Annotated in this window: 49 protein-coding genes (1 of these 49 running past the window's edge); 22 read left to right on the top strand and 27 right to left on the bottom strand. The window is 72.2% G+C overall.

Annotated features, from left to right (window positions below; genetic code table 11):
- The 6 genes from ACIBAD_RS33160 to ACIBAD_RS33135 form a co-directional block, all read right to left on the bottom strand.
- Positions 1-1,030, bottom strand: partial view of an MFS transporter gene (locus ACIBAD_RS33160; protein ID WP_398910465.1) — the 5' portion only. It extends 383 nt beyond the left edge of the window; the window shows 1,030 of its 1,413 coding nt (coding positions 1-1,030); the start codon lies at positions 1,028-1,030; the stop codon falls past the left edge of the window.
- Between the two features lie 22 nt (positions 1,031-1,052).
- Positions 1,053-2,489: a lyase family protein gene (locus tag ACIBAD_RS33155; RefSeq protein WP_134072299.1), complete on the bottom strand. Its 1,437-nt coding sequence runs from the start codon at positions 2,487-2,489 to the stop codon at positions 1,053-1,055.
- Complete coding sequence (locus ACIBAD_RS33150) at positions 2,486-4,474, bottom strand: FAD/NAD(P)-binding protein (protein WP_398910463.1); 1,989 nt, start codon at positions 4,472-4,474, stop codon at positions 2,486-2,488. The genes ACIBAD_RS33155 and ACIBAD_RS33150 overlap by 4 nt, the downstream gene beginning before the upstream one ends.
- Positions 4,475-4,568: 94 nt before the next feature.
- Entirely contained in the window at positions 4,569-6,185 is a 1,617-nt protein-coding gene (locus ACIBAD_RS33145; RefSeq protein ID WP_398910461.1) for a class I adenylate-forming enzyme family protein, read from the bottom strand.
- Positions 6,186-6,282: 97 nt separating this feature from the next.
- Positions 6,283-6,825 carry an SRPBCC family protein gene (locus ACIBAD_RS33140; RefSeq protein ID WP_134072305.1) on the bottom strand — a complete coding sequence of 181 codons (543 nt, stop codon included), beginning with the start codon at positions 6,823-6,825 and terminating at the stop codon, positions 6,283-6,285.
- Positions 6,826-6,989: 164 nt separating this feature from the next.
- Complete coding sequence (locus ACIBAD_RS33135; protein ID WP_134072307.1) at positions 6,990-7,970, bottom strand: NADPH:quinone reductase; 981 nt, start codon at positions 7,968-7,970, stop codon at positions 6,990-6,992.
- 225 nt (positions 7,971-8,195) lie between these two features.
- Between ACIBAD_RS33135 and ACIBAD_RS33130 the strand changes: the two genes are divergently transcribed.
- The 8 genes from ACIBAD_RS33130 to ACIBAD_RS33095 all read left to right on the top strand — a co-directional run bounded on the left by ACIBAD_RS33130 (position 8,196) and on the right by ACIBAD_RS33095 (position 16,852).
- Positions 8,196-9,368: a 3-deoxy-7-phosphoheptulonate synthase gene (locus ACIBAD_RS33130; RefSeq protein ID WP_134072309.1), complete on the top strand. Its 1,173-nt coding sequence runs from the start codon at positions 8,196-8,198 to the stop codon at positions 9,366-9,368.
- A 19-nt stretch (positions 9,369-9,387) separates the two neighbouring features.
- On the top strand, positions 9,388-10,158 hold the full coding sequence (locus tag ACIBAD_RS33125) for a 2,3-dihydro-2,3-dihydroxybenzoate dehydrogenase (protein ID WP_134072311.1): 771 nt from the start codon (positions 9,388-9,390) through the stop codon (positions 10,156-10,158).
- A gap of 83 nt (positions 10,159-10,241) precedes the next feature.
- Positions 10,242-10,865, top strand: coding sequence for an isochorismatase family protein (locus ACIBAD_RS33120; RefSeq protein WP_134072313.1), 624 nt, complete (start codon positions 10,242-10,244; stop codon positions 10,863-10,865).
- Complete coding sequence (locus tag ACIBAD_RS33115) at positions 10,862-12,775, top strand: anthranilate synthase family protein (protein WP_398910457.1); 1,914 nt, start codon at positions 10,862-10,864, stop codon at positions 12,773-12,775. Before ACIBAD_RS33120 ends, ACIBAD_RS33115 begins: the two co-directional genes overlap by 4 nt.
- Positions 12,776-12,907: 132 nt before the next feature.
- Complete coding sequence (locus tag ACIBAD_RS33110; RefSeq protein ID WP_134072317.1) at positions 12,908-13,930, top strand: ketoacyl-ACP synthase III; 1,023 nt, start codon at positions 12,908-12,910, stop codon at positions 13,928-13,930.
- A 72-nt stretch (positions 13,931-14,002) separates the two neighbouring features.
- Positions 14,003-14,827 carry an arylamine N-acetyltransferase gene (locus tag ACIBAD_RS33105; protein ID WP_134072319.1) on the top strand — a complete coding sequence of 275 codons (825 nt, stop codon included), beginning with the start codon at positions 14,003-14,005 and terminating at the stop codon, positions 14,825-14,827.
- A 16-nt stretch (positions 14,828-14,843) separates the two neighbouring features.
- A complete protein-coding gene (locus tag ACIBAD_RS33100; RefSeq protein WP_134072326.1) occupies positions 14,844-16,460 on the top strand; it encodes an FAD-dependent monooxygenase in 1,617 nt (538 codons plus the stop codon).
- Positions 16,461-16,672: 212 nt separating this feature from the next.
- A complete protein-coding gene (locus tag ACIBAD_RS33095; RefSeq protein WP_134072328.1) occupies positions 16,673-16,852 on the top strand; it encodes a hypothetical protein in 180 nt (59 codons plus the stop codon).
- Between the two features lie 82 nt (positions 16,853-16,934).
- Here ACIBAD_RS33095 and ACIBAD_RS33090 read toward each other — a convergent pair whose 3' ends face one another.
- The gene (locus tag ACIBAD_RS33090; protein WP_398910454.1) at positions 16,935-19,874 is read right to left on the bottom strand and encodes a BTAD domain-containing putative transcriptional regulator; all 2,940 of its coding nucleotides are present in this window, start codon (positions 19,872-19,874) and stop codon (positions 16,935-16,937) included.
- 318 nt (positions 19,875-20,192) lie between these two features.
- On the opposite strand from ACIBAD_RS33090, the gene ACIBAD_RS33085 reads away from it, so the two are divergent.
- Positions 20,193-21,566: an IS701 family transposase gene (locus ACIBAD_RS33085; protein WP_398910452.1), complete on the top strand. Its 1,374-nt coding sequence runs from the start codon at positions 20,193-20,195 to the stop codon at positions 21,564-21,566.
- A gap of 78 nt (positions 21,567-21,644) precedes the next feature.
- Here ACIBAD_RS33085 and ACIBAD_RS33080 read toward each other — a convergent pair whose 3' ends face one another.
- From ACIBAD_RS33080 to ACIBAD_RS33065, 4 genes are all read right to left on the bottom strand, one after another.
- Positions 21,645-22,844: an MFS transporter gene (locus ACIBAD_RS33080; protein WP_398910449.1), complete on the bottom strand. Its 1,200-nt coding sequence runs from the start codon at positions 22,842-22,844 to the stop codon at positions 21,645-21,647.
- A 70-nt stretch (positions 22,845-22,914) separates the two neighbouring features.
- Positions 22,915-24,252: an acetyl-CoA carboxylase biotin carboxylase subunit family protein gene (locus ACIBAD_RS33075; RefSeq protein WP_398910447.1), complete on the bottom strand. Its 1,338-nt coding sequence runs from the start codon at positions 24,250-24,252 to the stop codon at positions 22,915-22,917.
- A 46-nt stretch (positions 24,253-24,298) separates the two neighbouring features.
- The gene (locus ACIBAD_RS33070; protein ID WP_398910446.1) at positions 24,299-24,850 is read right to left on the bottom strand and encodes an NADPH-dependent FMN reductase; all 552 of its coding nucleotides are present in this window, start codon (positions 24,848-24,850) and stop codon (positions 24,299-24,301) included.
- The gene (locus tag ACIBAD_RS33065) at positions 24,847-28,287 is read right to left on the bottom strand and encodes an ATP-grasp domain-containing protein (RefSeq protein WP_398910444.1); all 3,441 of its coding nucleotides are present in this window, start codon (positions 28,285-28,287) and stop codon (positions 24,847-24,849) included. Before ACIBAD_RS33065 ends, ACIBAD_RS33070 begins: the two co-directional genes overlap by 4 nt.
- A 349-nt stretch (positions 28,288-28,636) precedes the next feature.
- On the opposite strand from ACIBAD_RS33065, the gene ACIBAD_RS33060 reads away from it, so the two are divergent.
- The 8 genes from ACIBAD_RS33060 to ACIBAD_RS33025 are packed head-to-tail and all read left to right on the top strand — an operon-like array spanning position 28,637 to position 36,009.
- Positions 28,637-30,502: a WD40 repeat domain-containing protein gene (locus ACIBAD_RS33060; RefSeq protein ID WP_398910442.1), complete on the top strand. Its 1,866-nt coding sequence runs from the start codon at positions 28,637-28,639 to the stop codon at positions 30,500-30,502.
- The gene (gene ribA / locus ACIBAD_RS33055) at positions 30,499-31,173 is read left to right on the top strand and encodes a GTP cyclohydrolase II RibA (RefSeq protein ID WP_398910440.1); all 675 of its coding nucleotides are present in this window, start codon (positions 30,499-30,501) and stop codon (positions 31,171-31,173) included. The genes ACIBAD_RS33060 and ribA overlap by 4 nt, the downstream gene beginning before the upstream one ends.
- Complete coding sequence (locus ACIBAD_RS33050) at positions 31,170-32,147, top strand: formylglycine-generating enzyme family protein (RefSeq protein ID WP_398910438.1); 978 nt, start codon at positions 31,170-31,172, stop codon at positions 32,145-32,147. The genes ribA and ACIBAD_RS33050 overlap by 4 nt, the downstream gene beginning before the upstream one ends.
- Positions 32,144-33,310, top strand: coding sequence for a pyridoxal-phosphate dependent enzyme (locus tag ACIBAD_RS33045; protein ID WP_398910436.1), 1,167 nt, complete (start codon positions 32,144-32,146; stop codon positions 33,308-33,310). The genes ACIBAD_RS33050 and ACIBAD_RS33045 overlap by 4 nt, the downstream gene beginning before the upstream one ends.
- Positions 33,294-34,076, top strand: a complete 783-nt coding sequence (locus tag ACIBAD_RS33040) for a class I SAM-dependent methyltransferase (RefSeq protein WP_134072346.1) — start codon at positions 33,294-33,296, stop codon at positions 34,074-34,076. Before ACIBAD_RS33045 ends, ACIBAD_RS33040 begins: the two co-directional genes overlap by 17 nt.
- 33 nt (positions 34,077-34,109) lie before the next feature.
- The gene (locus ACIBAD_RS33035) at positions 34,110-35,099 is read left to right on the top strand and encodes an isopenicillin N synthase family dioxygenase (protein ID WP_398910434.1); all 990 of its coding nucleotides are present in this window, start codon (positions 34,110-34,112) and stop codon (positions 35,097-35,099) included.
- Complete coding sequence (locus ACIBAD_RS33030) at positions 35,096-35,680, top strand: serine O-acetyltransferase (RefSeq protein WP_134072350.1); 585 nt, start codon at positions 35,096-35,098, stop codon at positions 35,678-35,680. Before ACIBAD_RS33035 ends, ACIBAD_RS33030 begins: the two co-directional genes overlap by 4 nt.
- Positions 35,677-36,009 (top strand): hypothetical protein, encoded by a 333-nt coding sequence (locus ACIBAD_RS33025; RefSeq protein WP_134072352.1) that lies wholly within the window; start codon positions 35,677-35,679, stop codon positions 36,007-36,009. Before ACIBAD_RS33030 ends, ACIBAD_RS33025 begins: the two co-directional genes overlap by 4 nt.
- A 61-nt stretch (positions 36,010-36,070) precedes the next feature.
- Here ACIBAD_RS33025 and hemB read toward each other — a convergent pair whose 3' ends face one another.
- Together hemB and ACIBAD_RS33015 are read right to left on the bottom strand one after the other, a co-directional pair.
- Positions 36,071-37,072, bottom strand: coding sequence for a porphobilinogen synthase (gene hemB, locus ACIBAD_RS33020; protein WP_134072354.1), 1,002 nt, complete (start codon positions 37,070-37,072; stop codon positions 36,071-36,073).
- A gap of 42 nt (positions 37,073-37,114) precedes the next feature.
- Positions 37,115-37,543: an ATP-binding protein gene (locus ACIBAD_RS33015; protein ID WP_398910431.1), complete on the bottom strand. Its 429-nt coding sequence runs from the start codon at positions 37,541-37,543 to the stop codon at positions 37,115-37,117.
- A gap of 113 nt (positions 37,544-37,656) precedes the next feature.
- Between ACIBAD_RS33015 and ACIBAD_RS33010 the strand changes: the two genes are divergently transcribed.
- Together ACIBAD_RS33010 and ACIBAD_RS33005 are read left to right on the top strand one after the other, a co-directional pair.
- Positions 37,657-38,484, top strand: a complete 828-nt coding sequence (locus ACIBAD_RS33010; RefSeq protein ID WP_134072356.1) for a Scr1 family TA system antitoxin-like transcriptional regulator — start codon at positions 37,657-37,659, stop codon at positions 38,482-38,484.
- The gene (locus tag ACIBAD_RS33005; RefSeq protein WP_398910429.1) at positions 38,481-38,726 is read left to right on the top strand and encodes a DUF397 domain-containing protein; all 246 of its coding nucleotides are present in this window, start codon (positions 38,481-38,483) and stop codon (positions 38,724-38,726) included. The genes ACIBAD_RS33010 and ACIBAD_RS33005 overlap by 4 nt, the downstream gene beginning before the upstream one ends.
- Positions 38,727-38,982: 256 nt before the next feature.
- Here ACIBAD_RS33005 and ACIBAD_RS33000 read toward each other — a convergent pair whose 3' ends face one another.
- From ACIBAD_RS33000 to ACIBAD_RS32975, 6 genes are all read right to left on the bottom strand, one after another.
- Positions 38,983-39,723: a class I SAM-dependent methyltransferase gene (locus tag ACIBAD_RS33000; protein WP_398910427.1), complete on the bottom strand. Its 741-nt coding sequence runs from the start codon at positions 39,721-39,723 to the stop codon at positions 38,983-38,985.
- Positions 39,724-40,134: 411 nt separating this feature from the next.
- Entirely contained in the window at positions 40,135-41,802 is a 1,668-nt protein-coding gene (locus tag ACIBAD_RS32995; protein ID WP_134072362.1) for a bifunctional uroporphyrinogen-III C-methyltransferase/uroporphyrinogen-III synthase, read from the bottom strand.
- On the bottom strand, positions 41,799-42,767 hold the full coding sequence (gene hemC / locus ACIBAD_RS32990) for a hydroxymethylbilane synthase (RefSeq protein WP_134072364.1): 969 nt from the start codon (positions 42,765-42,767) through the stop codon (positions 41,799-41,801). Before hemC ends, ACIBAD_RS32995 begins: the two co-directional genes overlap by 4 nt.
- Positions 42,764-44,440, bottom strand: coding sequence for a glutamyl-tRNA reductase (locus ACIBAD_RS32985; RefSeq protein ID WP_134072366.1), 1,677 nt, complete (start codon positions 44,438-44,440; stop codon positions 42,764-42,766). Before ACIBAD_RS32985 ends, hemC begins: the two co-directional genes overlap by 4 nt.
- A complete protein-coding gene (locus ACIBAD_RS32980) occupies positions 44,437-45,294 on the bottom strand; it encodes a redox-sensing transcriptional repressor Rex (RefSeq protein ID WP_134072368.1) in 858 nt (285 codons plus the stop codon). The genes ACIBAD_RS32985 and ACIBAD_RS32980 overlap by 4 nt, the downstream gene beginning before the upstream one ends.
- A gap of 273 nt (positions 45,295-45,567) precedes the next feature.
- Positions 45,568-45,846 (bottom strand): glutaredoxin family protein, encoded by a 279-nt coding sequence (locus tag ACIBAD_RS32975; protein WP_134072370.1) that lies wholly within the window; start codon positions 45,844-45,846, stop codon positions 45,568-45,570.
- 107 nt (positions 45,847-45,953) lie between these two features.
- Between ACIBAD_RS32975 and ACIBAD_RS32970 the strand changes: the two genes are divergently transcribed.
- From ACIBAD_RS32970 to ACIBAD_RS32960, 3 genes are all read left to right on the top strand, one after another.
- A complete protein-coding gene (locus ACIBAD_RS32970; protein ID WP_134072372.1) occupies positions 45,954-46,967 on the top strand; it encodes an HAD-IB family hydrolase in 1,014 nt (337 codons plus the stop codon).
- Positions 46,968-47,375: 408 nt separating this feature from the next.
- Positions 47,376-48,191: an ECF subfamily RNA polymerase sigma factor, BldN family gene (locus tag ACIBAD_RS32965; protein ID WP_053691854.1), complete on the top strand. Its 816-nt coding sequence runs from the start codon at positions 47,376-47,378 to the stop codon at positions 48,189-48,191.
- 298 nt (positions 48,192-48,489) lie between these two features.
- Positions 48,490-49,686 (top strand): DUF5667 domain-containing protein, encoded by a 1,197-nt coding sequence (locus ACIBAD_RS32960; protein WP_134072374.1) that lies wholly within the window; start codon positions 48,490-48,492, stop codon positions 49,684-49,686.
- An 86-nt stretch (positions 49,687-49,772) separates the two neighbouring features.
- Here the strand turns inward: ACIBAD_RS32960 and ACIBAD_RS32955 are convergent, their stop codons facing one another.
- From ACIBAD_RS32955 to ACIBAD_RS32920, 8 genes are all read right to left on the bottom strand, one after another.
- Positions 49,773-50,774 carry a lysophospholipid acyltransferase family protein gene (locus tag ACIBAD_RS32955; RefSeq protein ID WP_134072376.1) on the bottom strand — a complete coding sequence of 334 codons (1,002 nt, stop codon included), beginning with the start codon at positions 50,772-50,774 and terminating at the stop codon, positions 49,773-49,775.
- Entirely contained in the window at positions 50,774-51,868 is a 1,095-nt protein-coding gene (locus ACIBAD_RS32950; RefSeq protein WP_134072378.1) for an NAD-dependent epimerase/dehydratase family protein, read from the bottom strand. The genes ACIBAD_RS32955 and ACIBAD_RS32950 overlap by 1 nt, the downstream gene beginning before the upstream one ends.
- A 93-nt stretch (positions 51,869-51,961) precedes the next feature.
- Entirely contained in the window at positions 51,962-52,060 is a 99-nt protein-coding gene (locus tag ACIBAD_RS32945; protein ID WP_003948845.1) for a 30S ribosomal protein bS22, read from the bottom strand.
- A gap of 140 nt (positions 52,061-52,200) precedes the next feature.
- Positions 52,201-52,410 (bottom strand): helix-turn-helix domain-containing protein, encoded by a 210-nt coding sequence (locus tag ACIBAD_RS32940; protein WP_158708561.1) that lies wholly within the window; start codon positions 52,408-52,410, stop codon positions 52,201-52,203.
- Positions 52,411-52,524: 114 nt separating this feature from the next.
- Positions 52,525-53,355: a phosphatase gene (locus tag ACIBAD_RS32935; protein WP_398910421.1), complete on the bottom strand. Its 831-nt coding sequence runs from the start codon at positions 53,353-53,355 to the stop codon at positions 52,525-52,527.
- Between the two features lie 161 nt (positions 53,356-53,516).
- Entirely contained in the window at positions 53,517-54,665 is a 1,149-nt protein-coding gene (locus ACIBAD_RS32930; RefSeq protein ID WP_134074459.1) for an acetoin utilization protein AcuC, read from the bottom strand.
- Entirely contained in the window at positions 54,637-55,881 is a 1,245-nt protein-coding gene (locus ACIBAD_RS32925; protein ID WP_398910419.1) for an MFS transporter, read from the bottom strand. Before ACIBAD_RS32925 ends, ACIBAD_RS32930 begins: the two co-directional genes overlap by 29 nt.
- Positions 55,882-55,924: 43 nt before the next feature.
- Positions 55,925-56,578, bottom strand: coding sequence for an HAD family hydrolase (locus ACIBAD_RS32920; RefSeq protein ID WP_398910417.1), 654 nt, complete (start codon positions 56,576-56,578; stop codon positions 55,925-55,927).
- Between the last annotated feature and the right edge of the window lie 115 nt (positions 56,579-56,693).

Raw genomic sequence — 56,693 nt, 5'->3', positions numbered from 1 at the left:
ACAGGGCGGTGAATCCGGCGATGAAGATCGGCAGGGAGTCGCGTGCCGAGGCGAGGAGCAGTACCCCGGTGCCGGCTCCCATGCCGGCGAAGGTGATGAGGGTGATGCGGGCGCCGCCGAACCGGTCGGCGAGCCAGCCGCCGAGGGGGCGGGAGAAGGAGCCGAGCAGCGGGCCGAGGAAGGTGTAGGAGGCCGCCTGGAGCGGGGTGGAGCCGAACTGGGTCTGCAGGACCAGCCCGAAGGCGAATCCGTAGCCGATGAACGAGCCGAACGTGCCGATGTAGAGGAGCGAGATGAGCCAGGTGTCGCGCTGGGCGAGGGCCTCGCGCTGGGCGCCCGGGTCGGTCCGTACGGTCGCGATGTTGTCCATCTTCAGCGCGCAGACGAGGGAGACGAGCACGATGAGCGGCAGGTAGCAGGCGGCGATGTACGCCGGGTGGGTGTCGCCCGCGGTGGAGATGACGAGCAGGCCCAGCAGCTGGACGGCGGCCACGCCGAGGTTGCCGCCGCCCGCGTTGAGGCCGAGGGCCCAGCCCTGGTGGCGGCGCGGGAAGAAGCCGGTGATGTTGGTCATCGAGGAGGCGAAGTTGCCGCCGCCGACCCCGCCGAGGGCGCTGATCAGCAGGAAGACCCACAGCGGGGTGCCGGGGCGCTGGATGAACCACACGGTGAGCAGGGCCGGCACCAGCAGGATCGCGGAGGCGAAGACGGTCCAGTTGCGGCCGCCGAAGCGGGTGACGGCGTAGCTGTACGAGGGGCGCAGGAGGGCGCCGACGAGCGTGGGGGTGACGACGAGGAGGAACTTCTCGTCGGGTGCGAAGCCGAGGCCGATCCTGGGCGTCATGAACAGCACCAGGACCGACCACATGCTCCAGACGGAGAAGCCGATGTGCTCGGAGACGACGGACAGGTAGAGGTTGCGCAGGGCGATGCGCTTGCCGCCGCGCTCCCAGTACTGCTCGTCCTCGGCGTCCCAGTCCTCGATCCAGCGCCCCTTGGCTGATCGCGTGGCTGCTCTCTCGGCACTCATGACCTGGTTTCTCCCTTGTCTGTCAGGCGGTTGGTCCGGGGGGTGGGGACTGGGGTACGTCGGCCAGTGCGCGGTCGACGAGGGCGCCGGCGGCGCCGCTGTACCCGGCCGGGTCGCACAGCTGCGCGATGTACTGCGCGCCGAGTCCGTGCCCGGCCTCGGACATCCCGGTGAGCACGTCGCCCAGGGGCTGTCCGCTCGCGGCGGCGGTGGCCGAGGCCTCGGTCAGCAGCTGCTTCGCGGCGGCCTTGCCCAGGCGCGGGGCGAGGCGGGCCGCGATGCGCTCGGAGACCACCTGGCCGCCGGTGAGGTCGAGGTTCTCGCGCATCCGGTCGGCCCGGACCTCCAGCCCTTCGGCGAGTTCCACCGCGGTGTGGGCGGCGCCGCCGGTCAGGCGCAGGCACTCGCGCAGCAGTTGCCACTCGGCGTGCCAGACGCCGGCGGCGCGCTCGTCCTCGGTGACCAGGCACTGGGTGAGCCCGGCGGCGATCACCGGGACCTGGAGGGCCGCAGCGCGGATCAGCGTGGCGAGCACCGGATTACGCTTGTGCGGCATGGCGGAGGAGCTGCCGCGGCCGGCGGCGGTGGGTTCGGCGACCTCGCCCACCTCGGTCCGGGTCAGCGCCTGCACGTCGACCGCGATCTTGCCGAGGGCGCCGGCGGTGAAGGCCAGCGCGGCGGCGAGATCGGCGAGCGGGGTGCGCAGGGCGTGCCAGGGCAGCAGCGGGCGGGCGAGTCCGGTCTCGGCGGCGAAGGCGTCGACGAGCCGGTCGAGGTAGGGGTGGGCGGTGTCGGCCGCCACGTCGGGGCGGTCGATGTCGGCGTATTCGAGGTAGCCGGCGAGGGTGCCGGCGGCCCCGCCGAGCGAGACCGGCAGGCCCTCGTCGAGGACGCGGGCGAGGCGGGCGTCGGCGTCGAGGACGAGGGCCCGCCAGCCCGCGGCCTTGAGTCCGAAGGTGGTGGGGACGGCGTGCAGGGCCAGGGTGCGGCCCGGCATCAGGGTGTCGCGGTGGGTGCGGGCGAGGCCCGCCAGGGCCTGCGCGGTCCGGGCGAGGTCCGCCCTGACCAGGCGCAGGGCCCTGGCCGCCACCAGCATGGCGCCGGTGTCGAAGATGTCCTGGCTGGTGGAGCCCCGGTGGACGAAGTCCGCGGCTTTCGGATCGATGCCGCGGACCACTCCGGTGAGGGCCTGGACCAGGCCCACCACCGGGTTCGCGGTCTCCCGCGAGGCGAGCGCGAGGGCCCTCAGGTCGAACCGCTCGGCCCGGGCGGCTTCGGTGATGACGGCCGCGGCTTCCCCCGGGAGGGTGCCGAGGCTCGCCTGGGCCCGGGCCAGGGCGGCCTCGGCGTCGAGCATGGCCTGCAGCCACGCCCGGTCGCCGACGGCCGCCTCGACCGCGGTGCCGGCCCGCACCGGAGAGAGCAGGCCGGCGTCCACGAGAAGACCCTCGTCGGTCATACGATCACGCCGGGCAGGGAGTCGTCGGCCGACTGGTCGGTCACCGCACGGATCCCGGCCGGCAGGCTCGCGAGCGGCGGCAGGGCCAGGACGGCGCGGGCGATGGCGTCGGAGTCGCCGAGCGTCACCGAGTCCACGCCGGGCCGGATGCCGGCCGCCGTGACCCAGTGCACGGACTCGGTCGGCACCCCGTAGGCGAAGCGGCGCGCGTGGGCGGTGCCGCGGGCGTCGATGAGCCGGTACGGGCGCTCGGTGACCGCGAGGCCGCCGGTCTGGTAGCCGCCCTGCTCGCCCGAGATGACGTACGGCTTGGCCTGGTCGGTGTCCAGCAGGTGCTGGAGCAGCGGGTCGGAGGTGCGCCGCAGGTCGGGCTCGGGCAGCCGGGACTCGATGAGCACCTGCGCCTTGATCTGCGGGCCGGGCACCGACGTGGACGCGGCCACGTACGTCTGGGCGTCGGTGTCGATGCGGACCTGGGTGCCGGGTCCGGTGACCGTCAGGATGCCCGCCTCGATGAGGGCGATCATCTCCTCGATGCGGGTGGCCGGCGGGCCGATGGAGAGGAAGCCGTTGAGCGGGGTGTACCAGCCCTCCAGGTCGTCGCGGTGCGAGTCCCCGTCGAGACCGCCGTGGTCGACGGCGAGCCGGACCTCGTTGCGCAGGTCGCGCAGGACGTCCAGGGCCGCCTTGACCGGGCCGCTGAGGTTGCCCTGGCGGGCGGCCGCCACGTCGGCCGCGAGGTACTCCACCAGCCAGCTCTGGAAGTCGTCACGGTCGGCGAACTGCCTGTCGCCGTAGGGGACGGAGAGCTTCTCCCAGCTCCAGTGCTGCTCCTCCGGGATGCCGTACTCGGCGAGCAGCCAGCCGCGGGCCTCGTCGTCCTCGGTCTCCAGGTAGCGCTCGGTGAACGCCTCGCGCTCCTCCGGCTGGCCGTTCGCGGCGAGCAGGGCGCCGTAGTAGACGCTCTCGACCTCCAGGGAGATGAAGGGCCAGAGGTCTTCCTTGAAGGTGACCCGGCCGCCGGCGGCGGCCCGCTCGCGCAGGGCCCGCACGTAGTCCGGGGTCAGCAGCTTGGGGAAGTAGCGGCCGTACGCGCCCTTCTCGTTGTCGCCGCGGGCGTGGTACGGGATGCCGCGCCGGGAGAAGGCGTAGAGCCGGGGCTCCTGCCCGGACGGCTGGTAGGTGAGCTTGCCGTCCTCGTCGCGGACGAAGGAGCCGCCGCGTCCGTGGCTGAACAGCGCCATGTAGTCGAAGAAGTTCAGCCCCAGGCCGCGGACGAGCACCGTCTGGCCGGGCTTGATCGCCGCGAGGTCCTTGTCGGCGGGGTTGCCCGGCGTCAGGTACGTCAGGTAGTGGATGCGCGCCAGGGATGCGGTGCGCGCCTCGCGCGGGGTCAGCCGGGCCGGGACGTGGCCCTGGGCCAGGATGATGGCGTCGAGGTCGTTGAGGCGGGTGCCGTCCTGGAGCCTGACGCCCTGCGGGCCGCCCGAGATGCCGAGGGTGTCGGCGATGGCCACGGCGCGCGAGCGGTGGACGTGGACGGTGACGTGCTTGGGGGCGCCGACGATGACGCGCTGGAAGCACTCGCTGAGGTAGTTCCCGTAGAAGGCGCGGGTGGGGTAGGTGTCCGGGCCCATGGCCGCGGCCTCGGCGAGGGTGCCCTCGTCGTAGTCGCCGAACTGGCCCAGCACGGAGAGGGACTTGGCCCACTCGAACAGGGTCGGGCCGGGCTCGATCGGGCCGTCGATCTTGCAGCTGTCGTCGGTGTAGACGGTGATCTGGCAGGCGACGGTGTTCATCAGCAGGTGGCGGGACTGGCCGGAGCGCCAGACCTGGCCGGCGCCGGGCGCGGCCGGGTCCACGACGTGGATGGCCACCGAGTCGTGGACGGGGTTCTCCCGCTCGTTGGCGACCAGGCGCTCGACGACGGACAGGCCGCGGGGGCCTGCGCCGACGACGGCTATCTCTACGGACGAGCTGCTCATGCGTAATCTCCGATGCTGTGGGGATGCAGAGTGGGAGCCGGGCCTGTGCGGTGGTGGGCCGGGCGCGGTGGCGCCGTGGGCCTCACCGGGGCGCTCAGGCGGCGTCGGCTTTGACCTCGGTTCCGGTTGCGGCTTCGGCTTCGTTGCCGGCTTCCGCGCCGCCCGCGACCAGTCGCGCGAGTTCGAGGCGCTTGATCTTGGTGGTGGAGGTCTGCGGGACGTCTTGGAGGCGCCACTGCACCGGGGCGGCGAGCTTCGGCAGGCCGATGACCGCGGACTTCCACGCGATCAGGTCGAGCGGCTTGTCGTCGCGCGTGCAGACCACGGGGACCGGGACGCCGTCGGCGCCGGGGATGATGATGACCTCGATGAGCTCGTGCAGACGGGTGAAGAGCTTGTCCTCGATCTCCAGGGTCGAGCCGATGCCCGGGATCTCGTCGACCTCGCGGTCGAGCAGGTGCAGGCAGCCCCACTTGGTGCGGTAGCCGAGGTCGCCCATGCGCCACCAGCCGTCGTGGACCTGCTTCTCCCAGCGCTCGTGCTCGGAGAGGTAGGTGATGATGCGGCCGTCGGACTTGATCTCGATGAAGCCCGGGTTCTCCTTGGTGACGGGATTGCCGTCACGGCTGACGACGCGGACGCCGGTCATGCCGGGGAACGGGGATCCGACGCAACGGCCGTCGAAGTCCGCGCCGCCCTTGCGGGTGTAGGTGCGGGCCGCGATGGGGCCGACCTCGCTCTGGCCGTAGGCCTGGGCGAAGAGCGCGTTCTTCCGCTTGCTCGCCTTGAGCAGGATGCTGACCGTGCGCGGGTGGATCGCGTCGAAGGTCGAGCTGAAGTACTTGACGTTGGCGAGGGGGCCGCGGGGGTCCTCGGCCAGCGCCTCCCAGCGCAGGAACGTGTTGGGGTGCGCCTCGATGAACCCGGGCGGGACCTGGGCGAAGATGTCGCCGACGGTCTCCGGGTCGTCCTCCTTCAGGACGATCAGGGTGTGGCCCTGGAGGATCGAGATCGGCATCGCCGTGAACATCCGGGAGTGGACGAACGACACGTGGACCGCGACCGGTTCGCGCTTGGGGACGGCCGAGAAGACCGTCGCCTGCGGGCGGTAGCGGGCCTGGAACGTGTGGCCGGTGTGGACGGCGAGCTTCGGGGTGCCGGTGGTGCCCGAGGTGTGCGTGATCAGGGTGGGGTGGTCCGGCGGCATCGGGATGGCCGGGACGCGGGGGGCGCCGGCGAGCGAGGCCAGTTCGACGGCCTTGCCGAAGGAGCCCTTGGTCAGCAGCACCTCGGCCGTGATGTCGAAGATCTCGGCCGGCAGGTTGTCGTCGAGCTTTTCCTGGTCGGTGATCAGGAAGGGCTGGTCGATGCGGCGGACCAGCGTCGCGACGGTCTCGCCGTCCAGCTTCGGGGACAGCAGGGCCGGGATCGCGCCGATGCGGGCGATCGCGCAGGCCAGCAGGGAGATGTCGAAGCCGTCGGACTTGTGCACGACGACGTGGTGGTTGGGCCGTACGCCGACCGACCACAGGCGGGAGGCGAAGTCGTCGATCAGGTCCGCGAGTTCGGTGAAGGTGGGGCGGCGCCCGAGCTGCGGGGCGATGTCCAGGTCGTGGTCCATGACCACGAGGCCCGCGGGGGTGCGGGCGGCCGCTCGGTCGAAGAGCGTACCCAGCCGGATGCCCTTGTTTCCTATGCGCTGGAGAAGCATGGCCTCGTTCTCTCAAGAGTGTCTTCGATGGCGTACGGGGATCGGGCCGGCACCGGGTGGGAGGCCGGTGCCGGCGTCCGGGTGCGACAACGCGGGCTCAGCGGCCTTCGACGACGTCGCGGATGCGGGCGAGGGTGGCGTCGAGGTCCTGTTCGAGCTTCTCGGTCCAGTCGGTGATGAACTGCTTGCGCTGGACCTCGTCGAGGTCGGCGACGATCTTGTGGATGCCGGCCGTCGCCTTGCCCATGCGGAAGTGGTGGACGAGGACCGAGCCCTGCTGGGCCGGCTCGATGTCGAAGCCCCAGATGGACTCCTGGTCCTCCTGGGCGTGGGTCAGCATCATCCAGCGGAAGGTGCGGCCGGGCTCGGCCGCCGTGATGCGGGCCTCGGTGTACCAGGTGCCGCGGACCAGCGGGGCCCAGCCGACGACGTCCTCGGCGCGCAGGTTCTCGCCGCGGAAAATCGCGCCGACGCTGGAGGGTTCACCGGAAATCCACTCGCCGCCCTGGCATTCCGGGCTCCACTCGGCGCTCCGGGTCAGGTCGCTGACGACGTCGTAGATCTCCTGCGCGGTGGCCGCGACGGGAATGTCCGCGCGGACCTCGAAAAGCGGGGTCGAGTCGATGATGGAGTTCGTCATGGCCGAAATACTGCTGGTCGACCATTCGTCACTCAAGACTCTTATCGCGGGTCCATCAGGTCTTTTACCCGTGTATTGCACAAGGAAATTCAGGACATGCCGGAGCGGCGCCGCAATAATGATTCCGCGGCGCCGCCTACAGCTTATTTCCGCAGCTTTTTCCGTCAGGAGCGGGCGCGCAGCACCAGCTTTCCCGTCACCTTGCCCTCGTCCAGCAGGCGGTGCGCCTCGGCCGCCGCCGACAGCGGCAGCACCTCGGTGCCGCGCGGCCGCAGCAGCCCGGCCGCCGTCAGCTTGTTGACGTGGGCCGCGGCGGCGGCCAACCGGCCCGCGGTGGCGTGCGAGATGGCGAAGCCCCGGACCGAGCAGTCCTTGAGGTAGAGCGGACCCACCGGCAGTACGGGACGGGTGCGCAGCCCCGCGAGCAGCACGATCCGGCCGCGGCTCGCGAGCAGGTCCACCGCGGTGTCCAGGTCGTTGCGGCCCGAGGTGTCGACGTGGATGTCCACCCCGTCCGGGCTGAGCTCCCGGATCCGGCCGGGCACGTCGGGGTCGTTGTAGTCGATGACCTCGGCCGCGCCCAGCTCCCGTACGTAGTCGAAGTCGCGCGGCGAGGAGGTGGCGATCACCCGGGCTCCGGCCTGCGCGGCCATCGTGACGAGCGCGCTGCCCACGTTGCCCGCGGCCCCCGCCACCAGCACGGTGTCGCCGGCGGTGATCCCGCCCTGGTCGAAGAGGGCGAGGTAGGCCGTGACGGCGGGGTGCGCGAGGGCCACCGCGTCGACCGGGTCCACCCCCTCGGGCAGCGGGTAGAGCCGGTCGGCCGGGACGACGGCCTGCTCGGCGGCGGCGCCCTGGCGGCCGTCGTGTCCCAGGCTGTTGCACCAGACCCGGTCCCCCGGCGCGAAGCGGTGGGCGACCTCGGGGCCGGCGGCCAGCACCGTACCGACCAGGTCCCTGCCGATCACGAAGGGGAAGGCGAGCGGGGTGCGCCAGGCACCCGAGCGGACGAAGGTGTCGACGTGGTTGACGGACACGACGTCGACCTCGACGAGCACGTCGGACGGCCCCGGCTGCGGAGCGGGCAGCTCACCGAAGCGGATGAGCTCCGCGGGACCCAACTGTTCGATATAGGCGGCATGCATGGTTCGGATTCTGTTCACAGCGGCCCCCACAGGAAACCCCGTCCCGATTTTCAGTCAGGTGTGACTTAACCGATCACCGGCGGCTTTGTCAGGTGCGGCCGCCCCACCTGACGGAGTGACCATCGCCCGGTGGGTGCCACCCCAATTACCCAGCAGCATCGATAATCCGCCACCCCTCAGTTCTGCCCATACGCCAGACTTGGGCCCATTTCCTGGGAGTTTCCTGTGGTTACAGCTTCACTCACCGTCAGAAAAGCGTCGGCCCTCCAACAGCCCGACTGGGCCGATTTCCCCGAACTGACCAAAGTAAAGGACGATCTTTCCCAGCGCCCCGCTTTGGTCAACGCCGGAGACGTACGCCGCCTGCGCTCCCACCTCGCACGGGTGGCCGCCGGCGATGCCTTCGTCGTCCAGGCGGGCGACTGCGCCGAGGACCCGGCGGAGTGCGACGCGGGCTACATCGCGCGCAAGTCCGCCCTCCTCGACATGCTCGCCGGCACCCTGAAGATGATCACGCACAAGCCGGTGGTCCGGATCGGGCGGCTCGCCGGCCAGTTCGCCAAGCCGCGCTCGCGCCCGACCGAGGTCGTGGACGGGGTCGAACTGCCCGTCTACCGCGGACACATGGTCAACGGCCCCGACGCCGGCCTGGCCGACCGGCTCCCCGACCCGTTCCGCCTGCTCTCCGGCTACCGGGCCGCCGCGCAGGCCATGGCCCACCTCGGCTGGACCGACCCGGCCCGCCGTTCCGGGATCTGCCCGCCGGTGTGGACCAGCCACGAGGCGCTGCTCCTCGACTACGAACTGCCCATGATGCGCTGGGACGAGGAGGGCAGCCCGCTGCTGACCTCGACCCACTTCCCGTGGATCGGCGAGCGCACCCGCCAGATCGACGGCCCCCACGTGGACATGCTGGCCGGGGTCGTCAACCCGGTCGCGTGCAAGGTGGGCCCGTCCATGGAGCCGGAGGAGCTCATCGAGCTGTGCCGGCGCCTCGACCCCTGGCGCGAGCCCGGCCGCCTCACCCTGATCGCCCGCATGGGCGCCGACCTGGTCGCCGAGCGCCTGCCGGCGCTCGTGGACGCGGTCCGGCAGGCCGGACACCCGGTCATCTGGCTGACCGACCCCATGCACGGCAACACCTTCTCCGCCCCCGGCGGTCACAAGACCCGTCTCGTCACCACCGTCGTCAAGGAGATCCAGGGCTTCCAGGAGGCCGTGGCCCAGGGCGGCGGGATCGCGGGCGGGCTGCACCTGGAGACCACTCCGGACGACGTCACCGAGTGCGCGACCGGTGAGGACCGGCTGGACACGGTCGGAGAGAAGTACACGAGCCTGTGCGACCCCCGACTCAACCCGAACCAGGCCTACGCCGTGGTGACGCAATGGCGAGCCTGAACCAGCAGGGAGATTGGACATGGAGAACAAGGTCGCCCTCGTCACGGGAGCCGCGGGAGGCATCGGTCTTGCCGTAGCCCGCCTGCTCGCCGAGGAGGGCGCGACGGTGGCCGCCGTGGACCGGGACGCCGAGAGGCTGCGGGAGTCGGTGGAGAAGCTGGCCGCCGACGGACTGGACGTCCACGCCCACCCGGCCGACGTCACCGTCACCGAGCAGGTCGAGGCCGTGGTGGACACGGTCGAGTCCGAACTCGGCCCGCTGGACTTCCTCGTCAACACCGCGGGGATCCTGCGCCTCGGCGAGGTACGGGACTTCAGCGACGAGGACTGGCTGCAGACCTTCGAGGTCAACGTCAGCGGCGTCTTCCGGCTGTCTCGCGCCGCCGTCAACCGGATGATCCCCCGCAACCGCGGGGCCATCGTCACCGTCGCCTCGAACGCGTCCGGCACCCCGCGTACCGCCATGGGGGCCTACGGCGCGTCCAAGGCCGCCGCGACCATGCTCACCAAGACGCTCGGCCTGGAAGTGGCCAAGCACAACATCCGCTGCAACGTCGTCGCCCCCGGGTCCACCGACACGGCGATGCTCGCCTCCATGTGGGAGGACGAGCAGGGCCCCGCGAGGACCATCGCGGGCAGCCCCGACTCCTTCAAGGTCGGCATCCCGCTGGGCAAGCTCGCCCGGACCAACGACATCGCCGAATCCGTGCTCTTCCTGCTCTCCGACCGCGCGGCACACATCACCCTGCACGTGCTCACCGTGGACGGCGGAGCCACGCTCGGCGCGTGAGCCCGACCCACCCGGCACACCCACCCGCCCACCCGTCCACCCGTGCGCAGCCCCTTTGAGGACAGACATCCGAGAGGACATTCATGGCCGGCATACCGACCATCGAGCCCTATCCCCTCCCGACCGCGGGAGACATCCCCCCGTCCGTACCGCAGTGGTCGTTCGACCCGGACCGAGCCGTGCTGCTCGTCCACGACATGCAGCGCTACTTCCTCGCGCCCTTCCCCCAAGCGCTGCGCGCCGAGCTGACCGACAACGCCGTACTGCTGCGTGAGCACTTCAAGGCCCACGGCGCGCCCGTCGCCTACACCGCCCAGCCGGGCGGCATGACCCCCGAGCAGCGCGGGCTGCTCGCGGACATCTGGGGTCCCGGGATGCGTACGACTCCCGAGGACCGCGAGGTGGTCCCCGCGCTCGCCCCCGCCCCAGAGGACTGGGTCTGCACCAAGTGGCGCTACAGCGCCTTCTTCAACACCGACCTGCTGGAGCGCATGCGCGCCGCCGGCCGGGACCAGCTCGTCATCTGCGGTGTCTACGCGCACGTCGGCGTGCTGACCACGGCCATCGAGTCCTTCAGCCACGACATCCAGACCTTCCTGGTCGCGGACGCGATCGGCGACTTCAGCGAGCTGGAGCACCGGCTGGCCATCGACTACGCGTCCAAGCGGTGCGCGGTCGTCACCACCGCCAAGGAGATCGCCGGATGAGCTCGCCGCTGCTGGCCCGCGTCCTGGGCCCCAACCCGCCCCCCTTCGCCCTTCTCTACCGCCCGGAGGCCACCGGCCCCGGGATCCTCGACGTCATCGTCGGCGAGAGCGCCACCGTGGACTCGCTGGCGCAGCTGCGCGCAGCGGGTGCCCCCGCTGCCGCGGACGCCCCGGCCGGGCCGGCCGCGGGCGGCTCCCGGCACGAGGTGCTCGCGCTGATCCCGTACCGGCAGATCTCCGAGCGGGGCTTCGCCGCCCCCGAGGAGGACACCCCGCTGGTCGCGATGACCGTCACCGGACAGGAGCGGATCTCGCTGGTCGAGGCGCTCTCCCGGATCCCCGACCTGCCGATCGAACTCGAAGGAGGCGCGTTCGACGTCTCCGACGAGGAGTACGCGGACACCGTGCGCCGGGTGATCTCGGACGAGATCGGCGAGGGCGCGGGCGCCAACTTCGTCCTCAAGCGGTCCTGGACCACCGGCATCCGCGCGTACTCCACCGGCCACGCGCTGACCCTCTTCCGGCGGCTGCTGGAGAAGGAGTCCGGCGCCTACTGGACCTTCGTCGTGCACACCGGCGAGCGCACGCTCGTCGGCGCCAGTCCCGAGCGGCACGTCAGCCTCCGCGAGGGCACCGCCGTCATGAACCCGATCAGCGGCACCTACCGCTATCCGGCGGCCGGGCCCTCGCTGCCGGAGGTCATGGACTTCCTCGCCGACACCAAGGAGGTCGACGAGCTCTACATGGTGGTGGACGAGGAACTGAAGATGATGGCCCGGATCTGCGAGGGCGGTGCCCGCGTCGACGGGCCGTACCTCAAGGAGATGGCCCGCCTCGCCCACACCGAGTACTTCATCGAGGGCCGCAGTACGCGCCCCCCGGAGGAGATCCTGCGCGAGACCCTGTTCGCCCCGACCGTCACCGGCAGCCCGCTGGAGAGCGCGGCCCAGGTGATCGCCAAGTACGAGCCCCAGGGGCGCGGTTACTACAGCGGCGTGCTGGCGCTGATCGGCCGCGACGAGCAGGGCGGGGACGCGCTGGACTCGTCCATCCTGATCCGCACGGCCGACATCGGCTCCGGCGGCGAGGTCCGCATCGGGGTCGGCGCCACCCTGGTGCGCCACTCCGACCCGTGGTCGGAGGTGGCCGAGACCGCCGCCAAGGCCGCCGGGCTGCTCGCGGCCCTCGAATCGGGGGGCGGCCCGACCCGGTTCGCCACCCACCCCACCGTCCGCGCGGCACTGGAGGACCGCAACCGCACGATCGCCGGCTACTGGCTCAAGGAGGACCAGGACCGGGCGGCCGTGGATCCCGAGCTGGCAGGCCGGAGGGTGCTGGTGGTGGACGCCGAGGACACCTTCACGGCGATGATCGCCCGCCAACTGGACTCCCTCGGCCTGGACGTGACGATCCGCCGCTACGACGAGTCGTACTCCTTCGACGGGCACGACCTGGTGGTGATGGGCCCCGGCCCGGGCGACCCCCGGGACGGCTCCCACCCCAAGATCGCCCACCTGCGCACGGCGATACGGAACCTGCTGGACGAGCGGCGGCCCTTCCTGGCCGTCTGCCTCAGCCACCAGGTGCTGTCCACCGCACTCGGCTTCGACCTGGTCCGCCGCAGCGAGCCCAACCAGGGCGTGCAGAAGGAGATCGACTTCTTCGGCAGACCGGAACGGGTCGGGTTCTACAACACCTTCGCCGCGCGGTCCCTGGTCGACTCGGCCGTCGTCCCCGGTGTCGGGCTCGTGGACATCAGCCGCGATCCGGAGACCGGGGAGGTGCACGCGCTGCGCGGCCCGCACTTCGCGTCGATGCAGTTCCACGCCGAGTCGGTGCTGACCCAGAACGGACCGCGCATCACCGGGGACCTGCTGTCCTCGCTGACGGCGCGGATGCTCGCCGCCTGACGCGGCGCGGGGCGGTCCGGCCCGCCCGGACCGCCCCGCGACCCCGTACCTGACAAGGTCCCACGGACGCCGTTGTCGGCATTTCCCCGGGACGGAACCATGAGTTTCACGCAGTGTTGAGGAGTCGTAGAAATGATCACGACGGGAAATCACGGTGCGCGCAATGCTTTTTCGGTGGGCGTGCTCGGTACGGGGTCGTACGTACCGGCTCATGTCGTTTCCAACGAAGAAGTCGGAGCGCCGGCCGGAGTCGATCACGAATGGATACTCGGCAAGACGGGAATACGCGAACGGCGTTGGGCGAAGCCCGATGAAGCAACATCCGATCTCGCGGTGATCGCGGGGCGGGCGGCACTGGAGAGTGCCGGAATCCGCGCCCGGCAGCTGTCGCTCATCGTGGTGGCGACCTCCACCCCGGACCAGCCCCAGCCGCCGACGGCGGCCGTGGTCGCCGCCGAGCTCGGCGCCGACCAGGGCACCGCCGCCTTCGACGTCAACGGCGTCTGCACGGGCTTCCTGTTCGCCCTGACCACGGCGCAGGGCATGCTCGCCACCGCCACCGGCGAGGGTTACGCCTTGGTCATCGGCGCCGACGTGTACTCCCGGATCCTCAACCGCGAGGACCGGCGCACCACGATCCTGTTCGGTGACGGCGCCGGCGCCGTCGTCCTCGGCCCGGCGGCCGGGGAAGGACGCGGCATCCTCGCGAACCGGCTGGCCAGTTTTGCGGCCGACCGGCATCTGATCGAGGTGCCCGGCGGCGGCAGCCGTATTCCGACCACCGCCGAAACCCTCGCCGAGGGGCTTCAGTACTTCACCATGAACGGCCGGGGCGTCCGCGATTTCGTCGCCGCGAACGTCCCGCCCGCCATTCACGCATTCCTTTCGGAACGGGACCTCACCACCGCGGACATCGCGCATTTCGTTCCGCACCAGGCCAACGGACACATGCTGGCAGACCTTTCCGAGGAAATCGGCGTGGGCACCGAACGCACCTGGACGACGTACGAGAGGTACGGCAACACCGGCGCCGCCTCGGTCCCGATCACCCTCGACCGCGCGGCCCGCTCCGGCCGGCTGGCCGACGGCGACCTGGTCCTGCTCGCGGGCTTCGGCGGCGGCATGGCCCTGGGTCTGTCGCTCGTCCGCTGGTAGCCCCTCCCGCGGACCCCTCCCTCCCTGCCCTCCCCCACTCCCCCGGGGGGCGACACCCTTCAAGGAGATTCCATGCTGGACGCAACCCCGATCGACGACGCCCGGGTCGACGCCTACCTCACCCGGATCGGCGCGAGCCGCCCCGCGCAGCCCGACCTCGCCGGACTGCGGCACCTGGCCGAACGCGCCGTGCTGTCGGTGCCGTTCGAGAACCTCGACTACCACCTCGAAGGCCGCGAGATCCACATGGATCAGCGATCCGTCGACAAGGTGGCGATCGACAACCGCGGCGGCGGCTGCTACGAGGTCAACCCGGCGCTCGGCTTCGTGCTGGAGGCCCTGGGCTACGAGGTCGACATCCTGCCGGGCCGCGTGCACCGCCCGGAGGGCCTCGGCCCGTTCCTCGGCCACCTCGCCCTGAAGGTCACCATCGGCGACAAGGTGTACCTGGTCGACACCGGCTTCGGCCGCAACAGCCGCTTCCCGCTCGACTTCACGAGCCGCGAGGTCCAGAGCGACCCGCACGGCGAGTACCAGCTCAAGGACGTCGAGGGGCAGCCGGGCACCGTGGACCTGTGGCTCGGCGGCCGCCCGCTGTACCAGGTCGTCGAGACCCCGGTCCGCATCGAGGACTACGGCCCGTCGCTGTGGTGGTACCGCACGGCGCCCGACTCCTCCTTCATGCAGGCCCTGTTCTGCTCCATCCGCACCGAGACCGGCCTGGTGACCCTCAAGGGCCGCCACCTGAACGTCGTCGACGGCGACCAGCGCTCGAAGACCGTCCTCCAGGACGACGCCGAGGTCCTCGCCGCCTACAAGACCCACTTCGGCATCAGCCTCGACCGACTGCCCACCGAGCCGGAGAACTCCACCACCACCGGCGTCCGCACCGACTGAGAGAGTCCCAGAGGCCATGGCTGACCTGATAGCCGGCGAGAGCCGGCCCACGAGAGAGGGCGAAGCGGTACCCGCCGCCGCCGGGGCGTCCGACCTGGACGTCCTGGTGGTCGGGGCCGGCCCCACCGGGCTGCTGACCGCCGTCGAACTGCTGCGGCGCGGCATCCGGGTCCGCGTGATCGACCGTGCCGTCGAACCGATGCTGACCCCCAAGGCCCTGTCCGTCTGGCCGCGCGCCCTCGACATCCTCGAGGACACCGGTCTGGGCGGCGTGGTCGACGAGGAGTCCGTACGGATCAACACGCTGAGCTACTTCTCCGAACGGCGCCCGCTGGCCTCCTTCGGATTCTCCGACGACCTGGCGTGCCGCACCCTGCCCCAGCACGTCACCGAGCGGCTGCTCACCGAGCGGCTGCAGGCGCTCGGCGGCAAGATCGAGCGCGGGGTGCGGCTGCTGGCCCTGGACGGGCTGGACTACTCCGGCCGGATCGAGGCCACCGACGGCGTGACGGCGGTGCTGGAGACACCCGAGGGGCTGCAGCGGCTGCGGGTGCCGTTCGTCGTCGGCGCCGACGGTGCCGGCAGTGCCGTCCGGGGCCAACTCGGCGTCGGATTCGAGGGATCGACGTACGAGATGGCCTTCGCACTCATCGATGCGCGCATTGATGGGTACCTACCTCCGGACGAGTGCCACTTCTACCAGTCCGCGAACGGCGCGCTGGTGATCGTGCCCATCCCGGGCGGGATCTTCAGGTTCCTGTCGGTGATGCCCCAGGGCGGCGGCGAGGTCGACACCGCGATGATGCAGGCCGTCATCGACGAGCGCGGGCCGCGCGGCGTACGGATCAAGGAGGCGGTTTGGAAGGCCGTGTTCCGGGTTCACGCCCGGCGGGCGAGCGAGTTCCAGCGCGGCCGGGTCTTCCTGGCCGGCGACGCCGCCCACGTGCACAGCCCGGCAGGCGGGCAGGGCATGAACAACGGCCTCCAGGACGCGCACAACCTCGCCTGGAAGCTGGCCTCGGTGATCCGGGGCGAGTCCCCCTCCTCGCTGCTCGCCTCTTACGGAGAGGAGCGGGCGGAGGTCACCCGCCAGCTCGTGCGCGACACCGACTTCCAGACCAGGGCCTGGCTGTTCAAGTCCAAGGCCACGGTGGCGGCGCGCGACGCGGCGTTCCGGCTCCTCGACCGGACCGGGATCGTCTCCGAGTTCTACGCCCCGGTGATGGCCGGCCGCCGGCTCTCGTACCCGCCGGTCCGCGACACCCAGCAGCCCTCGGGCTGGACGGGTTGCCGCGTACGGCGTTCCCTGCCCGGCGTGCTGGAGGTCGGAGCGGTCTTCCCGCGCCGTCTGGCACTCGCGTACGGGATCTCCGGACCGTCCGCGGATCCGCACGGCTGGAACTTGGCGGTCGTCCCGGACGGGAACAGGGCCTGGGAAGAGGAATTGGGCCACATCGTGGCGCAATGGCCACTGTTGCGGCAAGTGACGATACGCCGCCGCGACGCCGCCGCACAGGCCGGATGCCGCTCCGCGGGCTACTACCTGATCCGGCCGGACGGTCATATCGCCGCTCACGGCCATGCACGGGATCTGGGAAGGCTCGAAGCGGAACTGCGACTCTCCTTTTCTTGAGCGGCAATCCACCGATATCCGAACGTCGACATCCGGCCAATCAAATACCGGATAGCCCCCCGGTTTTCTCGTTAGACTGGCCGTTCCCGTTCCGTTCCCATACCACCTCCCGCTCAAGCGGGAACGGAGAGGGACTGGAGCAGGAAGCCCCGTTGCGAATCTCTGTCACGTCGAAAGCGACACGGGATTTCCAAACAAACAAGGGGTTCGAAATGCGCGGCAAGCTCGCTGGTCTGGTCGGTATCTTCGCGGTCGCCCTCGCCCTGGGCCTGGGTACGGCAGTCGAGCAGAACCACCAGGCCAACGGCACCAAGAGCCACTCCGTCCTGGCCGAGGACAAGGGTCCGGGCGTCGCCCCGACCAACCCCCCGGTGCCGCCGCAGGGCGCCTGATCCTCCCCCCGCGCAGACAGTGGGCCCCGTCCGACACCGGACGGGGCCCACTGTTTTTGCCGTTCCCGTGCGCGCACCGCGGTCAGACGGTGCGACGCCCCTGCGGCGGCACCCCCATGGACTCGAAGAGCATGTCGGCCCGCTCCCGGTACTCGGCCGCGGTCGGCCGGCCGAGCCGCTCGGCCGCGGCCGCCATCCCGTCCAGCGCGTGGGCCATCTCGACGCGGTACCCCATCCCCTCTGCCACCTCAAGTGCCCGCTCGTGCAGGCGCAGGGCCTCTTCGTGGCGTCCGTGGCGGCCATGTTTGAGCGCCAGGAGGTTGTCCACCCGGGAGCGCCGCTGCGTCGAGGTCCTGGGGCTGATCAGCTCCAGGGCCCGGTCCTCGTGCTCCTGCGCCCGGCGGATGTCGCCGAGCCGGTCGCTCACGTCGGAGGAGACGGCGAGCGCGAGGATCATGTTCTCCTCCATGGCGGTGGCGCTCAGCGCCCAGGACCGCGTCACGCTGTCGTGGGCGGCCGCGAAGTCGCCCTTGCCGATCTGGGCCAGGGCCAGGCTCGTCCACGCGGTCACCTCCACCCCCGGGGACGGATAGGCCCGGCAGATCTCTATCACCCTGAGCAGGGCGTCGGCCGCCTCGTCGTGGCGGCCGAGCGCCAGGCACACGGTGCCGAGGGTGTTGAGGTCCTCCGCCTGCTGCTGGACCAGACCGGCGCCGTCGCCCTTCTGGAACGCCCGTACCGCCTCCGTCGTGTAGCGGTACGAGCTCGCCAGGTTCCCCAGCGCGTAGTGCGCGAGGCCGAGCAGCCCCAGGCACATCGCCTCGTCGTCCAGACGCCCGGCCTTGCGCGCCCAGTCGAGCGCTTCCTCCGCCGCGTCCACGGCCTCGGGGAACCGGCCGAGTCTCCAGCGCGCCACCCCCAGGTTGTTGAGGGTCTGGCAGATGAGCAGGGGATCGCCGATGGTGCGCGTCGCGATGAGCCCCGCCCGGCACACCGCCTCGAACTCCGCGAACCGGCCGCGGAGGTTCAGGTGGAAGGACGCGTTGCGGGCCAGGGCGAACACCAGTTGCGGGCGCTCCTCGTGACCGCCCCTGGCCAGCAGGGCCTGAATGCCTGCGGACTCCCGGTCGAACCACTCCAAGGTGCGGTCCTCGCGGCGCATCGGCGGCAGCGCGTACGTGGCGCCGGGAGCTTCCACGTGCATGCTGCGGCGGGTGGGGAACAGCAGGGTGCACGCGACGTCCGTCGCCGCGGCGTAGTAGCCGAGCAGCCGTTCGTCGGCGTCCCGGGCCTCGCGCCCGCCCCTGCCCTCGCCGAGGGAGAGCGCGTACGTGCGCACCAGGTCGTGGAAGGCGTACCTCCCCGGTTCGTTCTGCACCAGCAGGTGCATGTCGAGGAGGTCCTCCAGCATGTCCTCCGCGTCCCGGACCCCGGTCTCCAGCAGGGCCGCGGCCGAGTAGACGTCGACCTCCGCTCCCGGGTGCAGGCCCAGCAGGCAGAACGCGGCCTGGAGCTCCGGTTCCAGTGCCTTGTACGACAGGCTGAGCGTGGCGGCCACGCTGCGCTCGCCCGCGCTCAGCTCGTCCAGCCTCCGGGTCTCGTCCTCCAGCCGCTCGACCAGGTAGCGCACGGTCCAGCGCGGACGGTTGCGCAGCCGCGCCACCGCCAGGCGCAGGGCCAGCGGGAGGTGGCCGCACAGGTCGGCGAGTTCGGCGGCGGCCTCCGGCTCCCTGGCCACCCGGTCGTCGCCGAGGATCTCGCCGAGCATCACCCGGCTCTCCTCGGGCTCCATCACCCCCAGCGAGATCCAGTCCGCGCCGTCCAGATCGAGCAGCCGGGCCCGGCTGGTGACCAGCACCAGGCACTCGGTCGAGGACGGGAGCAGGGGCAGCACCTGGCCGGCGTCGAGGGCGTTGTCGAACAGGAGCAGCAGGCGCCGGCCCGTCAGGGTGGCCCGCCACAGGCCGATCAGGCCGGCCTCGTCGTCGGGGATGCCGTCGGCGGGCACGCCGAGGGTGCGCAGCAGACCGCCGAGGGTGGCCGCCGGCCGCTGCGGCTTCTCACCGGGGGTGAAGCCGCGCAGGTCGGCGTAGAGCTGGCCGTCCGGGTACTCCTCGGCCAGCTGGTACGCGGTGCGCACCGCCAGCGAGGTCTTGCCGCAGCCGCCCATGCCGTCGATCGCGACGACCCGGGGCCCTTCCCCCGCGTCCTGGCGGCACGCCTCCAGCACCTCGGCCAGCTCGCGCTCACGACCGGTGAAGTCGGGAATGCCGGGCGGCAGGGTGCAGGGGGCCCCGTGCAGCGAGGCGAGGGTCGGGAAGCGGTGGCTCCCGGCGCCGGACTGCGCGGACCGCCGGGCGTCCGGAGTCCCCGCCTCCGGGGACGCGGCCGGGGCGCCCACGGCGACCGGGCGGGTGGCCGGGCCGGCGAGATCGGGGGAGGCGCGCAGGATGTCCTCGTACATCTTGGTGAGCTGCGCGCTGGGGTCTATTCCGAGTTCCTCCACGAGAAGTTCGCGGACCTTGGCGTACTCGGCGAGCGCCTCCGCCTGCCGCCCGGAGCGGTACAGGGCCAGGATCAGATGGCCGCGCAGCGACTCCCGCAGCGGGTGCTGCGCGATGAGGGTGCGCAGGTCGCCGATGAGCTCGCCCGCCTCGCCCAGGGCCAGGCGCAGCTCGAAGAGCTGCTCCGCGGCGCCCAGCCGGCGTTCCTCCAGTACGGCGCCCGCGGCCTCGACCACCGAGCCGCCGGCGCCCGACATCACCGGGCCGCGCCACAGGGCCAGGGCGGCGCGCAGTTCGTCGGCCGCGGCCTCGGGGCGGTCCCCGGAGGCGGCGTGCCGGGCCTCCCGGATGTGCCCGTTGAAGAGGAGCAGGTCGAGCTGATCGCGGGTCACCTGTACGCGGTAGCCCGGGCCGTCCGTGAGGATCAGCTTCCCGCCCCCCGGGATCCGGCGCCGCAGGTCGGCGACGGCCTTGCGTACCTGGTGGGAAGCGGTTACCGGTGGTTCCTCGTCCCACACCGCCTCCACAAGACGGACAACCGGGATGATATTCCCCGGTTCGAGCAGCAGAGTGGCAAGAACTCGTTCGTGAATTTGCCCGCCGAGCTTTAACCGGTGCCCTGCCGTCCACCCTTCAAGCGGTCCGAGAATATTGAAACGCACCTGGCTTTCCACCGAATTAGCCATGGCCTCCTTGCCCCATCCCCCTCAATGCCCCCTGCTGAAGAGCCTTCAGCAGGATCCTAAGAGCTTACTGGGGGAAGCGGTAGCGAAGAGGGAACGAAGCGGGAACGACACCTCCGACAGTTGCGTCCTGACTCGGACTCAGGAGCAGCGATGAAGACTTTCGGCCTCGGCGCCAGCCGGCGGACCGTGCGGCGCGCGGCGAACCATTCCGGCACCCGGCCTGCCGCCGCGCACAGCGCCTACCAAGCACCTGTAGCCACCCCTCCGGCACAGGCCCCCCACTCCCCACCCGTCCTGCCGTCGACCACGACCGCGGACCACAGAGCCCAGATCGTCGAAGCGATGATCTCGGAGCTGGCCCCCCAGCTGTTCAGGTCGCTGCGCCGCAGTGACCAGCGCGCCCGCGGCGAGCAGTACCTGCGGGGACTGCTCTACGCGGACGGGCGCAAGTCGATCCGCAACATGGCCGGAGTCGTCGGCGGAGCGGGCACCGAGCAGTCGCTGCACCACTTCATCAGCGAATCCACCTGGAACTGGGCCCCGATGCGCGCGGCCCTCGCCCGGTACGCGGAGCAGCTGGTCCAGCCCAAGGCCTGGGTCGTCCAGTCCATGCCGATCCAGAAGGCCGGCGAGCAGTCGGCGGGCATAGACCGCCGGTTCGTCCCGGAACTGGGGCACTCCGTGCACGGCCAGCACTCGTTCGGCCTGTGGATGGCCTCGGAGGCGATGAGCGCCCCGGTCAACTGGCGGCTCTACCTCTCCCCTTCCTGGCTCCAGGACGAGGAGAAGCGCCGCCGGGCCGACATCCCGGACTGGGTGGACGAGGAGTCGCCGGGCGAGTGCGCCACGGCTTCCGCCCTCGAAGTCCTCGCCTGGGGCGGGGTGGAGCGCCGCCCGGTGGTACTGCCCTCCCGTGACTTCGTCAGCAGTGCCGTGCTGAGCCGCTTCCACGCCGCGGGCGTTCCCGTCATGGCCCGGATGCGGGCCATGGACCAGCTGCGGGTCGCCGACACGGCGATGCCCGGGTACGGCGCCGGCCCCATACCGGTGTCGGACATGCTCCAGCACGTACGCGGACTGCGCCGGCCCGTCGAATGGCTGGACCCCTCCTCGGGGACGCCCGTCGTGCGCAGCACCCTGGTCGCGGGCATACGCGTCGAGCTGCCGCAGCCGCGCCGCTCACCCTCCGGCCCGCAGCAGTGGCTGCTGATGGGCGAGTGGACCAACCGCAACGGCCCGCCCAGCGAGTTGTGGCTCACGGATCTCACCACCACCTCGCTCGACGGGCTGATGCGGCTGGCCAAGCTCAGCCGGCGGACGGCCTTCGACAGCGCCGACACCGGCGAGCGGGCCGGGCTGCGCGATTTCGCCGGCCGCTCCTTCAAGGGCTGGCACCGCCACCTCACGCTCTCCTCGGCCGCCCACAGCGTCGCGATCGGCGCCGACCACGCCACTGGCCGCACTCGGGCGGAGAGTTCGTCCGGCACTCCTTCGGGGAACCGGCCGCTGCGGCAGATGGGCTGAGGCGTGTCGTCCGAGGATGACGGTACGCCGCGCAGAGGGGAATGTTCGGGGCCCGCTCCCGTGCTCCCTCGGCCCGCATCACGCGGGGGCTCCCGCGGTCCGAGGCGTCTTCCCGGCGGCCGGGGCCGGCTGCGGGAGGCGCATCGCGGCCAGGGCGACGGCGGTGAAGTAGACCGCCCAGCCCAGCCAGGCCCAGCCGCCCCAGCCGACGGAACTGGTGATGAGAGGGGGGCCGACGACGGTGGTGACGGCGAACCCGAGGTTGAAGGCGGCGAGGTAGCCGGTCTTGCGGCCCTCGGGGATGTGCAGCAGGGCGACGCCGGTGGTGCCGGACACGATGTACAGCTCCCCGAGGGAGAAGAGCAGCGCGGCTGCGACCACCAGGGCCAGGTTCGTGGTCGCACCGCCGAACGCCGTCAGCGGTACGACCCCCGCTGCCAGAGCCGACAGCAGCCCGCCGCGCCGCATCATCCTGCGGGCGGTGGCGAAGTCCTCGGACCCCTTGCTGATCCGGACCTGGAGCGCGACGACGACGGCGGTGTTGAGGACCTGGACCAGGGTCACGGTCCAGGCGGGAGCTTGCGTCTGCTGGACCACCCACAGCGGGACACCGAGTCCGAGGACGAGCGCCGACATGGTCAGGGCCCCGTACAGGACGGTGATGCGGAGGAAGGCCCGGTCGCGCAGGACGCTGCCGCGTGAGGGGCCGCCCTGCGCGGCCCCGGCCGGGCGCCCGCCGTCGCCGAAGGTCCGGCAGACCACGGCGCAGCCGATGAACAGGACGGCGGAGAGCACCATCACCGCCCGGTAGGCCCAGGCCTCGCCGATCGCGATGGCCGCCCCGGAGGGCAGCGCCCCCGCGGCCATGCCCGCGTTGCGCAGCGAGCGGAGCCGGGCGAGCGCTCCGACCGCCTCCTCGTTGCTCGCACGGGCGATCAGGCCCGATTCGATCAGCGGGCTGATGCCCCGGCTCAGCACCCCGGCGACCGCCGAGGCGAGCAGGGCGGCGATGAAGGACGAGGCCGTGGCCAGCGCCAGGAAGGCGGCGGCGCGGACCAGGAACAGGACGGTGAGCACGGTACGGGTGCCGAAGCGCTCGGCGGCCCGCGCGATGGGCATGGCGCCCAGCAGCGAGGTGACGCCGGCGACACCGAGGACCAGCCCGATCTCGGCGTTGGGCAGGTCCACGGCCTTGTGGAAGAAGAGGACGGACAGGGACAGGTACATGCCCAGTCCGACGGCGTCGGAGAGTCCAGTGGCGTAGATGCGTTTCTTCATCGGAGCGATCCCCACGTCATGAGTAGGCGGGATTGCGGAGTCGGGCCGGGGTGGGCGGGTCCGTCCACGGCTAGGTGGCCCGGGCCAGGGCGGGCTCGGACTGCGCGCCGGCCTCGACGAGTTCGACGCCGAGGGCCCGCTCGACGCGGTCGGCGAGCTCCAGGGCCCGGCCGGGCGTGGGCGCACCGATCATGAACGTCGCCAGGTGCAGGGTCCGGCTCCGGCTCGCCCGCTGCCCCGTCCCGAACCGCGGCTTCACGTAGACCAGTTCGGGGAAGGCCGCCATCAGCTGGTCCGTCGGGGTCTGCGCGGCCACCAGCCACTCGCCCGCCGGGATCGGCACCATCCTCAGCAGCGCCGTCCGCGTGAACTCCGGCACCGTGTCGGGTGCGAGGCCCAGCGCGCTGCGGCCGATCTGCTCGGCGTAGTCGTATCCCGCGCCGACCTCGAACATGACCGGCATCGGTCCGCCCGCCCGGGCGTTGACCTCGATGACGCGCGGCCCCTGCGGGGTCAGCGCGATCTCCGTGTGCACGGCCCCGGTGGTCAGCCCGATGGCCCGGATCGCCCGGTCCGCGCAGTCGACGGCGGCCGCCTGGACGGCGGGGTCGAGCCTCGACGGCATCGACGCGCCCTCCTCGGCGTAGCCGTGGCGCAGCTCCAGCCGGTCGGAGACGGCCAGGTGGTGCCGCTCGCCGGCCGCGAGCAGCGATTCCACGCTGCAGTACGCCGCCCAGCCACTGTCTCCGTCCGCCTCCAGTTCGAGGCGTTCCTCCAGCAGGAAGACGTCCTCGCTCTGGAGGAAGGCCGAGACGGTGGCCCGGCCGTCGCGGTAGGCCTCCAGGAGTTCCTCGTACGTGCGGACCAGCCGCACGCTCTGGCTGCCGGCGCCGAGCGAGGGTTTGAAGACGGCCGGCAGGCCGATGGCCCGGGCCGCCTCCGCCAGATCCGCCTCCTCGCGGATCTCCGCGAACCGCGGGGAGGGCACGCCGTGTTCGGCGAAGACCTGGCGCTGCCGGGACTTGGACTGGGCCACGGTCACCGCCTCCGGCGGGTTGCCCGGCAGCCCGAGGCGTTCGGCCAGCTCGGCCTGCGGACGCAGCAGCAGTTCCGAGTAGGTGACCACTCCCGACAGCGCGTACCGCCCGTGGAGGGCGAGGCCCACGGCCACCGCGTCGTCGAGGTCGGTCGCGGTCAGGAACTCCCCGCGCAGTCCGCGGGCGGCCCAGTCGGCGCGCACCGGTTCCGGGTCGCCCCAGGCCGCGATGTGGACGACGGAGACCGCCGGGCTGAGCCGGGAGAGGGAGTCGAGCGCCGCGGCGGGCGGGTGGCCGCCGATGCCCGAGATCAGCAGCAGGTGCGGCTGGTCCTCGGAGCCGGCGGACGGGCGGGCGGAGCGGGGGGTCATGGCGCGTCCTTTCAGGTGACGGGCTTCGCTTCGCTGGAGTAGGGGGTCAGTGGCTGAGGAGGGGTACCGGGGCACGGCGGGCGGAGCGGAACGAGAGCAGTTCGTCCACCAGGCGGTCCATCCGGATGTGCAGCTCCTCCAGCGGGCGCCCCGGAGTGAAGTCGCTGCGGGCGGAGGCCACATGGGTGGGCACGGCCCAGCCGCCCATCGCCCGGACCACGGCCCGCATCTGGTCGCAGGCCGTCCCGGCGCCGCGCGGGCCGCCGCCCGCGGCGATCAGCCCCACGGGCCGGTCGGCCAGCGCGTCGCCGGTGAGGTGGTCCAGGGCGTTCTTGAGCAGACCGCTGTACGAGCCGTGGTAGACCGGCGTGGCGAGTACGGCGCCGCTCGCCCCGGCGATCCGGGCGCGGATCGCCGCCGTCTGGCTGTACGGGGGCGGGTCGTCGTAGTCGTCGATCCGGTGGCGCCCGGGGAACTCCACGCCCAGGTCGAGGAGTTCGTACTCCGCCCCGGCCGCCCTGATCCGCTGGGCGGCCAGCTCCAGGACCCGGCGCGACACCGAGTCCGCGGAGGCGCTGCCGAGGATGCCGAGTATCACCGCTCGGCCCCCGCGGACCCCGGATTCGGCTCCAGACCGATCACCAGGCGCACCTCGCGCTCGGCGCGGGCGACCAGCCGCCGGACCTCCTCGTGCGAGTCGTGGGCGAAGACGTGCGTGCTCGCGCCCGTACCCGAGAACGGCTGCGCGGGGACCACGTCCCCGATCCGGTACGGCACGTTCCGGTAGTACGCGTCCTGTGCCACCGCCGAGTCGTCGAAGTCCAGCAGCATCCCGCCGACCGTGAAGTGCACGGTCCAGCCCGCGTACGCGCCCACCGGGGCGACCCGGCCGGCCGTCGGGTCGAGGCCCACGTCGGTGAGGATCTTGGCGTGGAAGAGGTCGATGCCGGTGATGGCCAGGAAGGCCTCGCGGACGCCCGCGCCGCCCGGGCGGCCGGCCACCTCGCAGAAGGTGAACCCGGACTCGTCCAGGAAAGCCTCCAGGTGGAGCACCCCCGCGGAGACCTGCCAGGCGTCGACGACCTGGCCGAGCAGTTCGCGGGCCGCCGCGCGCACGGCGGGGTCGGCGACCGTGACGGAGGACAGGGGCTCCACCCGGGACACGGCCAGGGTGTCGCTCACGTACCGGGACACGTCCCAGATCACCTCGCCTCCGTGGACGACGGCGTCGATGTGGCACATGTCGCCCGCCACGAACCCCTCGCACAGGTGGGTGCCGGGGCTGAACTCCTCGCGCACCCAACGCTCGACCTGGGCGGCGTCGGTGAGCACCGACACCCCGAACGAGCCCGAACCGTCGCGCGGCTTGACCACGACCCGGCCGTGCCGGGCGAACAGGTCGGTGACGTCCTCCGGGGTGTGGACGAGGTGCCCCTCGGCGGCACGGATGCCCGCCCGCCGGGCGATGCGCTTCATCACCGCCTTGTCCACGAACTTGCGAGCGGTGGCCGGGTCGCTGCCCGGCGTGCCCAGCCTGGCGCGCAGCTCCGCGGCCGGCTCCAGCAGCCGCTCGGAGACGGTGGCGACCCGGTCCACCGGGTACAGCGCGTGCACCGCGCCCGCGAGGGCCCGTACCCCGTCCGGATCGAACACGTCCGTCCGGGCGGCGAAATCGGCGGCGCTGCCGGTGGTGTTGCCCGCGGCCGAGCTCAGCACGCTGACCCGGAAGCGGTCCGGGTCCAGCAGCGGCGAGCCGTCGTCGCGGGTCCACACCCGGGGGCCGATCCGGTCCAGCAGCAGGACGTGCGTACGGTCGGCGGACTCGGTCTTCCACAGCAGCGAGCGCTCGATCCGGGCCACCGCCTGCTCGGCGCGGACGGTGTCCGGCGCCGCCACGGTGTACTCCAGGCGGACGACCGGCCCGCTGTGGACGCCCTCGCGGTCGAGCGGGGTCCGTACGGAGGCCAGCTCGGGCGTGTCGTACAGCTCCTCTGCGGCGGTCGCGGCGACCACCCGGAAGCGGCCCGGCCCGGACAGGACGTGGCGCTGGATCGCGATCCGCCCGGCGTCGGGCAGGGCGGCGCGCACCGGCCGGCCCAGGGCGCTCTCGACGGCGGCCGTCACCAGGCTCCGCCGGTGGGCGGCGTCGTAGAGGTCGAGGACCTGCCGGTCGAAGCCGGGCAGGACCAGGGGGCGCGTGTCGCGCGCCCCGAACACGACCCGGGCCGGCCCCTCGATCCCCGCCTCGCGCACGGCCTCCTCGGTGCGTGCCAGCAGCCGCGCGGGCACCGGGCCTGCGGTCAGGCGCCGCTCGGAGCTGCCGTCCTCGGCGGCGTGGTCGCCGCTCTCGTCGATCGAGGCGAGCACGTCCACCCGGCCTCCGCCGGTCGCGAGGGCCAGTACGGTGCGGACGGGATCGCTGACGAACGCGAGCTCCTCCAGCAGCCCGTCGAGCTCGCCGAGTTCCTCGTTCCCCGGCTCGCCGGCCCGGACGGCTCCGGCGGCCAGCGCGCGCAGTTCCCGCGCCTCGCGCTCGTACGCGCCCGACCAGGACAGGACCGCGGCCACCGGCCGGCGCTCGTGCGCCTCGAGGAACCGGGCGCGCACCGCGTCGAAGGTGAGCTCGTCGCGCCGCAGTACGGTCAGCCGCGCGGTCACCGCCCCGGCCGCGGCCACGATCCGGTCGACCGGGTCACCGCGGTCCAGCAGCAGCACCACGTGCTCGCCGCCCGCGGGCTCGGGCTCCGGGTGCTCCTGCCCCCGCTCCGCGGCGGCGACCGGTTCGATGCGCAGCGACTCCCGTACCAGGGCCGCGGCCTCCGCGGCGACCCGCACGGCCGTCGCCGCATCGGCTCCGCGCACCATCACGTAGCCGAACCGGTCGTGGTTGGTGCCCAGCGCCGGCACCCGGTCCCCGGGTCCGGCGGTCACCTGGCAGTCGACCACCCCGGCCGGCAGCTCGCGGAAGGCGGGGACCGTGCCGTGCACGATCCCGTCGACCGGAGTCCACAGGGCGTGCAGGGCGACCGTGGTCACCGGCGGGGCCGCGTCCTCGACCGGCGCACCGGTGGCGAGCGCGACCAGGTCGCGGGCGACCGAACGGTCCAGGGCGAGCGACATCTGCCGGGTCACCACGTGTCCGGCGATCCGGCCGTTCACCTCGATCAGCTCCGGACCGGTCGGCGTGACGAGCAGCTCCACGTGGAGCGCGCTCGCCCGGACCCCGAGCGCCTCGACGGTGTCGAGGACGAACCGCCGTGCGGCGCCCATGCCCGGGAAGCGGGCCGGGAAGTGCCCGCCGAGCTCGGCCGTGGTGCCGGGCGCCGCCGGGATGCGCTCGGCGAAGCCGTACAGGACCACGCGCCCGTCCTGGACGAGCAGTTCGGCGCTGACGTGGCGCCCGACGGCGTACTCCTCGACGAGCGCCACGGGGCGCCCGCCACCGTCGCCGTCCCCGTCGCCGTCCCCGCCGTCGTTCCCGTACGGGACCCCCAGTACCTCGGCCAGCCCGGCGGCGGCCTGCTCACGGGTCCACGCCACGGTGACCCCGACCGAATACCGGCCGGACGGCGGCTTGATCACGCACGGCAGCCCGATCTCGTCGACCGCCGCCAGTCCCTCCTCCTCGGTGACCGCCCGGCGCCAGCGCAGGCTGCCGATCCCGGCCTTCCCGAGCCGTTCCCGTACGGCCGACTTGTCGCCGAGCAGCCGCGCCGCCTCCAGTGACTCGTGGGGCAGCCCCAGGTCGCGGGCGAACCGCGCCGCGCCGTGCAGGAGGTTCTCGTCCCGGCAGATCACGCCGTCGACCGGGTTGGGGCCGAGGCGTCCCTGCAGCAGGGCGGCCAGGTCCTGGCCGCCGGACAGCTCCGGCACCTCCACCACCCGCGCCGCGCGTTCGAGCAGCTCGAACCCGGCATTGGCGCGGTAGGCGTCCAGGCGTTCCGTGACGAAGGTGACCTCGATGCCGTCGCCGGCCATCTCCGCCACGACGTCGAAGCCTCTGACGTATGCCGTCTCCAACAGAACAACATGCATGAGCTCAGCCCCTTGAGTCCTCTTCTCATCGAAGCATCGGGGGACGCGGACTACAGGGCAAGCGGCAGCCGCATAATCCGGCTCACTCCATCACCTCTTCCCTTTCCAATCCCGTTCCGTTCCCGTTTCGCTCCCGCGCCGATACCGAAGACACCCACCCTGACCTGCTGTTACATGTCAAACAAAAGAATTCGAATCCGTCAGGTCGGGTGACTTCCCACATTGCCGGACAGCGCTTCGCAGCTCCTTGCGGCAGCAATTAGTGTGCATACGGGAAACTGGACACCCACCTCTCCATTCATCTTGTAAACGGCCTTTCCCGGTCACCGAAGAAAAGGACAGAGACAGCGTGCGCATCATCTCCATCCCGAAATCGGGGACCGGACACGCGGCCCCGATCACCCACGTGGCCTTCAGCCCGGACGGCTCCCGCCTCGCGACCTCGTCCTACGACGGAACCGTGATCGTGTGGAACACCGCCGACCCCGCCCGCCCCACCGAGACCGCGACGCTGCGCCACCGCCGCCTCGTCAACTCCTCGGCCTGGAACCCCGCCGACCCGACCCTCCTCGCGACGGCCTCCGCCGACAAGACGGTCGGCATCTGGCGCGTCCCCCAAGAGGGCCCCGCCACGCTGGTCAACGTCCTGGCACGGCACACCGACGACATCAACTCCGTCGCCTGGCTGCCCGACGGCGAGCGCCTGATCTGCGTCTCCGAGGACGGCCGCGCCACCCTGTGGTCCGTACTCGACGGCACCTTCCTCACCGAGGTCGGCTCGCACGAGGCGCACTGCATGATGGTCTCCGTCAGCGTCGAGGGCCTGGCCGCCACGGTCGGCGAGGACGGCCTCGTCGCCGTCAGCGACCCCGCCTCCGGCTCCGGCGCGGCGCGCAAGCGCCACTACGACTCCTCCATCGAGGGCTGCGCCTGGTCCCGGGCCGGCGACCTCCTCGCCGTGGCCCGCGACGACGGCCGCGTCGACCTGCTGACCCGCGAACTGGACCACGTACTGACCGTCGAGGTCTCCAGTTCCGCCGCCCGCGCCGTCGACTGGGCCGAGGACGACTCCGCGTTCGTCGTCGGCGCCTACGACGGCTCCTTGCACTGGTTCGACCGGTCCGGCGAACGCCGGCACACCGTCGCCGACCTCCGTGTGTGGCCGCGCTCCGTCGCCGCCGCCCAGGGGCTGGTCGCCGCGGGCTCCTTCCGCAACGCCCCGCACCTGTACGACATGGCCACGGCCGCCGAACTGTCCGGCCCCGAGCGCGCCACCCACGGCCCCAACGCCCTGGCCGCGCGCGGCGACGAGCTCCTCATCGGCGGGGACTCCGGCACCGTCTTCGCCGTCCGCGTCGAGAACGGCGCCCAGCGGCGGGCCACCCCGATCGAGCTCACCGACGGCCCGATCCTGTCCCTCGCCACCGACGGCGACACCATCTACGCGGGCACCTACTCCGGCCACGTCATCCGCTACGACGGCACCCGCACCTCCAGCGAGCGCCTCGGCGCGCCGATCCCCTCCCTCACCCTCGACGGGGGCCGGCTGGTCGCGGGCACCTACAACGGCGAGTTCCTCGTCCTGGACCCGGCCACGCTCCGGCTCGAAGAGCGCGTCGAGGCGCACGGCGGATCGGTGAAGTCCCTGGCCCCGATCCCGGACGGCGGCTTCCTGTCCGCCGCCACCGACCGCACCGTCGAGGCGGGCACCGTGCACGGGCGCACCAAGCTGTGGGAACACGGCAACCTCGTCAACGCGGTCGCCGGCCTCCACGGCCCCGGCGGCTCCGTCGTCGCCAGCGCCTCGCGCGACCACACCGTCAAGGTCGGCCGGGTCACCCGTACCGCGGACGGCGGCTGGAGCACCGGAGCGCCGCAGACGCTGCTCGGCTCCGACGAGTCGGTCAAGTGCGTCTCCCTGCTGGGCGACACCCGCAAGCCCACCGTCCTCGCCGGCTCCTACGACTTCAACCTCTACGCCTGGCAGGTCGACTGGGCCGACTCGGCGGGCACCCTCGCCTCCGGCCACGTCCTCGCCGGGTTCAGCCAGGGCCTGTCCTGCATGTTCCAGCTCGCCGACGGGCGCGTCGCCGTGGCCGGATGGGACGGTCGGATCGTCTTCGTCGCCGTCGACGAATACGGCGCCCACATCCAGCACACCCTCCACATCGACGACATCGCGCAGAGCGCCGACCGGAAGCAGGTGGCCGCATGACGACCTCGGCCGACACGGCGGAAGCCGCCGCGGAAGCCGCCGCCCCCGCGGCGGTCCCGGCGGCGGTCCGGGCCCGCGTTCCCGTCACGCTCTCGCGCGTCCGGGACCGCAGCGCCGACCTGATCACCTTCCACCACCTCCCCGACCCCGGCGAGCACTTCGCGGTCCTCGTCCCCGCCGCCCCCGGCGACAGCGCGCCGCCGCTGGTGCGCCTGCACAGCGAATGCCTGACCGGCGACGTCCTCGGCTCGGCCCGCTGCGACTGCGGCCCCCAGCTCGACGAGGCCCTGCGGCGCATCGCCGAGCACGGCGGCGCCGTCCTGTACCTGCGCCAGGAAGGCCGCGGCATCGGGCTCTACAACAAGCTCGACACCTACGTCCTCCAGTCGCAGGACCACGACACCTTCGCCGCCAACCGCATGATCGGCCGCGGCGACGACGAGCGGGACTACGCGGCCGCCGCCGCGATGCTCCACGCCCTCGGCCTGACCCGGATCCGACTGCTCACGAACAACCCCGACAAGGTGCGGGAACTGCGCGCGCACGGCATCGAGATCACCGAGGTGATCCCCACCGGCGTGTACGCCACCGCGGAGAACTCCCGCTACCTGTCCGCCAAGGCCGAACTCGCCGGCCACACCATCGCGCTGCTCCAGGAGGCCGCGGCATGACGCTCTCACTCGAAGACCTCGCGGACTCCCCGCACTTCAAGGAACACGCCGGCCTCGCCGACCCCGGCAGGCTGCACCCCGCCCGGCTGCCCGGCACCACCCCCGAGGAGCTCGCCGCCGCCGTCGAGGACCCGGACCTGCCGACCGCCGAACGCCTCGCCGCCGGCCACGTCCTCGGCCTGCTCGGCGACCCGCGCATCCCCTCCCCCACCAGCGGAGCGGGCCCCGCCACCCGCCACGTGCCCGGCGGCCGGATCCGCATCGGCCTCCCCGAGAACGAGGCCGGATACGTCACCAACGCCTGGGCGCACGTGGGCGTGGAGGAGTCCTGGATCCTCAAGGAGTGCCCCGAGCACACCGTGGAGATCGCCGACTTCTGGATCGCCACCTACCCCGTGACCAACGGCGAGTACCGCGCCTTCCTCGCCGACACCGGCCTGGAGGAGCGCCCCACCACCTGGTACCTGGGCGCCTACCCGTGGGACCGCTCCAACCACCCGGTGGCCGGGATCCGCCCCGAGCACGCCGACGCCTACGCCGCCTGGCTCAGCGAGCGCACCGGGCACCCCTGGCGGCTGCCCACCGAAGCCGAGTGGGAGCACGCCGCCAAGGGCCCCGAGGGCCTGCCCTACCCCTGGCCCGGCGGCTTCGACCCCGAGGCGGCCAACACCCGCGAGTCCGGCGTGCACACCACCACCCCGGTCGGCGCGTTCCCGGCCGGCCGCTCCCCGTACGGCGTCCACGACATGGGCGGCAACGTCGAGGAGTTCACCGCCGACGAGTACGCCCCCTACCCGGACGGCCCCTACGTGGCCGACCACCTGGTGCAGACGATGGGCAGCTACCGCATCGCCCGCGGCGGCTCCTTCTCCCGGTTCGGCGACCTGACCCGCACCCGGCGCCGCCACGGCGCCTTCCCCGGGCCCCTGTACCCCGTCGGGTTCCGCCTCGCCACCGGCAAGCGGCCCTCATGACCACCGCCGTCCACCCCGGACCGGGGCCGGCACCCGCAGCCGGTCCCGAACCCGCCGCTCCCGAACCCGCCGGCCCCGAGCAAGCCGACCCCGCCTCCGCCGCTCCCGAGCAAGCCGCTCCCGGCCCCGGCTTCGCGGGCATCCGCCGCGTCCTGGCCGACCGGACCCCGACCCTGGCCGACATCACCCGGGCCTTCGCCCCGCTGGAGGCCGAAGCGCACCGGCTGCTGCCCCGGCTCGCCGCCCTGCGCCCGGGCATCGGGGCCACCCCGCTGGTCCCGGTGCCCAGCCGGGCGGGACGGGGCACGGTCTGGCTCAAGACCGAGGCCGCCAACACCTACGGATCCGTCAAATCCCGTACCGCGTATGCCCTGTTGTGCGCGGCCGTGGCCGGCGCGGGCACCCCCCGGCTGCGGCTCGCCGAGTACTCGGGCGGCAGCCTCGCCGTCGCCCTGGCCGAGCTGTGCGGACAGCTGGGCCTGGACCTCCACCTGGTGGTCCCGTACGGGGCCTCCGAACGGCTGCTGGACCAGCTGCGCCGCCAAGGCGCCGAGGTCACCACGGCCCGCGAGGGCACCGGCTTCCTCGGCGCGATGGACGAGGCCGTCCGCGTCGCCGAACGCGAGGACCGGCACCTGCTGCTCCAGCACTGCGCCGCCGCGGGCGCCGCCCTGCACCGCGAGCACACCGGCGCGGAGATCATCGGCCAGCTCTCCGGCTACGGGGTCGAACCGGCCGCCCTGGCAGCGGCCGTCGGCACCGGCGGCAGCCTGGCCGGCACCGCCATGGCCCTCGGCAGCTCCTGGCCGGACTGCCGCCCCCTCGCCGTCTTCCCCACCGAGGCCGTCTACGGCGACGAGCGCGCCCCCGACGGCACCCGCCGGATGAGCGGCACGGGCGGACTGGGCCACGGCCTGCGCCAGCCCCTGCTCGCCGCGTTCCCGCAGGACTTCTTCAGTTTCACCGCCGTCGCCTATCCGCAGGCCCTGCAGGCCATGCGCCACCTGCGCCGGGAACACGGCATCGCCGTCTCCGGCAGTGGCGCGGGCGCCTGGCTCAGCGCCTCGGCGGAAGTCGACCAAGGCCCGCGAGGGCGCAACGCAGTCGCGGTCGTCGCAAGCCGCGGAACAATCGAGGAGTGGGAGCATGCCGCAGGAGCGTGACATTCAAGACCGGGACCTTCAGGGCCGTGACACACCCGCGGCCCTGACCGCCACGGCCACCGCCACCGCCACAGTCCCCGGCCCCGGCCACAGCGCCGCGGACGCGGAGCACGCCGAACGGAACTACTGCGGCTACCGCGAGGTCGTCCGCAACTCCTTCAAGCAGTGGTACAAGAACAACCGCGACTCCTGGTCGGGGACGACCACTAACGACCGGGTCACGCACTTCGCGGTCGCGGCCGCCCCCACCGACGAGCACCAGCCGGGCTCCGGCCCGGCCCGGGTCCTGGACATCGGCTGCGGCCGCGGCCTGCAGACTGCCTCCCTCGCCGAGTGGCTGGAAGCCGAGGTCACCGGCCTCGACCTGCTCGACGTATGGGACACCCCCGAGGTCGCGCACGGCTCGATCCGCTTCCACCAGGGCGACTTCCTCGCCTTCCGCGCCGAGGGCCTCGACCTGCTCGTCGACAACGGCTGTCTGCACCACCAGCGCCGCGAGGACTGGGCCCCCTGGGTGGAGCACGGCCGCAAGATGCTGCGCCCCGGCGGGGTCTGGGTGGTGAGCGTGTTCCTCAGCCCCGACGGGGAGATCACCCCGCATCCGCTCGCGGACGGGCGGCTGAACTGGTGGCTCACCGAGCAGCTCGTCACCGAGCTCTACGAGGCGAACGGCTTCCGCTTCACCGGCAGCCTGGAGATCGACCGCCACTTCGAGTACGAGGGCCACCGGCTCAAGTACCTGACCCTGTCCTTCGTCGCGGTCTGAGCGGCGCGGGAGGAGAGAGAGGAGGGACCGGAGATGCTCAAGGAGATCGCACTCGACGACCGGGGCGACGACCAGCACGTCCGGAGCGCCCTGCGCGACGGGTTCTTCCTGGTGCGCAACACGGTGCCGGAGAGCCTGCTGGACGAGGCGTACGCCATGCTCGGCGCGTTCTTCGAGCTGCCCGCCGAGGTCAAGGCGGACTGCCGGGTACCCCGCTCCAACGGGCAGTCCGGGTACCTCCCACCCCTGGTCGAGCAGGGCGAGAAGGGCCGCACCCCCGACTGGAAGGAGCTGTTCCACTGGGGTGCGCCGCTGCCCGCCGCCCACCCGCTGCGCGAGCGCTACCCGGCCCGCTACCCGCAGCCGTACTTCCCCGACCACCTGGTACCCGGGATCGGCGCCGCACTGGGCGAACTCCACCTGCGGATGGCCCGGTTCCAGCTCGACGTGGTCCGCCGGCTGGCCGGGGCGCTCGGCGCGGCCCCCGGCTACTTCGAGGAGGTCCTGGAGGACGGCCCCGTCGTCAACCGGGCCACCTGGTACCCGCCGATGGAGCAGGCCCCGTCCGCGGACCACGTCTGGATGGTGGAGCACCAGGACTTCGACCTGATCACCGCCCTGCCCCGGGCCACCGCCGCCGGCCTCGAAGTGCTCATCGACGGCGAGTGGACCCCGGTCGAGGCACCCGACGGACACACCGTGCTCAACGTCGGCATGGTCCTGGAACGGCTCACCGGCGGCCTGGCCCGGGCCGCCGTCCACCGGGTCGTCGCCGCACCCGGGCAGAGCGGCGGCCGGCTCTCCATCGTGCAGTTCTGCCACCCCACCCCGTGGACGGTGCTCTCCCCGCTCCGCAGCTGCACAGCGGACGGCGAGCCCGACCGGTACCCGGCCCTCACCGCGCAGGACCTGTTCCAGCGCACGATGTACCGGATCAACCGGCTCGACTCCCAGCACGCCCCGCACGCCGAGCAGGCCCCGCACGCCCCGCACGCCCCGCGCACCGCGGCGGGCCGGCCGTGACCGGCGCCGGCCGCGGGACCCCGCGGCGGATCTCCCTCCTGGGACAGATCCGCGAAGACCTCGACACGGTCGTGGCCCGCGACCCCTCCCGCCCGCGCCGCCGCGACGCCCTGCTGCACTCGCCCTGGCACGGGCTGGCCCTCCACCGGATCGCGCACCGCCTCCACGTACGCGACCACCGGTTCGCCGCCGGACTGCTCACGCTCGCGGGCCGCCTGCTCTCCGGCATGGAGATCCACGCCGGTGCCCGGATCGGCCGGCGGGCCTTCATCGACCACGGCTTCGGCGTGGTCATCGGCGAGACCGCCCGCGTCGGCGACGACGTGACGCTCTACCACGGGGTGACCCTCGGATCGCGCGGCTGGTCCCGCGCCGGCGAACCCGGCGTGCGCCGCCACCCCGTCGTCGGCGACGACGTCCTCATCGGCGTCGGCGCATCCGTACTCGGCCCGGTCACCATCGCCTCCGGCAACCGGATCCGCGCCCACTCGCTGGTGCTGAGGGACCTCCCCGCCCCCGGCAGGGCGATCCGCATCTCCCCCGTCCGTGCAGCCGCCCACCCCTCAAGGAGCACCTCATGACGCCGACCGCACTCCGTGAGCGCACCCTCGAACTCGCCAAGGACCTCGATGCGGGCGACTGGGTCCCCACCGACCTGGAACGCACCATCGCCCAGCGGCTGCTGACCGCCGCCGATCCGGTCGGCTGCATCACCGAGCACGCCGTACGGGACGCCGTGTGGGAGGGCTCCGAGCCGCTCGCCCGCGTGAACGACGGCCGCCTCTCGGTCCTGCTCGCCGAGATCACGTACAGCCTCGCGGGAAACGGGCGCGACGCCGCCGCCCTCGCCTCGGCCCAGGCCCTGCTCGCGTCGGTGAACCGCCGCGGCCAGGACCGGGACCGCGGCTAGGACCGCGTCCTGAACCGGGGCCGGGGCCGGAGCTGCACGGCCCCGGTCCCGGTCCGGGACGTCAGCGCGCCTCGCGCAGCCAGCCCGCGACCTCCGTCGCCCAGTACGTCAGGATCGTGTCCGCGCCTGCCCGCTTGATGCCCAGCAGGGTCTCCAGAACGGCCCGCTCGCGCTCGATCCAGCCCTTCTCCGCCGCCGCCTCGATCATCGCGAACTCGCCGCTGATCTGGTACGCGGCCACCGGGACGTCCACCGCCTGCGCGACCCGGTACAGGATGTCCAGGTACGGGCCGGCCGGCTTGACCATCACCATGTCCGCGCCCTCCTCCAGGTCGAGCGCCAGCTCCCGCAGCGACTCCCGCGCGTTCGCCGGGTCCTGCTGGTACGTCTTGCGGTCGCCCTGCAGCGAGGAGGCGACGGCCTCGCGGAACGGCCCGTAGAAGGCCGAGGAGTACTTCGCCGTGTAGGCGAGGATCGAGACGTCCTCGTGCCCGGTCTCGTCGAGCGCGTCGCGGACGACGCCGACCTGCCCGTCCATCATCCCGCTGGGGCCCACCACGTGGACGCCCGCGTCCGCCTGGACCTGCGCCATCTCGGCGTACCGCTCCAGCGTGGCGTCGTTGTCGACGCGCCCGTGCTCGTCCAGGACCCCGCAGTGCCCGTGGTCGGTGTACTCGTCCAGGCACAGGTCGGACATGATGACGAGGTCGTCGCCGACCTCCGACTTCACGTCGCGGATCGCGAGCTGCAGGATCCCGTCCGGCTCGGTGCCCGCCGTGCCCAGCGCGTCCTTGTTCTCGTCGGCCGGGACACCGAACAGCATGATCCCCGCGACGCCCGCCTCGACGGCCTCCACGGCGGCCTTCCGCAGCGTGTCACGGGTGTGCTGGACGACCCCGGGCATCGCCGAGATGGCCAGGGGCTCGCTGATGCCCTCCCGTACGAAGGCCGGGAGGATCAGGTCCGAGGGGTGCAGCCGGTTCTCCGCGACCATCCGCCGCATCGCCGGGGTGGTGCGCAGCCGGCGGGGCCGCGAGCCGGGGAAGGATCCGTACGCGCTCATACTCAGTCGCCTCTTCGAGCCTGGACAGCATTCCCCTCCAGCCTAGAGCCCGGCGGGCGGCCCGCCCGCAGCCCCCACGGCAAGCTCGCACCACACCACCTTGCCGGGCCTGCGCGGCCCGACGCCCCACCGCTCGGCGAGGGCCGCCACGAGCAGCAGCCCCCGCCCGCCCTCGGCCCCGGGATCCCGGTCCGCGATCCGTGGCCGCCCGCCCCCGCTGTCGGCCACCTCGACCCGGACCATGTCGTCGAAGAGCAGCAGCCGCAGCCGGTAGTACCGGCCGGGCGGCACCCCGTGCAGGAGGGCGTTGGTGGCGAGCTCGCTCACACAGAGCAACAGGTCGTCCCGGCGGCACGTGACACCCCACGCGTGCAATGTCTCCGACGCGAACTCCCTGGTGGCGCAGACGGATTGGGGGCTGCGGGGGAAGTACCGCTCACGCAGCATGGCCGGATGGATTTCCACGTTCACGGGACGATCGTCGCGTTGCGTGACTAGCGTGAGCGAGACGGGTAACCCGTACTCCTTCATGAGTACGGGTTGGTACGGGTATCTCGTGTGCACGGGCGGGGAGTTCAACAGACATGCCAGCACGAACGCGGGCCCCGAGGCCCAACGCCACTGCGATGAAGATGGTCGGCGCCCAGGTCGGCGCGGCGCGCATCGCCAAGGGAATGACGCAGCGCGCCCTCGCCGAGGAGCTGCACATAGACGTCGAGACCATCGCCTCGATCGAGCAGGGTCGACGGGCGCTCATGCCGAACGTCGCCGAGCAGATGGACCGGATCCTCGGCCTGCCGGGGGTCCTCTCCATCGCGGCGACCAAGATGCCAGAGGTCGACATGGTCCCGGCCTGGGCCGAGGAGTACATGGAGCGCGAGGCGGAGGCCCTGGCGCTGTCCTGGTTCGACACCATGATCGTGCCTGGCCTGCTCCAGACCGAGGGCTACGCCCGCGCGGTGTTCGGCTGCCGCGTCCCGTTCGTCGGCGAGGAGAAGATCGAGCTGCAGACCGCCCATCGAATGCAGCGCCAAGAACTCCTGCGTCGCCCTGTCCCGCCCACGCTCAGTTTCGTCGTCTGGGAAGCGGCCCTGCGGGACCGGATCGGCGGCCGCGAGGTCTACCGGGACCAGATCCGACACCTGCGCGCCTGCGCTGAGCGCCCAGCCATCTCCTTCCAGGTCCTCCCTCTGGGAGTCACCTCTCAAGCTGGCCTCGCGGGCCCCTTCACCTTGCTGGAGACGCCGGAGTTCCAGCACCTCGCCTACTCCGAAACCCAGCGCGGCAGCTTCCTCGTCAGGGACCCGAACGAGGTCAGCATCCTCTCCCAGAAGTATGCGATGCTGCGGTCACAGGCCCTCAACTTCGCAGAGACGAAGGACCTGTTGGACCGGTTGCTAGGAGAGCCATGAGCACCCCACTGAAATGGTTCAAGTCCAGTTACAGCAGCGATGAGGGCGGCCAGTGCCTGGAAGTGGCCTACGCCTGGCGGAAGTCCTCCCGCAGCGCCAGCGACGGCGGCGACTGCGTCGAAGTAGCCATCTGCGCCTGCGCCGACACCGTCCACGTCCGCGACTCCAAGGTCACCGACGGCCCGACCCTCGCCCTCGCCCCCGCCGCCTGGGCCGGGCTCACCCACTGGGTGACCGGCTGACAGCGCCCCGGGCGGGCCCGGTCCACGATCCCGTGGACCGCGCCGCGTTCGGCGGCCGGCCAGGTCGATCCGGTCGATCCGGCCTTCAGCTCCCCACGGGTGGTCGGAGGTGAGCACCACCGCCGGTACGGGCCGCGGCAGCGGGCTGGTCGAGGTGGTCGGCGTGCCGTGCGCACACCCGCGGGTAAGCGGCCACGGACGCCCGAGGGACTGGCGGGAACGGACCACCCCACGTTTCGTCCCGGCGCGGCGGAGCCTACGGTTTGTGGGTCACCCAGAGCAGTTCCGCCGGCCAGCGGTGCGCCCAGTCGGGTGGGTCGGTTTCGTTGTAGCCGTTGGGTGTTCCGCGGTCGGGCCTCGGCTCGATGAGGTCGTCGATGATGAGTCCCGCGCCGCGCAGGACCTTGACCCAGCCGCCGTAGGTGAGCTGATAGCTGGTCGCGCCGTCGCCTTCGTCGATGGTGTCCAGCCCGAAGTAGTCCTGCTGCAGCGTCGTGGTCACGCGGCTGGCGGCTTCGTCGTAGCACGCTTCGAACCAAGGGCTGGCGACGTTGAACACCAGGCGCCCGCCCCGGACCAAGACGCGTGCGGCCTGCGGGACGGCCAGGTGCGGGGACGCCCAGCTGAGCCCACCGAAGTCGCAGAACACCAGGTCGAAGCTGTTCGCGGCGAAGGGGAGCCGTTCGGCGGCGCCTTGCACCAGCGGGTAGCGGGACGCTCCCATCGCGTGGGCCGCCGCGCCGAGTTGGGCTTCGGACAGGTCGAGCCCGACCACGGTGGCGCCCTCGGCCGCGAGCGCCCCGGCCCACTGGCCGGCGCCGCAGCCGAGTTCGAGGACGCGCTTGCCGGCGACGTCGCCCAGGGCGTTCAGGTGCGCGTCGGGGATGGAGTACATGCCCCACAGTCGGGGTGCCGCGCCGATTTGCGGGTCGTGCTCCTGCTGGTAGGGGCTGCTGATCCGGTTCCAGAGCCGCCGGTTGGCGGGGATGCTGTCCACGTGCCGACTCCAGCACCGCCTGCCGGTAGCGGTCAACACGATTACGGCACCGGCCGGCCCTCGGCCCCGGTCCGGCCCCGGATCGGCCCGTGATCCGCCGGACACGGCTGCCGTTGCGCAGGGCCCACCGCCACGGGGCGTCGGCGCGGTGGTCGTGCTCGTGGCGCGGGCCCAGCGGGCCCACCCGCGCGTACGCCTCCCGCGTGCGCGGGTCCTCGCGCGGGGCGAGGCCGTACGCGCCCTGCGGGCGGAGCTCCCGGTTTGCTGCGCGAGCAGCGCCTCCGCGGCCTCCGCGTCAGGGACGGACAACCGGATCACTCCCCGGCCCGGACACGGGAAAGGGGCCCGGGTGCGCTGTGCACCCGGGCCCCTTTCCCGTGTCCCGTAACGGTCCGACCCCGTCCGAGGCGCTCACGTCGTACGACGCCTCCGCGCCCCCGGCCGGCGCTCGCTCGGCCGGGACACCGACTCGCCGGCCTCCTTGGCCGCCTCGCGGCGTGCCGCGCCGTACTCGGCCAGGGCCTCCGCCAGCCTGCCCACGCTCGGCTCCGGCGACAGGACGTCGACCCGCAGGCCGTGCTCCTCCGCCGTCTTGGCCGTGGCCGGCCCGATGCAGGCGATGACGGTGACGTTGTGCGGCTTGCCGGCGATGCCCACCAGGTTGCGCACGGTGCTCGACGACGTGAAGAGAACGGCGTCGAAGCCGCCGCCCTTGATCGCCTCGCGCGTGTCCGCCGGCGGCGGCGACGCGCGCACGGTCCGGTAGGCCGTGACGTCGTCGACCTCCCAGCCCAGCTCTATCAGCCCGGCCACCAGGGTCTCGGTGGCGATGTCGGCGCGCGGCAGGAAGACGCGGTCGATCGGGTCGAAGACCGGGTCGTACGGCGGCCAGTCCTCCAGCAGCCCGGCCGCGGACTGCTCTCCGCTCGGCACCAGGTCCGGCTTGACGCCGAACTCGACCAGCGCGGCGGCGGTCTGCTCGCCCACGGCGGCGACCTTGATGCCCGCGAAGGCCCGGGCGTCGAGCCCGTACTCCTCGAACTTCTCCCGGACGGCCTTCACCGCGTTCACGCTGGTGAAGGCGATCCACTCGTAGCGTCCGGTGACGAGCCCCTTCACGGCCCGCTCCATCTGCTGCGGGGTGCGCGGCGGCTCCACGGCGATGGTCGGCACCTCGTGCGGCACCGCACCGTACGAACGCAGCTGGTCGGAGAGCGAAGCGGCCTGCTCCTTCGTGCGCGGTACGAGGACCCGCCAGCCGAACAGCGGCTTCGACTCGAACCAGGCCAGGTCCTCGCGCCGCGCGGCGGCGCCCTGCTCACCGACCACGGCTATGACCGGCCGGGCGCCCTCGGGCGACGGGAGCACCTTGCCCTGCTTGAACACCTGGGCGATGGTCCCCAGGGTGGCGTTCCAGGTCCGCTGGCGCGTCGTCGTACCGGCGACGGTCACCGTGAGCGGGGTGTCGGGCTTGCGCCCGGCGGACACCAGCTCGGCGGCGGCGCTCGCGACGGTCTCCAGCGTCGCCGAGACGACGAGGGTGCCGTCGCTGGCGCCGACCTCGCTCCAGCAACGCGCGGAGGCGCTGCGCGCGTCCACGAACCGCACGTCGGCACCCTGGCCGCCGCGCAGCGGCACACCCGCGTACGCGGGCACGCCGACCGCGGTCGCGACACCGGGCACCACCTCGAAGGGGATGCCGCCGGTCGCGCAGGCGAGCATCTCCTCGGCCGCGTTGCCGTCGAGCCCGGGGTCGCCGGTGACGGCACGGACGACCCGCCTGCCGGAGCGCGCGGCCTCCATGACAAGATTGGCGGCATCTCGGATCACCGGGACACCGGCGGCTGCTGACACTTCGTCAGCAATCGTCAGCTGCGGCGTGTCCACTCCCGCGCGCGCATGCGTGCGTACGACCTCTAGCACCTCGGGCTCCGCGATCAGTACGTCCGCGGCCGCGAGCGCCTCGACGGCGCGGAGCGTCAGCAGACCCGGGTCGCCGGGGCCGGCACCGAGGAAGGTGACGTGCCCGTGAGCGGCGACGACCGGAAAAGCGGAGGTGGTCGGACGTGAGGGGTTCAAAGCGATCGCTCCCCCATCAGACCGGCCGCGCCCTTGGCCAGCATCTCGTCCGCGAGTTCGCGGCCGAGCGCCATGGCCTCGTCGTACGACTGGGGCACGGGACCGGTGGTGGACAGCTGCACGAGCGTCGAGCCGTCGAGGGTCCCGACGACGCCGCGCAGGCGCATTTCATTGACAACCTGGCCGTCGGCCAGAAGATCGGCGAGCGCGCCCACGGGTGCGCTGCAGCCGGCCTCCAGGGCGGCGAGCAGGGAACGCTCGGCGGTCACGGCGGCCCGGGTGTGCGGGTCGTCGAGCTCGGCGAGCGAAGCGATGAGCTCCGCGTCGGACGCGAGGCACTCCACGGCCAGGGCGCCCTGGCCCGGAGCCGGCAGCACGCTGTCCACGGACAGCAGGTCGGTCGCCTCGTCACCGCGGCCGATCCGGTTCAGACCGGCGGCGGCCAGGACGACGGCGTCCAGCTCCCCGTCGCGCACGAAACCGATCCGCGTGTCCACGTTCCCGCGGATGGCGACCGTCTCGATGCGCTTGCCGAGGGCGCGCGCGTAGTGGTTCAGCTGCGCCGTGCGGCGCGGCGAACCGGTGCCGATGCGGGCGCCGTCCGGCAGCTGCTCGAAGGTCAGCCCGTCCCGGGCGACGAGCGCGTCGCGGGGGTCCTCGCGCAGCGGCATGGCCGCGATCACGAGCTCCTCGGGCTGCGCGGTCGGCAGGTCCTTCAGCGAGTGGACGGCGAAGTCGACCTCGCCGCGCAGCAGCGCGTCGCGCAGCGCCGTGACGAACACGCCGGTGCCGCCGATCTGCGCGAGGCTCTCACGGGACACGTCACCGTACGTCGTGATCTCCACGAGCTCGACGGGCCGGCCGGTGATCGCCCGTACCGCGTCGGCGACATGGCCGGACTGGGACATGGCCAGCTTGCTGCGCCGCGTACCCAGCCGCAGGGGCTGGTCGAGACGTGGATTCATGATGCCCGTCCTGAGTCGTCGTTCTTGTCTGCCGCATCCGCCCGGCTGACGGAGGCCACCGTCTGCGGGTCGAGATCGAAGAGTTCCCGCAGCGCCTCCGCGTACCCGGCGCCACCGGGCTCGCTGGCGAGCTGCTTGACGCGCACGGTCGGCGCGTGGAGGAGCTTGTCGACGACGCGGCGCACGGTCTGGGTGACCTCGGCCCGCTGCCGTTCGTCCAAGTCCGGGAGCCGCCCGTCGAGGCGCGCCACTTCCATGGCCACGACCTCGGCGGCCATCGCCCGCAGGGCGACGACGGTCGGCGTGATGTGCGCGGCCCGCTGGGCGGCCCCGAAGGCGGCCACCTCTTCGGCGACTATCCCGCGTACGGCGTCCACGTCGGCCGCCATCGGCGCGTCGGCCGAGGCCTCCGCGAGCGACTCGATGTCGACGAGCCGCACGCCCGGGATCCGGTGCACCGCGGCGTCGATGTCGCGCGGCATGGCCAGGTCCAGCAGGGCCAGCCGTACGGGCGCCACGTCGACCTGGCTGCGGGCGCCCCTGCGGGGCTGCCGCTGCGCGGCGGCCTCGCCCTGGTCGGCCCATGTGCCGTGCAGTTCCAGAGAGTTGGCGTCGACCCCGGTGAGGGCTGCGCGCCCGTCCCCGGCCGGCACCTCGACGGGGCACCCGTCCCGCTCGCCGGTCCCGGGCACGATGGTCCGCGCCACCCCGCCGTCGGCCAGCCGCACCCCCGCCGCGGCGGCGGCCACCAGCCGCGCCACGACCTCGGCGTCGACCAGCCCGGCGCCGGCCGCGTCGAGCCCCGCCGGCGCCTGAGGCGCGGGCTCCGGGGCCCAGCCCCCGGACACGGCGGCAGCCACGTCGTCCCCGGTCAGCACCAGGCCGGTGGCCCCCGTACAGGAAACGACCACGTCGACTCGTGTCAGTTCGTCGACCACGGACGCCATCGGAACGGACCTGGCCGCCACCCCGGTGCCCGAGGCAACCAGAATCTCGACCAAACGCTCCGCCCGCTCGGCGGTCCGGTTCGCCACCACGACCTCGGCGACGCCGACCCGCGCCAACGTCGCCGCCGCCAGCGACGACATCGACCCGGCCCCGATCACCAGCGCCCGCTTGTCCTTGGCCCACACGTCCACCGGAAGGTGCACGGCGAGCTGCTCCAGCCCGAACGTGACCAGCGACTGCCCGGCCCGGTCGATCCCGGTCTCGGAGTGCGCCCGCTTGCCGACGCGCAGCGCCTGCTGGAAGAGGTCGTTGATCAGGCGTCCGGCCGTGTGGAGCTCCTGCCCCAGCGCCAGCGCGTCCTTGATCTGCCCGAGGATCTGGCCCTCGCCGACCACCATCGAGTCCAGCCCGCACGCCACCGAGAACAGGTGGTGGACGGCGCGGTCCTCGTAGTGGACGTAGAGGTACGGGGTGAGCTCCTCCAGCGCCACGCCGCTGTGCTGCGCGAGCAGCGTCGACAGCTCGGCGACACCGGCGTGGAACTTGTCCACGTCCGCGTACAGCTCGATCCGGTTGCACGTGGCGAGCACCGCCGCCTCCGTCGCCGGCTCCGCGGCCAGCGTGTCGTGCAACAGCTTGACCTTGGCATCGGCGGACAGTGAGGCACGCTCCAGCACGCTCACCGGCGCACTGCGGTGGCTCAGTCCTACGACGAGCAGACTCATGCCGGCATCACCGCCGGGACGTCGCCCTCGGGGCCGCTCTTGCGCGCGACGGCGGCGGCCCGCCCGGCCGGCGGCTCGACGGCCGCGGCGGGGGCCGCGCCGGAACCGAGGGCCGCGGCGTCCGCGAGGTCCCCGTCAGCGGCGGCGGAGGCGGCGGGCGCGGAAGCACCGGCGCCGGCCGCGGCCGCCTCCTCCCCCGCCTTGCGCTGCTCGTGGAAGGCCAGGATCTGCAGCTCGATCGACAGGTCGACCTTGCGTACGTCCACGCCGTCCGGCACCGACAGCACGGTCGGCGCGAAGTTCAGGATGGAGGTGACGCCGGCGGCGATCAGCCGCTCGCTCACCTGCTGGGCCGCGCCCGCCGGGGTCGCGATGACGCCGATCGAGACACCGTTCTCCTCGATGATCTTTTCGAGGTCGTCGGTGTGCTGCACCGGCATGCCCGCGACCGGCTTCCCGGCCATCGCGGGGTCGGCGTCGATGAGCGCCGCGACGCGGAACCCGCGCGCGGAGAAGCCGCCGTAGTTGGCGAGGGCCGCGCCGAGGTTGCCGATTCCGACGATCACGACCGGCCAGTCCTGGGTCAGGCCCAGTTCGCGGGAGATCTGGTAGACGAGGTACTCGACGTCGTAGCCGACGCCGCGCGTCCCGTACGAACCCAGGTACGAGAAGTCCTTGCGGAGCTTGGCGGAGTTGACTCCGGCCGCCGCCGCGAGCTCCTCGGAGGACACCGTGGGCACCGATCGCTCGGAGAGCGCGGTGAGTGCGCGCAGGTACAGCGGAAGCCGGGCGACAGTGGCCTCGGGAATACCTCGGCTGCGGGTCGCCGGTCGGTGAGTTCGGCCAGTTGCCACGATGCTCCTGCGGGATGAGCGGGGCTGCAGGCGGTCACTTGTCCCAAGACCGCCCCGTCGAATGCAGGCTATGTCTTTGTGAACGCGTGCACAAAGATTGTGTCCGCTTTGTCCGAGCAAAGTGACCGGGGTCACGCGGCCCGGGCATGCGGGGCGGGAACCCGCAACACGCCGAACCCGTTCAAATCCCGAGGGGGGCAAAACGGTACACGCTCCTCATCGATACGCCCCCGAGACCCCACAAATCGCCCATGATGGTAACCGGCCGGGGGCTCAGGCCTCCAATGCCCGGCGCAGCCGGTCCGGGTTCACCCTCCAGAAGGTGTGCTGTTCGCCGTCCACGAGCACCACCGGGATCTGCTCCCAGTGCAGCCGATACAGCTCCTCGTCCTGCGAGATGTCCTTCTTCTCCCACTGCGCCCCGACCTCCGCGCAGACCTTCTCGATCACCTCCTGGGCGTCATCGCACAGATGGCACCCCGGCTTCCCGATGAGCGTGACCAACCGCTCGCCGGGACGCTTCTTTTCCTTACGACGCAGCAAAGGGCTCATGCCCCCATTCTCCCGCGCCCCCGCGTAACACCCCGGCACCGAAGAGTTCACGCCCCCGGCATCCCGCGGGTTCGGGAACTCCCGAACACAATGGCTATGCTCGCGTCATGGCCGCTCTGGGATGGCTCACCCCCCGTAGGCGCTCCGCCACCGCGCGGAGCGTGCTGGCAGGCGAGGCCTCGGCCGAGGCCGCCCGCAAGACCGCACAGGCCCTCGACGCGGACGCCGGACCACCGGCCGCATCCGCTGAGGCCGCCGGGCGGGCTGCCGCCGAGGCGGCGGAGGCGGCCCGGCGGGAAGCCGAGGCAGAGGAAGCGGAACCGGCCGAGCCGGAGTTCCCCGTCGCCGGCGACGACCTCGCCGCCGCCTTCTTCGACCTCGACAACACCGTCATGCAGGGCGCCGCGATCTTCCACTTCGGCCGCGGCCTCTACAAGCGGGAGTTCTTCCACCGCCGCGAGCTGGCCCGCTTCGCCTGGCAGCAGGCCTGGTTCCGGCTCGCCGGGGTCGAGGACCCCGACCACATGCAGGACGCCCGCGACAGCGCCCTCTCCATCGTCAAGGGCCACAAGGTCTCCGAACTCATGGCGATCGGCGAGGAGATCTACGACGAGTACATGGCCGAGCGGATCTGGCCGGGCACCCGCGCCCTGGCCCAGGCCCACCTCGACGCCGGCCAGAAGGTCTGGCTCGTCACGGCGGCGCCCGTGGAGACCGCCACGATCATCGCCCGCCGCCTCGGCCTGACCGGGGCGCTCGGCACGGTCGCCGAATCCGTGGACGGCATCTACACCGGCCGGCTCGTCGGCGAACCGCTGCACGGACCCGCGAAGGCCGAGGCGGTCCGCGCCCTGGCCGCCGCCGAGGGGCTCGACCTCGAACGCTGCGCCGCGTACTCCGATTCGCACAACGACATTCCGATGCTGTCGCTGGTCGGACATCCGTACGCGATCAATCCCGATACAAAACTGCGCAAGCATGCCCGGGCCCACGACTGGCGCCTGCGCGACTATCGGACCGGCCGCAAGGCGGTGAAGGTCGGCGTCCCGGCAGCCGCCGGGGTCGGCGCGATCGCGGGCGGCGCGGCCGCCGCCATCGCCCTGCACCGCCGCCGCAAGTAGTCCGCGGCGCAGCACCGCAGGCCCGCCACCCTGCCGCCGCCTGCACCGAAGCCGTCCGGCCGCCCGCCGGGCGGCTTTTCGCGCACTTCCGGCCCGGTGCGCAGCAGGCATTCCCCCACCCCTACCCCCGCGCCCGGCGCGGCACTCCCGCACGCCCGACTCGGTCGCGAGCCAGTGTGGAAGCGTCCATTCCGCGTACCCAACTGATCAATAACCGATCACCAATTGCGACCGAATATGCCTTCGACACGCAACAGAAGTGTCGGAATCGGTGATTTGAGCAACTGGGTGTAGCGCTGCCTGTACGAAGCGTTATTCTCCTCAAACGCATGCCACCGGCCATCTGTCGCCACGACGGGTGAACGGTCCCGCACTGCACGTGATGGAAGCTCTGCCTCTGGGAGTCCCGTGTACCCACCTGTCGGGGTTGACGCCTCGGGCCTGGCTACGCTGCGCGCAACGGTCCTCGACCACCTGCGCGGCTTCGTCCCCACCGCGTACGCCGTCCCCGCCTTCGCCGCCGCGGTCCCTGCCGGCCTCGGCCCGGCCGGTCCTTGCTATGCCCTGACCGACGGCGGAGCGACGGTGGGCAGACGCGGTCGCGCGGGAGGAGGCGCCGGCACCGCCGCAACCGGAACGAGCGCGCCCGCCGCCCGCCGCCCCACCGCGGACAGCGACCAGGCCCGCATGATGGACCTGGTCGAACGCGCCCAGGCCGGCGAGGCCGAGGCCTTCGGCCGGCTGTACGACCAGTACAGCGACACGGTGTACCGCTACATCTACTACCGCGTCGGCGGCAAGGCGACCGCGGAGGACCTCACCAGTGAGACCTTCCTGCGCGCGCTGCGCCGCATCTCCACCTTCACCTGGCAGGGCCGCGATTTCGGCGCCTGGCTCGTGACGATCGCCCGAAACCTGGTCGCGGACCACTTCAAGTCCAGTCGCTTCCGCCTGGAAGTGACCACGGGCGAGATGCTGGACGCGAACGAGGTGGAACGGTCCCCGGAGGACTCGGTCCTGGAGTCCCTCTCCAACGCCGCCCTGCTGGAAGCCGTACGCAAGCTCAATCCCCAGCAGCAGGAGTGCGTGACCCTGCGGTTCCTCCAAGGCCTGTCGGTCGCCGAGACCGCCCGGGTGATGGGGAAGAACGAGGGCGCCATCAAGACCCTCCAGTACCGGGCGGTCCGCACCCTGGCCCGCCTGCTGCCGGACGACGCCCGCTGACCTCCGCGCCGCGCACCGCCCCACCCGCGCACCACCCCGACCCCCCACACCTCCCACGACCCCCACGCCTTCCGACCCTCCTGACAATCCACACAACCGGTGACCCCTCGATGACGCTGTGGTCCGATCATCCTTCGTCCGTAACCCAAGTGCCGCGCCGCTCGTTGTGCGGAATGCAGGCTCCCTGTGGACAAGCCCTGCCCGAAGCCGCTCACTCGAAAGTGTGGATGTGCTCAAGGAAGGCAACCTTCCGGACACCTTGGGGAGTCGATCGTCATGACGAGAGGAGGTGCCGCCAGTGATCGCGAACGTGACTCCGCACCGGCGGGCGAACGCCTTCGCCCAGGCTCTGGAGGATCGGACCCCATCCGACCTTTCGGAACCGGACCCGGCGGCCGAGCAGTCCGAGGCACCTGCCGAACCTGCCGACCACGACCGGTTGTTGGCCCTGGCGAGCGCGCTCGGCGAACGTATGCCGCGCCCGGTGCTGGACCCCGAGGTCAAAGTGGTGCAACGAGCCCAGCTCGTGGCCGCCATGGAGGCCATGGTGATGGAAGAGAGGGCCGGGGGCGGTGCCGCCTCGGACCCTCAGGTGCCCGAGCAGCGGGCCGGCCGCGGCGCCCACCGGGCGACCTCGCTCCGGAAATTGCGGCCCCGCTCCCGCTGGTCCAAGGGCATCGCAGCGGGCGGCCTCACCGTGGGTGTGGCCGCGGGGGCCTTCAGCGGCGTGGCCGCTGCGAGCACGGACGCCCTGCCCGGTGACTCCCTCTACCCCGTCAAACGGGGCATGGAGGACCTGAAGCTCGGGATGGCCGACGAGGACGCGGACCGGGGCGAGCTCTACCTCGACCAGGCCTCCAACCGCCTGTCGGAAGCCCGCAGGCTGATGGAGCGCGGCCGGTCGGGCGCACTGGACCACGAGTCGCTCGGCGCGATCCGCCGGGCCCTGGCCGGCATGAAGCACGACGCGGCCGAGGGCCACCGGCTGCTCCAGGCCGCCTACGAACGGGACGGCTCGCTCGGCCCGATCCAGACCCTGTCGTCCTTCTCCCGCTCCCACCGCGACGCGTGGGGCCGGCTCCGGGAGAAGCTCCCCGTGCAGCTCACCGACGTGGGCGGGGAAGTCGAGTCGGTCTTCCAGGCCATAGACGATGACGTGGCGCCGCTGCAGAGCCTGCTCCCGAAGGCCCCGGAGCAGACCCGCGGCACGGGCGTCCCGGCCAAGCCGAGCGCTCCGGCCGGGCAGCACCGGAGCACACCGGCGGCGGGCGCGCCCTCGGCCAGCCCCACCCCGCCCGCGCCCACCGGCGGCAAGCCCACACCCGCCCCCGGCGGCCTCCTCGGCGGTACGGGGGACCTCCTCCACCCGCCCTCGGGCCAGAACACCCCTGCGCCCTCGTCCTCTCCGGAGCACGTCGCGCCGGAGATCACCCTGCCGCCCCTGCTCCCGGGCCTCCTCCCGGGCCTGGGCATCCAGGCGGAGGACGCCGAGTAGCACCGTACGGCCGCAGGCCCTCGACCCCGAGCGGGTCGAGGGCCTGCGGCCGTACGCCGTGAAACGGACTCAGAAGACCGGCGGACTCAGAAGAACACGGACCGCCGCTGCACCAGCAGCTTGTAGAGGGTGTGCTGGATCTGCTCGCGGACCTCGTCCGTCAGGTTGAACATCAGCATCGGGTCCTCCGCCGCCTCCGGCGGGTACCCGTCCGTCGCGATCGGCTCGCCGAACTGGATCGTCCACTTCGTCGGCAGCGGCACCGCCCCCAACGGACCCAGCCACGGGAACGTCGGCGTGATCGGGAAGTACGGAATCCCCAGCAGCCGGGCCACCGTCTTGGCGTTGCCGACCATCGGGTAGATCTCCTCAGCCCCCACGATCGAGCACGGCACGATCGGCGTGCCCGCCCGCAGCGCCGTCGACACGAACCCGCCCCGACCGAACCGCTGCAGCTTGTACCGGTCTCCGAACGGCTTCCCTATCCCCTTGAAGCCCTCGGGCATCACCCCGACCAGCTCCCCGGCCTCCAGCAGCCGCTGCGCGTCCTCCGAGCACGCCAGCGTGTGCCCGGCCTTGCGCGCCAGCTCGTTCACCACCGGCAGCATGAACACCAGGTCCGCCGCCAGCAGCCGCAGGTGCCGCTGCGCCGGGTGGTGGTCGTGGACCGCCACCTGCAGCATCAGCCCGTCCAGCGGCAGCGTCCCGGAATGGTTCGCCACGATCAGCGCGCCGCCCTCGGCCGGGATGTTCTCGATGCCCTTGACCTCGACGCGGAAGTACTTGTCGAACAACGGCCGCATCATGGACATCAGGACCTGGTCCGTCAGCTCCTTGTCATAGCCGAACTCGTCGACCTCGTAGTCCCCGGTGACCCGGCGCCGCAGGAACGCCAGTCCGCCGGCGATCCGCCGGTCCCAGGCGGCCCCGCCCGACTCCGCGGCAGCGGACTCCGCCACGACCGGCTCCACCGCCTCCACGGCCTCCACCGCCGGCCCCTGGGCGGGCACCGCCCGCACCTTCCGGGTCCCGGCGCCCCGCCGGCGCGGCCGGTCCTCGTCGAACGGAATGACCTTGGCGTCCGCCACTATCTCTGCGCTCCCTCTTCGGCTCCGGCAACCTCGACGTTCAGGGTGTCCGCGTGCACGCCGTTCACCTTCAGCGCGGCGGCGACCCGGTCCACGACCTGCCCCGCCTGCTCCGGCGGCAGCAGTCCCTTCCCCCGGCTGCGCGCGAAATCGGCGAACGTCTCGGCGGTCGTGTACATGGGCTTGAATCCCAGCACCTCCCGCATCTGGGACGTCTCCACGACCCGCCCGTGCGTCAGCAGTCTGATCTGCTCCGGCGAGAAATCGGTGACCCCCACCGCCCGCAACGCCGACCCCACCCACGTCACCGCGGGCAGCAGCAGCGGCACCGTCGGCCGCCCCAGCCGACGCGCGCACTGCGACAGCAGCAGCACCCCGTCCCCCGCGATGTTGAAGGTCCCGCTGTTCAGCGTCCCGCGCTGGGGCTCCCCCGCCGCCAGCCGCAACACGTCCAGGACGTCGTCCTCGTGGACGAACTGGAGCCGCGGGTCGTACCCCAGCACGGTCGGCATCACCGACATCGAGAAGTACTCGGCGAGCGCGGAGTCCGCGTACGGCCCCAGGATGTTCGCGAAGCGCAGCACGCACACCGCCACGTCCGGCCGCCTGCGCGCGAAGCCCCGTACGTACGACTCCACCTCGACGGCGTCCTTGGCGAAGCCGCCCGCCGGCAGCGACTTGGGCTGCGTGGTCTCCGTGAAAACGGCCGGATCCCGCGAGGCGCCCCCGTACACGCTGGTACTGGACTTCACCACGAGCCGCCGTACCGTCGGCGACTTCTGGCAGGCACCGAGCAGCTGCATCGTGCCGATGACGTTGGTCTCCTTGACGGCACTGCCCGTGCCGCCCGCGCCCGAGCCGCCCCCGGTCACGGCGAGATGGACCACCGTGTCCACGGCGTGCTCGGCGAGCACGCGGGCGATGGACGACTGCCTGATGTCCGTACGGATGAACTCCGCCGACCCGAGCCGGTGCGGCGGCGCCACCGCGTCGACCGCGATGACCCGATCGACCTCGGGATCACGCTGGATGCGCCGCACGAAGCGGCCCCCCAGCTGCCGGGCAGCCCCGGTAACGAGCACGACCTTCCCCACGAGCTCCGCGCCTTCCTCGTCGTCCCCGGCTACACCGCAGCCCCTCCACCAAAGGATGGTGGAGGGGCTGCGGAGAACACGTACAGCTGCCGTTTACTTCTTGTTACGGCGCTGGACGCGGGTGCGCTTGAGCAGCTTGCGGTGCTTCTTCTTAGCCATCCGCTTGCGCCGCTTCTTGATAACAGAGCCCACGACTACCCTCGCTCACTTCTCGGAACATCTCCGCGCTAGCGGAGATCGGTGCGGGGCGTCTGGGCCCACACGACCTACGTCGGCCTAGCCTACCCGCCCGAGCTCCGAGCCCGTAATCCGAGGGACACCGCGGGTCAGTCTCAGGCCGACTCCACCCCCACATAGGACTCTCGGAGGTACTCGTGAACCGCGTTTTCGGGGACCCGGAAGGACCGGCCCACCCGGATTGCGGGCAGATGACCGTTGTGCACCAGGCGGTACACGGTCATCTTCGACACTCGCATCACCGAGGCAACCTCTGCCACGGTCAGGAACACGACCTCGCTGAGAGGCCTCTCGCCAGCAGCCATGACACACCTTGACCTTCCGCGCATGACGGGCACCGGCTTCCCCTCCGGTTACTCCTCGTCGTCGCACGCTCACTCCCCAGAGTAGGGGCGTGTGATACGAGTGGGGAAGAGGAGCTACGGCCACTCCTGCGCGCCCGGCAGGCTCGCCCGATCGAGTACGTACCGAATCAGTGGTCGGTAGTAGTCCGAGCGCACCGCGTCATCAAGCGGAACGGCCACCGCCACGCGCCCCTCCGCCTCTCCGACGAACAGCGCGGGGTCGTCCGTATCAGCCAGCCCGATCGCCTCCACACCGAGCTGACCTGCGCCGCAGACCCACCCGTGATCCCCCACCACCAATTCCGGCAAGGGCCCGCCGGCGTCCGCGAGGGCCCCCAGCGCGATCCGAATCGGCAGGGGCGAATGGGTGTGCACGCCGGTGGCACTCCCCGGCGGCCGCGCGCCGGGTTCCCGCACCAACGCGACTCCCCGTACGTAATCGATGCTGTGCCTCCGTACGCCGAACCGGGTCGTCATGTCGACACGGGCCCCCTGCGCCGGAGTGAGCACAACACATCCCACCGCCGACAGGGCGCGCGCCAAACTGGCGTAGAACCCCAGGAGACGGTGAGGATGACCCGTCCCGAACAGCACGGGCGACCGGGCCCCGGCCGCCTCCCGCAGCCGCTCCGCGAACGCCTGCAACCCCGCCAGCGTCAGCTCCGGATCGATCACGTCCGGCCCTCTGACGTGCGACGGATCCGCCGAGACCCCGCACTTGTCGGCCATCAGCCTCAGCAGGTCACCCTCGCCCCAGCCCCGCTCCGGATCCAGCCCCAGCAGCACCCGCGGATCCCGCGCCGCGAACAACCGGTAGCTGCGCAGGCTCTCCTCCCGTGACGTGGCGACGGGCCCGGCCAACCGGGCGGCCAGCAGATGCGCACGCAGCGCGCCGGTGCTCAACACCCTCCGATGCTGCCGCACCCCACCGGACCGATCGCCAATTCCGGCGAACAGCCCCACCGTTGGCGTAACACCCGGCGTAACGATGCATCACCGCTCCCGGGCGGGCCCCGGCCCTACGCGAGCGACCGCACGGGTGAGCAGTCGGCTACGTGAGCGGCCGGCTACGTGAGCAGGCCGCGCAGCGGGAACACCGCCCGTCGGGTGGCCAGAACGGCCTGATCGATCCGGTCGGCCGGATCGTAGCCCGCCTCCCAGTCACGCCACGCCACCGTCCGCCCGTCCGTCATCCGGGCCGGCGCCGGCTGCCGCGTCCGCGCGTACACCTCGTCCCGCCACGCGTCCGGCACCGCCGCCCCCGGATCGACCGGGCGGTGCGCCGCGATCCCCACCAGATGCGTCCACGACCGCGGTACGACGTCCACGACCGCGTACCCGCCGCCGCCCAGCGCCACCCACCTGCCCCCCGCGTACTCGTGCGCGAGGCGGTGACAGGCCTCCTGCACCGCCCGCTGCGCGTCCAGCGACACCGCCAGATGCGCGAGCGGGTCTTCGAAATGCGTGTCCGCCCCGTGCTGGGTGACCAGCACCTGGGGCCGGAACTCCTCCAACAGCTCGGGCACCGTCGCGTGGAAGGCCCGCAGCCACCCCTCGTCCCCGGTCCCGGCCGGCAGCGCCACGTTCACCGCCGAACCCTCCGCGGCCGGCCCGCCCGTCTCCTCCGGCCAGCCGGTCTGCGGGAACAGCGTGCTCGGATGCTCGTGCAGCGAGATCGTCAGCACCCGCGGATCGTCCCAGAACACCGTCTGGACCCCGTCCCCGTGGTGCACGTCCACATCCACGTACGCGACCCGCTCGGCCCCCAGCTCCAACAGCCGCGCGATCGCCAGCGCCGCGTCGTTGTAGACGCAGAACCCGGCCGCCCCGCCCGGCATCGCATGGTGCAGCCCGCCCGCGAAGTTCACCGCGTGCTCGGCCTCCCCGTGCCAGACGGCCTCCGCCGCCGCCACCGACTGCCCCGCGATCAGCGCCGAGGCCTCGTGCATCCCGTGGAAGGCCGGATCGTCCATCGTCCCCAGCCCGTACGACCCGTCGGCCACTCCCGGATCCGCCGACACCTCGCGCACCGCGGCCACGTAGTCCTCCCGGTGGACCAGCCGCAGCGTGGAGTCCCCGGCCGCGCGGGCCGCCCGTACCTCCATCTCCCGGTCCAGCCCGAAGGCGCGCACCAGGCCCATGGTCAGCGCCAGGCGCACCGGGTCCATCGGATGGCTCGGTCCGAAGTCATACCCCGTTACCGCCTCGTCCCACATCAACAGCCCGGTCACCGGCTCGCCACTCATGCCCGACACCGTAGCGGGCGCCCTCCGCGCCGAACGAGCGGGCGTGGAAGAGCGTCACGAGGACCAGCGCCATCGGCACGAGCATCGCGCCCCGGTAGCTCCAGGCGTCCCCGATCCCGCCGACGAGCGGCGACCCGATCAGGAAACCGACGTAGTTGAAGATGTTCAGCCGGGCGATGGCGGTATCGGAGGCGGAGGGGAAGAGGCGCCCGGCCGCGGCGAAGGTCTGCGGCACGATCACGCACAGCCCGATTCCCAGCAGCGTGAACCCGAGCATTCCCGTCCACGCCCCCGGCGCGGCCGCCACCACCGCGAACCCGCCGGCCGCGACCACCGTCCCGATCCGTACGACGGCCGCCGCCCCGAAGCGCCGCACGCCCAGGTCCCCGACGGCCCGCCCGATCAGCGTGGTCACCATGTACACGTTGTACGGGACCGTGGCCAGCTGCTCCGAGCTCCCCAGCACGTCCTGGAGGTACTTGGCGCTCCAGTTCGAGACGGTCGAGTCCCCGATGTACGCGCACGCCATCACCAGGCACAGCGGCAGCAGCAGCCGGAACCCGCCGACCCCGAGCCCCTTCTCCGCGACGTGGTCCTTGCCGTCCTTGGCGTCCTTGCCGTCCTGCTGGTCGACGTAGAACCGGCTCCCGTAGAACGCGAGCGGCAGCAGCACGACCACGGCCGGCAGGTACGAGGTGAACAGCGCCAGGTGCCAGTGCGCCCCGGCCCAGGCCGCGGACGCCCCGGCGATCCCGCCCAGGCTGTACGCGGCGTGGAAGCCGAGCATGATGCTGCGTCCGTACGCGCGCTGCAGGTTGACGCCGAGCATGTTCATCGACGCGTCGAGTGCGCCGACGGACAGCCCGAACGCCCCCAGCGCCAGCGCCGCGTGCCACATCTGCGTGCCGGCCCCGACGCCCAGCAGGGCGAGCAGGACCAGCGGCTGCGCCCACCGGAGTACGGTGGCCGGCCCGACCCGCTTCACCAGGTGCTCGGTGGCGACGCTGGAGACCCCGGCGAGGATCGGCACGGCGGCCAGGAAGGCGGGCAGCAGCCCGTCGGATATCCCGTACCGGTCCTGGATGGCGGGGATCCGCGTCACGAGGAGGGCGAAGGTCACGCCCTGCACGAAGAAGCTGAACCCCAGGGAGCCCCGCCCCCGGCGCAGCCGTGCGTCTTCTGTCATGGCGGCACAGCGTAGGCCCGCGGGCTACCCGTGGGTAGAGAGATCACACGGGGAGTTCCAGGAGCCCCGTCAGCTCCTTCATCTCCCCGAAGACACCGGTGGCCCCGGCCAGTCGCTCGGCGGGCGTCATCGCGGTGAACCCGTACACGTCCATCCCGGCGGCGACGGCCGCCCGCACCCCGAGCGGGCTGTCCTCGACCACCACGCACCGTGCGGGGTCGACGCCCATGGAACGGGCCGCGTGCAGGAAGAGATCGGGGGCGGGCTTGCCCTTCCCCACGTCCTGCGAGCTGAAGATCCACTCCTCTTCGAACCATCCGTCGAGGCCGGCCGCCCGGTGTCCGACCCGGATCCGCTCGTGGCTCCCGGAGGAGGCCAGGCAGTACGGCACCCCGTGTGCGGTCAGCGCACCGAGTACGTCCACGGCGCCGGTGACCGGCGTCAGCTCCCGCTCGAACGCGGCGAAGGTCCGCGCGTGCAGGGTCGCGTCGAACTCTGCGGGCAGCCTCTCCCCGGTCCGCTCGAACACGAGGTCGTGCACCCGGTGCACGGCGGCACCCATGTAGTCGCGGATCGAGTCCTCGTACGAGGTGGGGTACCCCAACTCGGTGAGGTACCCGGCGAGGATCGTGTTGGCGACCGGCTCACTGTCCACCAGCACGCCGTCGTTGTCGAAGATGACGAGGTCGTAGCCCATGCCCCGACCCTACGCAAAAGATGACCGTAAACGCAGAAAAGCCCCGTACCGGATACCCGGTACGGGGCTTTCTACAATGATTGTTCGGCGGCGTCCTACTCTCCCACAGGGTCCC

Origin of the sequence: Streptomyces sp. NPDC051109 (assembly GCF_044455885.1) — a bacterium.
Lineage (GTDB): Bacteria > Actinomycetota > Actinomycetes > Streptomycetales > Streptomycetaceae > Streptomyces.
The sequence above is the reverse complement of the archived record's forward strand: the minus strand, read 5'-3'. Positions and strand labels throughout refer to the sequence as shown.

Bases quoted from the DNA above. Each gene is read 5' to 3' on its own strand.
- ACIBAD_RS33045 (WP_398910436.1), top strand. From the start codon at position 32,144: ATGACCACCGCCGTCCACCCCGGACCGGGGCCGGCACCCGCAGCCGGT.
- ACIBAD_RS32940 (WP_158708561.1), bottom strand. From the start codon at position 52,410: ATGGCTGCTGGCGAGAGGCCTCTCAGCGAGGTCGTGTTCCTGACCGTG.
- ACIBAD_RS33135 (WP_134072307.1), bottom strand. From the start codon at position 7,970: ATGCATGCCGCCTATATCGAACAGTTGGGTCCCGCGGAGCTCATCCGC.
- ACIBAD_RS32970 (WP_134072372.1), top strand. From the start codon at position 45,954: ATGGCCGCTCTGGGATGGCTCACCCCCCGTAGGCGCTCCGCCACCGCG.
- ACIBAD_RS33105 (WP_134072319.1), top strand. From the start codon at position 14,003: ATGCTGGACGCAACCCCGATCGACGACGCCCGGGTCGACGCCTACCTC.
- ACIBAD_RS33120 (WP_134072313.1), top strand. From the start codon at position 10,242: ATGGCCGGCATACCGACCATCGAGCCCTATCCCCTCCCGACCGCGGGA.
- ACIBAD_RS33035 (WP_398910434.1), top strand. From the start codon at position 34,110: ATGCTCAAGGAGATCGCACTCGACGACCGGGGCGACGACCAGCACGTC.
- ACIBAD_RS33110 (WP_134072317.1), top strand. From the start codon at position 12,908: ATGATCACGACGGGAAATCACGGTGCGCGCAATGCTTTTTCGGTGGGC.
- ACIBAD_RS33010 (WP_134072356.1), top strand. From the start codon at position 37,657: ATGCCAGCACGAACGCGGGCCCCGAGGCCCAACGCCACTGCGATGAAG.
- ACIBAD_RS33100 (WP_134072326.1), top strand. From the start codon at position 14,844: ATGGCTGACCTGATAGCCGGCGAGAGCCGGCCCACGAGAGAGGGCGAA.
- ACIBAD_RS33065 (WP_398910444.1), bottom strand. From the start codon at position 28,287: ATGCATGTTGTTCTGTTGGAGACGGCATACGTCAGAGGCTTCGACGTC.
- ACIBAD_RS33040 (WP_134072346.1), top strand. From the start codon at position 33,294: ATGCCGCAGGAGCGTGACATTCAAGACCGGGACCTTCAGGGCCGTGAC.
- hemC (WP_134072364.1), bottom strand. From the start codon at position 42,767: ATGAATCCACGTCTCGACCAGCCCCTGCGGCTGGGTACGCGGCGCAGC.
- ACIBAD_RS33150 (WP_398910463.1), bottom strand. From the start codon at position 4,474: ATGAGCAGCTCGTCCGTAGAGATAGCCGTCGTCGGCGCAGGCCCCCGC.
- ACIBAD_RS33085 (WP_398910452.1), top strand. From the start codon at position 20,193: ATGAAGACTTTCGGCCTCGGCGCCAGCCGGCGGACCGTGCGGCGCGCG.
- ACIBAD_RS33155 (WP_134072299.1), bottom strand. From the start codon at position 2,489: ATGACCGACGAGGGTCTTCTCGTGGACGCCGGCCTGCTCTCTCCGGTG.
- ACIBAD_RS33005 (WP_398910429.1), top strand. From the start codon at position 38,481: ATGAGCACCCCACTGAAATGGTTCAAGTCCAGTTACAGCAGCGATGAG.
- ACIBAD_RS33080 (WP_398910449.1), bottom strand. From the start codon at position 22,844: ATGAAGAAACGCATCTACGCCACTGGACTCTCCGACGCCGTCGGACTG.
- ACIBAD_RS33145 (WP_398910461.1), bottom strand. From the start codon at position 6,185: ATGCTTCTCCAGCGCATAGGAAACAAGGGCATCCGGCTGGGTACGCTC.
- ACIBAD_RS33115 (WP_398910457.1), top strand. From the start codon at position 10,862: ATGAGCTCGCCGCTGCTGGCCCGCGTCCTGGGCCCCAACCCGCCCCCC.
- ACIBAD_RS33125 (WP_134072311.1), top strand. From the start codon at position 9,388: ATGGAGAACAAGGTCGCCCTCGTCACGGGAGCCGCGGGAGGCATCGGT.
- ACIBAD_RS32925 (WP_398910419.1), bottom strand. From the start codon at position 55,881: ATGACAGAAGACGCACGGCTGCGCCGGGGGCGGGGCTCCCTGGGGTTC.
- ACIBAD_RS32975 (WP_134072370.1), bottom strand. From the start codon at position 45,846: ATGAGCCCTTTGCTGCGTCGTAAGGAAAAGAAGCGTCCCGGCGAGCGG.
- ACIBAD_RS32985 (WP_134072366.1), bottom strand. From the start codon at position 44,440: ATGAGTCTGCTCGTCGTAGGACTGAGCCACCGCAGTGCGCCGGTGAGC.
- ACIBAD_RS33075 (WP_398910447.1), bottom strand. From the start codon at position 24,252: ATGACCCCCCGCTCCGCCCGCCCGTCCGCCGGCTCCGAGGACCAGCCG.
- hemB (WP_134072354.1), bottom strand. From the start codon at position 37,072: ATGAGCGCGTACGGATCCTTCCCCGGCTCGCGGCCCCGCCGGCTGCGC.
- ACIBAD_RS33025 (WP_134072352.1), top strand. From the start codon at position 35,677: ATGACGCCGACCGCACTCCGTGAGCGCACCCTCGAACTCGCCAAGGAC.
- ACIBAD_RS32920 (WP_398910417.1), bottom strand. From the start codon at position 56,578: ATGGGCTACGACCTCGTCATCTTCGACAACGACGGCGTGCTGGTGGAC.
- ACIBAD_RS32930 (WP_134074459.1), bottom strand. From the start codon at position 54,665: ATGTGGGACGAGGCGGTAACGGGGTATGACTTCGGACCGAGCCATCCG.
- ACIBAD_RS33140 (WP_134072305.1), bottom strand. From the start codon at position 6,825: ATGACGAACTCCATCATCGACTCGACCCCGCTTTTCGAGGTCCGCGCG.
- ACIBAD_RS33095 (WP_134072328.1), top strand. From the start codon at position 16,673: ATGCGCGGCAAGCTCGCTGGTCTGGTCGGTATCTTCGCGGTCGCCCTC.
- ribA (WP_398910440.1), top strand. From the start codon at position 30,499: ATGACGACCTCGGCCGACACGGCGGAAGCCGCCGCGGAAGCCGCCGCC.
- ACIBAD_RS33050 (WP_398910438.1), top strand. From the start codon at position 31,170: ATGACGCTCTCACTCGAAGACCTCGCGGACTCCCCGCACTTCAAGGAA.